General features: G+C 38.6%; 55 protein-coding genes, 3 tRNA genes, 1 other RNA gene and 6 pseudogenes (2 of these 65 only partly in view). 13 read left to right on the top strand and 52 right to left on the bottom strand.

Features of this window, described 5'->3' with window-relative positions; translation table 11 throughout:
• The 11 genes from pbp2b to argF all read right to left on the bottom strand — a co-directional run.
• Positions 1 to 1,929: the 5' portion of a penicillin-binding protein PBP2B gene (gene pbp2b / locus BSR19_RS03305; protein ID WP_156246566.1), read on the bottom strand. The gene continues 186 nt to the left of window position 1, outside the view; the window shows 1,929 of its 2,115 coding nt (coding positions 1-1,929); its start codon is at positions 1,927 to 1,929; its stop codon lies beyond the left edge, outside the window.
• A 121-nt stretch (positions 1,930 to 2,050) separates the two neighbouring features.
• Positions 2,051 to 2,887: an NAD(P)H-hydrate dehydratase gene (locus tag BSR19_RS03300; RefSeq protein WP_156246565.1), complete on the bottom strand. Its 837-nt coding sequence runs from the start codon at positions 2,885 to 2,887 to the stop codon at positions 2,051 to 2,053.
• Positions 2,888 to 2,890: 3 nt separating this feature from the next.
• Positions 2,891 to 3,745: a bifunctional methylenetetrahydrofolate dehydrogenase/methenyltetrahydrofolate cyclohydrolase gene (locus BSR19_RS03295; RefSeq protein ID WP_156246564.1), complete on the bottom strand. Its 855-nt coding sequence runs from the start codon at positions 3,743 to 3,745 to the stop codon at positions 2,891 to 2,893.
• A 147-nt stretch (positions 3,746 to 3,892) separates the two neighbouring features.
• Positions 3,893 to 4,669, bottom strand: coding sequence for an alpha/beta fold hydrolase (locus BSR19_RS03290; protein ID WP_156246563.1), 777 nt, complete (start codon positions 4,667 to 4,669; stop codon positions 3,893 to 3,895).
• Between the two features lie 149 nt (positions 4,670 to 4,818).
• A complete protein-coding gene (locus BSR19_RS03285) occupies positions 4,819 to 4,959 on the bottom strand; it encodes a FeoB-associated Cys-rich membrane protein (RefSeq protein WP_156246562.1) in 141 nt (46 codons plus the stop codon).
• Between the two features lie 17 nt (positions 4,960 to 4,976).
• A complete protein-coding gene (gene feoB / locus BSR19_RS03280) occupies positions 4,977 to 7,115 on the bottom strand; it encodes a ferrous iron transport protein B (RefSeq protein ID WP_156246561.1) in 2,139 nt (712 codons plus the stop codon).
• Positions 7,112 to 7,588: a ferrous iron transport protein A gene (locus tag BSR19_RS03275; protein ID WP_064523218.1), complete on the bottom strand. Its 477-nt coding sequence runs from the start codon at positions 7,586 to 7,588 to the stop codon at positions 7,112 to 7,114. The genes feoB and BSR19_RS03275 overlap by 4 nt, the downstream gene beginning before the upstream one ends.
• 171 nt (positions 7,589 to 7,759) lie before the next feature.
• Complete coding sequence (locus tag BSR19_RS03270; protein ID WP_037602114.1) at positions 7,760 to 8,494, bottom strand: amino acid ABC transporter ATP-binding protein; 735 nt, start codon at positions 8,492 to 8,494, stop codon at positions 7,760 to 7,762.
• Positions 8,494 to 9,174, bottom strand: coding sequence for an amino acid ABC transporter permease (locus BSR19_RS03265; protein WP_002890385.1), 681 nt, complete (start codon positions 9,172 to 9,174; stop codon positions 8,494 to 8,496). The genes BSR19_RS03270 and BSR19_RS03265 overlap by 1 nt, the downstream gene beginning before the upstream one ends.
• A 314-nt stretch (positions 9,175 to 9,488) precedes the next feature.
• A complete protein-coding gene (locus tag BSR19_RS03260) occupies positions 9,489 to 9,719 on the bottom strand; it encodes a DUF1797 family protein (RefSeq protein ID WP_002885970.1) in 231 nt (76 codons plus the stop codon).
• A 68-nt stretch (positions 9,720 to 9,787) separates the two neighbouring features.
• Positions 9,788 to 10,768: an ornithine carbamoyltransferase gene (gene argF / locus BSR19_RS03255; RefSeq protein WP_156246560.1), complete on the bottom strand. Its 981-nt coding sequence runs from the start codon at positions 10,766 to 10,768 to the stop codon at positions 9,788 to 9,790.
• A 242-nt stretch (positions 10,769 to 11,010) separates the two neighbouring features.
• Here argF and BSR19_RS03250 point away from each other — a divergent pair, with 242 nt between their 5' ends.
• The 3 genes from BSR19_RS03250 (at position 11,011) to BSR19_RS03240 (ending at position 14,194) form a co-directional block, all read left to right on the top strand.
• Positions 11,011 to 13,281 carry an ATP-dependent Clp protease ATP-binding subunit gene (locus BSR19_RS03250; protein ID WP_073687523.1) on the top strand — a complete coding sequence of 757 codons (2,271 nt, stop codon included), beginning with the start codon at positions 11,011 to 11,013 and terminating at the stop codon, positions 13,279 to 13,281.
• A gap of 142 nt (positions 13,282 to 13,423) precedes the next feature.
• The gene (locus tag BSR19_RS03245) at positions 13,424 to 13,882 is read left to right on the top strand and encodes an NUDIX hydrolase (RefSeq protein WP_151404407.1); all 459 of its coding nucleotides are present in this window, start codon (positions 13,424 to 13,426) and stop codon (positions 13,880 to 13,882) included.
• A 9-nt stretch (positions 13,883 to 13,891) separates the two neighbouring features.
• On the top strand, positions 13,892 to 14,194 hold the full coding sequence (locus BSR19_RS03240) for a DUF1827 family protein (protein ID WP_002885967.1): 303 nt from the start codon (positions 13,892 to 13,894) through the stop codon (positions 14,192 to 14,194).
• 45 nt (positions 14,195 to 14,239) lie between these two features.
• Here the strand turns inward: BSR19_RS03240 and BSR19_RS03235 are convergent, their stop codons facing one another.
• The 10 genes and pseudogenes from BSR19_RS03235 to BSR19_RS03195 form a co-directional block, all read right to left on the bottom strand.
• Positions 14,240 to 15,202, bottom strand: coding sequence for a Gfo/Idh/MocA family protein (locus BSR19_RS03235; protein WP_156246559.1), 963 nt, complete (start codon positions 15,200 to 15,202; stop codon positions 14,240 to 14,242).
• Positions 15,203 to 15,281: 79 nt separating this feature from the next.
• On the bottom strand, positions 15,282 to 15,965 hold the full coding sequence (locus BSR19_RS03230; RefSeq protein WP_156246558.1) for a TVP38/TMEM64 family protein: 684 nt from the start codon (positions 15,963 to 15,965) through the stop codon (positions 15,282 to 15,284).
• An 82-nt stretch (positions 15,966 to 16,047) separates the two neighbouring features.
• The gene (locus BSR19_RS03225) at positions 16,048 to 16,668 is read right to left on the bottom strand and encodes a DUF3862 domain-containing protein (RefSeq protein ID WP_048675996.1); all 621 of its coding nucleotides are present in this window, start codon (positions 16,666 to 16,668) and stop codon (positions 16,048 to 16,050) included.
• 45 nt (positions 16,669 to 16,713) lie between these two features.
• Positions 16,714 to 17,063: a transfer-messenger RNA gene (gene ssrA, locus BSR19_RS03220) on the bottom strand.
• 249 nt (positions 17,064 to 17,312) lie between these two features.
• A tRNA-Arg gene (locus tag BSR19_RS03215) sits at positions 17,313 to 17,384 on the bottom strand.
• Positions 17,385 to 17,452: 68 nt separating this feature from the next.
• The gene (rpsA, locus tag BSR19_RS03210; protein ID WP_003094841.1) at positions 17,453 to 18,655 is read right to left on the bottom strand and encodes a 30S ribosomal protein S1; all 1,203 of its coding nucleotides are present in this window, start codon (positions 18,653 to 18,655) and stop codon (positions 17,453 to 17,455) included.
• A gap of 120 nt (positions 18,656 to 18,775) precedes the next feature.
• Positions 18,776 to 18,847: transfer RNA gene (locus tag BSR19_RS03205), tRNA-Gln, on the bottom strand.
• A 68-nt stretch (positions 18,848 to 18,915) separates the two neighbouring features.
• Positions 18,916 to 18,996 (bottom strand) — tRNA-Tyr (locus tag BSR19_RS03200).
• Positions 18,997 to 19,056: 60 nt separating this feature from the next.
• Positions 19,057 to 19,287, bottom strand: a complete 231-nt coding sequence (locus tag BSR19_RS11590) for a DUF2969 domain-containing protein (protein ID WP_231605983.1) — start codon at positions 19,285 to 19,287, stop codon at positions 19,057 to 19,059.
• Positions 19,288 to 19,380: 93 nt separating this feature from the next.
• Positions 19,381 to 20,820: pseudogene (locus BSR19_RS03195) on the bottom strand (IS1182 family transposase); the annotation flags it as partial.
• Positions 20,821 to 20,838: 18 nt separating this feature from the next.
• Between BSR19_RS03195 and BSR19_RS03190 the strand changes: the two are divergent.
• A pseudogene (locus tag BSR19_RS03190) lies at positions 20,839 to 21,251 on the top strand (transposase); the annotation flags it as partial.
• A 278-nt stretch (positions 21,252 to 21,529) separates the two neighbouring features.
• Positions 21,530 to 22,732 (top strand): IS110 family RNA-guided transposase, encoded by a 1,203-nt coding sequence (locus BSR19_RS03185; RefSeq protein ID WP_129852440.1) that lies wholly within the window; start codon positions 21,530 to 21,532, stop codon positions 22,730 to 22,732.
• A 191-nt stretch (positions 22,733 to 22,923) separates the two neighbouring features.
• On the opposite strand, the gene BSR19_RS03175 is transcribed toward BSR19_RS03185, so the two are convergent.
• The 6 genes from BSR19_RS03175 to BSR19_RS03150 all read right to left on the bottom strand — a co-directional run bounded on the left by BSR19_RS03175 (position 22,924) and on the right by BSR19_RS03150 (position 28,168).
• Positions 22,924 to 23,523, bottom strand: a complete 600-nt coding sequence (locus BSR19_RS03175) for an ATP-binding cassette domain-containing protein (RefSeq protein ID WP_331462066.1) — start codon at positions 23,521 to 23,523, stop codon at positions 22,924 to 22,926.
• Between the two features lie 242 nt (positions 23,524 to 23,765).
• Complete coding sequence (locus BSR19_RS03170) at positions 23,766 to 25,502, bottom strand: ABC transporter ATP-binding protein (protein ID WP_156246556.1); 1,737 nt, start codon at positions 25,500 to 25,502, stop codon at positions 23,766 to 23,768.
• Positions 25,503 to 25,519: 17 nt separating this feature from the next.
• Entirely contained in the window at positions 25,520 to 26,278 is a 759-nt protein-coding gene (locus BSR19_RS03165) for a hypothetical protein (RefSeq protein WP_156246555.1), read from the bottom strand.
• Positions 26,279 to 26,280: 2 nt separating this feature from the next.
• On the bottom strand, positions 26,281 to 27,162 hold the full coding sequence (locus BSR19_RS03160) for an ABC transporter ATP-binding protein (protein ID WP_156247077.1): 882 nt from the start codon (positions 27,160 to 27,162) through the stop codon (positions 26,281 to 26,283).
• Complete coding sequence (locus BSR19_RS03155; RefSeq protein ID WP_156246554.1) at positions 27,155 to 27,580, bottom strand: Msa family membrane protein; 426 nt, start codon at positions 27,578 to 27,580, stop codon at positions 27,155 to 27,157. The genes BSR19_RS03160 and BSR19_RS03155 overlap by 8 nt, the downstream gene beginning before the upstream one ends.
• A gap of 12 nt (positions 27,581 to 27,592) precedes the next feature.
• Entirely contained in the window at positions 27,593 to 28,168 is a 576-nt protein-coding gene (locus BSR19_RS03150; protein ID WP_156246553.1) for a CPBP family intramembrane glutamic endopeptidase, read from the bottom strand.
• A gap of 409 nt (positions 28,169 to 28,577) precedes the next feature.
• Here BSR19_RS03150 and BSR19_RS03145 point away from each other — a divergent pair, with 409 nt between their 5' ends.
• Entirely contained in the window at positions 28,578 to 29,597 is a 1,020-nt protein-coding gene (locus BSR19_RS03145) for an IS30 family transposase (protein WP_197092251.1), read from the top strand.
• A gap of 85 nt (positions 29,598 to 29,682) precedes the next feature.
• Here the strand turns inward: BSR19_RS03145 and BSR19_RS03140 are convergent.
• From BSR19_RS03140 to parE, 13 genes and pseudogenes are all read right to left on the bottom strand, one after another.
• Positions 29,683 to 30,714: pseudogene (locus BSR19_RS03140) on the bottom strand (branched-chain amino acid aminotransferase); the annotation flags it as partial.
• A gap of 156 nt (positions 30,715 to 30,870) precedes the next feature.
• On the bottom strand, positions 30,871 to 33,327 hold the full coding sequence (gene parC, locus BSR19_RS03135) for a DNA topoisomerase IV subunit A (RefSeq protein WP_060972429.1): 2,457 nt from the start codon (positions 33,325 to 33,327) through the stop codon (positions 30,871 to 30,873).
• A gap of 52 nt (positions 33,328 to 33,379) precedes the next feature.
• Entirely contained in the window at positions 33,380 to 34,114 is a 735-nt protein-coding gene (locus tag BSR19_RS03130; protein WP_037597568.1) for a CPBP family intramembrane glutamic endopeptidase, read from the bottom strand.
• Positions 34,095 to 34,928 carry an aminoglycoside 6-adenylyltransferase gene (locus BSR19_RS03125; protein WP_037598079.1) on the bottom strand — a complete coding sequence of 278 codons (834 nt, stop codon included), beginning with the start codon at positions 34,926 to 34,928 and terminating at the stop codon, positions 34,095 to 34,097. The genes BSR19_RS03130 and BSR19_RS03125 overlap by 20 nt, the downstream gene beginning before the upstream one ends.
• Positions 34,929 to 34,944: 16 nt before the next feature.
• Positions 34,945 to 35,481, bottom strand: coding sequence for a GNAT family N-acetyltransferase (locus tag BSR19_RS03120; RefSeq protein ID WP_002890361.1), 537 nt, complete (start codon positions 35,479 to 35,481; stop codon positions 34,945 to 34,947).
• 89 nt (positions 35,482 to 35,570) lie between these two features.
• Positions 35,571 to 36,067: pseudogene (locus BSR19_RS11585) on the bottom strand (hypothetical protein).
• An 83-nt stretch (positions 36,068 to 36,150) separates the two neighbouring features.
• A pseudogene (locus tag BSR19_RS03115) lies at positions 36,151 to 36,507 on the bottom strand (Fic family protein); the annotation flags it as partial.
• A 165-nt stretch (positions 36,508 to 36,672) separates the two neighbouring features.
• On the bottom strand, positions 36,673 to 37,518 hold the full coding sequence (locus BSR19_RS03110) for a hypothetical protein (RefSeq protein ID WP_037597558.1): 846 nt from the start codon (positions 37,516 to 37,518) through the stop codon (positions 36,673 to 36,675).
• Entirely contained in the window at positions 37,511 to 38,731 is a 1,221-nt protein-coding gene (locus BSR19_RS11450; protein WP_002890358.1) for a DUF262 domain-containing protein, read from the bottom strand. Before BSR19_RS11450 ends, BSR19_RS03110 begins: the two co-directional genes overlap by 8 nt.
• Before the next feature lie 29 nt (positions 38,732 to 38,760).
• A pseudogene (locus BSR19_RS03095) lies at positions 38,761 to 39,207 on the bottom strand (toprim domain-containing protein); the annotation flags it as partial.
• A 70-nt stretch (positions 39,208 to 39,277) separates the two neighbouring features.
• Positions 39,278 to 39,805, bottom strand: a complete 528-nt coding sequence (locus BSR19_RS03090; protein ID WP_156246550.1) for a hypothetical protein — start codon at positions 39,803 to 39,805, stop codon at positions 39,278 to 39,280.
• 4 nt (positions 39,806 to 39,809) lie between these two features.
• Positions 39,810 to 40,358, bottom strand: coding sequence for a hypothetical protein (locus BSR19_RS03085; RefSeq protein WP_156246549.1), 549 nt, complete (start codon positions 40,356 to 40,358; stop codon positions 39,810 to 39,812).
• Positions 40,359 to 40,513: 155 nt separating this feature from the next.
• Positions 40,514 to 42,463 (bottom strand): DNA topoisomerase IV subunit B, encoded by a 1,950-nt coding sequence (gene parE / locus BSR19_RS03080; protein WP_156246548.1) that lies wholly within the window; start codon positions 42,461 to 42,463, stop codon positions 40,514 to 40,516.
• Positions 42,464 to 42,600: 137 nt separating this feature from the next.
• Between parE and plsY the strand changes: the two genes are divergently transcribed.
• Positions 42,601 to 43,242, top strand: coding sequence for a glycerol-3-phosphate 1-O-acyltransferase PlsY (gene plsY, locus BSR19_RS03075; protein ID WP_156246547.1), 642 nt, complete (start codon positions 42,601 to 42,603; stop codon positions 43,240 to 43,242).
• Positions 43,243 to 43,356: 114 nt separating this feature from the next.
• Here plsY and BSR19_RS03070 read toward each other — a convergent pair whose 3' ends face one another.
• The 9 genes from BSR19_RS03070 to BSR19_RS03030 form a co-directional block, all read right to left on the bottom strand.
• Positions 43,357 to 43,734 (bottom strand): helix-hairpin-helix domain-containing protein, encoded by a 378-nt coding sequence (locus BSR19_RS03070; RefSeq protein ID WP_156246546.1) that lies wholly within the window; start codon positions 43,732 to 43,734, stop codon positions 43,357 to 43,359.
• Between the two features lie 74 nt (positions 43,735 to 43,808).
• Positions 43,809 to 44,063 carry a DUF1912 family protein gene (locus tag BSR19_RS03065; protein ID WP_002886199.1) on the bottom strand — a complete coding sequence of 85 codons (255 nt, stop codon included), beginning with the start codon at positions 44,061 to 44,063 and terminating at the stop codon, positions 43,809 to 43,811.
• 112 nt (positions 44,064 to 44,175) lie between these two features.
• Positions 44,176 to 45,126: a homocysteine S-methyltransferase gene (mmuM, locus tag BSR19_RS03060; protein ID WP_156246545.1), complete on the bottom strand. Its 951-nt coding sequence runs from the start codon at positions 45,124 to 45,126 to the stop codon at positions 44,176 to 44,178.
• 11 nt (positions 45,127 to 45,137) lie between these two features.
• Positions 45,138 to 46,514, bottom strand: coding sequence for an amino acid permease (locus BSR19_RS03055; RefSeq protein WP_156246543.1), 1,377 nt, complete (start codon positions 46,512 to 46,514; stop codon positions 45,138 to 45,140).
• Positions 46,515 to 46,642: 128 nt separating this feature from the next.
• Positions 46,643 to 47,242, bottom strand: coding sequence for a ribosome biogenesis GTP-binding protein YihA/YsxC (gene yihA, locus BSR19_RS03050; RefSeq protein ID WP_002885996.1), 600 nt, complete (start codon positions 47,240 to 47,242; stop codon positions 46,643 to 46,645).
• Positions 47,243 to 47,251: 9 nt separating this feature from the next.
• The gene (clpX, locus tag BSR19_RS03045) at positions 47,252 to 48,478 is read right to left on the bottom strand and encodes an ATP-dependent Clp protease ATP-binding subunit ClpX (protein WP_002890340.1); all 1,227 of its coding nucleotides are present in this window, start codon (positions 48,476 to 48,478) and stop codon (positions 47,252 to 47,254) included.
• 17 nt (positions 48,479 to 48,495) lie between these two features.
• Positions 48,496 to 48,666, bottom strand: coding sequence for a hypothetical protein (locus BSR19_RS03040; RefSeq protein WP_002886174.1), 171 nt, complete (start codon positions 48,664 to 48,666; stop codon positions 48,496 to 48,498).
• A gap of 4 nt (positions 48,667 to 48,670) precedes the next feature.
• Positions 48,671 to 49,174 (bottom strand): dihydrofolate reductase, encoded by a 504-nt coding sequence (locus tag BSR19_RS03035; RefSeq protein ID WP_073950795.1) that lies wholly within the window; start codon positions 49,172 to 49,174, stop codon positions 48,671 to 48,673.
• Between the two features lie 108 nt (positions 49,175 to 49,282).
• Complete coding sequence (locus tag BSR19_RS03030; protein ID WP_060971323.1) at positions 49,283 to 50,143, bottom strand: thymidylate synthase; 861 nt, start codon at positions 50,141 to 50,143, stop codon at positions 49,283 to 49,285.
• Positions 50,144 to 50,605: 462 nt separating this feature from the next.
• Here BSR19_RS03030 and BSR19_RS03025 point away from each other — a divergent pair, with 462 nt between their 5' ends.
• From BSR19_RS03025 to BSR19_RS03005, 5 genes are all read left to right on the top strand, one after another.
• Positions 50,606 to 51,772, top strand: coding sequence for a hydroxymethylglutaryl-CoA synthase (locus tag BSR19_RS03025; RefSeq protein WP_038675548.1), 1,167 nt, complete (start codon positions 50,606 to 50,608; stop codon positions 51,770 to 51,772).
• 1 nt (position 51,773) lies between these two features.
• Positions 51,774 to 53,045 carry a hydroxymethylglutaryl-CoA reductase, degradative gene (locus BSR19_RS03020; RefSeq protein WP_013990948.1) on the top strand — a complete coding sequence of 424 codons (1,272 nt, stop codon included), beginning with the start codon at positions 51,774 to 51,776 and terminating at the stop codon, positions 53,043 to 53,045.
• A 169-nt stretch (positions 53,046 to 53,214) separates the two neighbouring features.
• Positions 53,215 to 53,664, top strand: a complete 450-nt coding sequence (locus BSR19_RS03015) for a DUF1836 domain-containing protein (RefSeq protein ID WP_060972437.1) — start codon at positions 53,215 to 53,217, stop codon at positions 53,662 to 53,664.
• Positions 53,657 to 54,334, top strand: a complete 678-nt coding sequence (gene trhA, locus BSR19_RS03010) for a PAQR family membrane homeostasis protein TrhA (protein WP_060972438.1) — start codon at positions 53,657 to 53,659, stop codon at positions 54,332 to 54,334. Before BSR19_RS03015 ends, trhA begins: the two co-directional genes overlap by 8 nt.
• A gap of 54 nt (positions 54,335 to 54,388) precedes the next feature.
• Positions 54,389 to 54,580, top strand: coding sequence for a PspC domain-containing protein (locus BSR19_RS03005; protein ID WP_002886147.1), 192 nt, complete (start codon positions 54,389 to 54,391; stop codon positions 54,578 to 54,580).
• A gap of 171 nt (positions 54,581 to 54,751) precedes the next feature.
• On the opposite strand, the gene BSR19_RS03000 is transcribed toward BSR19_RS03005, so the two are convergent.
• Positions 54,752 to 55,069 carry a winged helix-turn-helix transcriptional regulator gene (locus BSR19_RS03000; protein ID WP_060972439.1) on the bottom strand — a complete coding sequence of 106 codons (318 nt, stop codon included), beginning with the start codon at positions 55,067 to 55,069 and terminating at the stop codon, positions 54,752 to 54,754.
• A gap of 75 nt (positions 55,070 to 55,144) precedes the next feature.
• Between BSR19_RS03000 and BSR19_RS02995 the strand changes: the two genes are divergently transcribed.
• On the top strand, positions 55,145 to 56,311 hold the full coding sequence (locus BSR19_RS02995; protein ID WP_060972440.1) for a dipeptidyl aminopeptidase: 1,167 nt from the start codon (positions 55,145 to 55,147) through the stop codon (positions 56,309 to 56,311).
• Between the two features lie 75 nt (positions 56,312 to 56,386).
• On the opposite strand, the gene BSR19_RS02990 is transcribed toward BSR19_RS02995, so the two are convergent.
• The gene (locus tag BSR19_RS02990; RefSeq protein WP_107372737.1) at positions 56,387 to 57,445 is read right to left on the bottom strand and encodes a DUF3114 domain-containing protein; all 1,059 of its coding nucleotides are present in this window, start codon (positions 57,443 to 57,445) and stop codon (positions 56,387 to 56,389) included.
• A gap of 29 nt (positions 57,446 to 57,474) precedes the next feature.
• A protein-coding gene (locus BSR19_RS02985; protein ID WP_107372736.1) for an alpha/beta fold hydrolase crosses the window boundary here: on the bottom strand, positions 57,475 to 57,671 show its 3' portion. The gene runs 742 nt beyond the window's last position; 197 of the gene's 939 nt are visible here — the last part of the coding sequence; its start codon lies off the right edge, out of view; the stop codon is at positions 57,475 to 57,477.

Genomic DNA, 57,671 nt, shown 5'->3' with positions numbered 1-57,671 from the left:
AGTTTCAGCTGTCCCTGTTTTACCACTAATTGGAATGATAGAACTTGCCATAGCTTTACCAGTCGCAAGGCTAGAACCGGAATTAACGACATCATTAAATCCTTGTTGGATAATCCCCATCTGCTCAGAATCAAGAGGTAAGGTATTTAATACACGTGTATCTACCGTTGAAGCTAGAGTTCCTAAGCTACCATTAGTACCAGCATCATAAATACCTCCCACAATATGAGGTGCTACACGTTTACCACCATTTGCAATTGAAGCAACATATTGGGCCAATTGAATAGTTGTATAAGAGTCGTACTGACCAAAAGCTTCTGTCAAGACGTTGGCTACATTGTAATTCTTAGAAATATAGCCTTCTGATTCTCCAGGCAAATCAAGTCCTGTAGATACCCCCATACCAAAATCAGCGTAGGTATCACGAAGTGTCGTCATGGCCTTATCCATATTGTCAGTCGACAAGGCCATACCTGGAACATATTGTTGGCCAAGTAGTTTGATTGCAATCTGCACCATATAGGTATTTGATGAATATTCTAGAGCCTGTGTCGCGGTAATAGGACGGCTACCTTGATCTGTAAACCAAGACGTAATCGAGGCTGAACCAGCAATGTTGATTGGTTGGTCAGTCAAGACCTGATTTCCATAGATGGCACCTGAACGCCAACCAGCAGTTAGAGTTGCTCCCTTAACAACAGATCCTGGAATAAAGACATCAGTGATTGTTCCTAAGGCATTTGCTTTAAAATCTTGTGCTCCTTGTTCATGTTTTTGCCCCGCCATGGCAAGTACAGCACCAGTGTCAGCATTCATAACAACGGCATACATTCCTTCAGAATAGGTAGCTTTGTTCTCTGAAATCTCTGAAGAAAGCTGTTGACCTAGGATATCTTCAACTCCCTTTTGGAAATCAAGGTCGATGGTCAATTGCAGATTGTTACCCTTACTTCCCTTTTGAGTGATTTTATCACTATCAACTTCGCCTTCCTTGTCTACTGTAATCTCACGAACAGTATGTTTCCCTTGTAGCTTCTCCTCGTATTCTTTTTCTAGATAAGAAGTTCCTACACGGTCATTAAGGGCATAACCTTTTTTGAGGTATTCCTTGGCATCTTCTTGTGGCAAACCTGCTTCTGAACTTGAGACTTTCCCGATGAGAGGAGACAAGGCTGAATCAACCGTATGACGCTCCCAATCCTTAGCAACCGTAATACCATTAAGTTCCTTCTGTTTAGCTGCTACAATCGCAATTTGTTCAGGCGTCAAGTCTCCTGTTTTCAATGTGACTGTTGAGAAATTAGAAACAGCATTCATCTGTGAGTAAATGTAGACAATCTTAAGCTCATCCTCAGTGTAATCCACTGCTTCATCAGGAACGGCATCAACAGCATTGTTGTAAATAGTAGCTTCAGCTAATTTATTACCAAACTTATCTGTTTTCTTGTCCTTTGGAAGATCATTAACCACACGTTTGTAGGTGGCAGAATCCGCTAGATAGAAATCGCGTTTCTGGCGTGCTGTTACCTTCGTCTCCGTTAGTGTTACCATGGTCGCTAACTTTTCAGCGACCTTCTTCATAGTATCTGATGACACCAAATTGCTACGTGTAAAGGTGATAACGTCCTTACTCTGGTTGGTCGTAAGAGCGACCCCCTTAGCATCAAAGATTTGCCCACGTTCGCTTGCAATTCTAACCGTATACTTGGAGTTATCCTCTAATTTCTTAGTATAAAACGATTTGTTATAAACCTGCATATAGGTCAAACGTGCAAAAAGCAACAAAAAAAGGACAAAGACTACACCAAAAAGCAAGTAAACACGACGTGAGATGTTTACTGGCTTTCTAGGTTTATTCGCTCGTTTTTCTTTTTGTTTTTGGCGCCGTTTTTCCCATTTTTGACTGAGTTTTTTCGAAAATGATGTCACTTTTTTTCCTCTATGTTCTCATAAAAATTCTCTTTTATTTTATCACAAATAAGCTTTAGCAAACTTAAAAAAATGTCGAAATCGAAAAAAACTTGCCTCAATACAAGACACGTTTTTTAGATTATAATGATAACTTTTTCATCCAGCTAGGAATGGCTTTACTGATATGTGTCGGCAAAACCACATAGGCATTTTTAGCCAGATCATCAGCAATAGCTGAGTGAAGCCAGGTAGCTACTGTGACAGCCTTATAGCGATCAATTGAAGGGAACTGGGCCAGAAAACCAGTAATCATACCAGCTAAGGTATCTCCCATTCCTCCTGTGGCTTGATAAGGCCCACCAACTTCTAAATGAGCTACTGTTTCACCTTGATAGACAGCCGTCTTGTGACTCTTGGCAACCAGGATTGTCCCAGCTCGGAACTCTCCCAAGGCTTTTTGAGTGTTGGAAACTGTCTGCTCTGGAATCCTAAAACCAGACAAGCGTTCCCATTCTTTTTGATGTGGGGTGAGAGTAAAGTGACAATCTGGTAAGTCCTTCTTATTTTTCTTAGCCAAAAGATTGAGAGCTGAACCATCAACAACCAAATTTTGATCTGCCCTAATATTTGCCAGCACCAAGTCCATAGCCCGACTAGCTGCACCATCTTCACCTAGGCCAGAACCGATTAATACCACATCAGCTGCCCTAAGATTCTCAAGAAATCTTTCAGCCTCTCTAAGGTCAAAAGCCATGGCTTCAGGGAGATGAGCATGAAGGGCTGTGATATTTTCACGATCCGTAGCCACTGTGACCAAGCCTGCCCCACTATTGACACAAGCTATGGCAGCCATAATGATGGCACCACCATAAGGATAAAGCCCACCAACTAAAAGCACTCGACCGTAAGAACCCTTGTGAGACTCTCTCAAGCGAGGTGTTATCACTTTCCTAGCTAAATCGTCATCAACTTTCATAAACTATCCTTTCGCACTACGAAGAGCAGCTTGATAGGTCTGTTCCATCAGCATAGTAATAGTCATAGGGCCTACACCACCCGGAACAGGCGTGATCATGCCAACCTTATCTTTCACTTGATCAAAATCAACGTCACCACAAAGTTTGCCTTCTTCATCACGGTTGATTCCCACATCAATGACAACAGCACCCTCTTTGACATATTCTTCTGTTACAAATTTTGCACGTCCAATAGCTACAATCAAGACATCTGCCTTGCTACAAACCTTAGCCAAATGCGGTGTTCGTGAGTGGGTCAAGGTAACTGTAGCATTCTTTTCTAGAAGAAGCTGAGCCATAGGTTTACCAACAATGTTACTACGTCCGATAATAACTGCTGTCTTACCTTCCAATTCAACATTGTACTCACGAAGGATTTCCATAATCCCAGCCGGTGTACAAGGCACCATTTGACGGCGACCATTCCAGAGATTACCAGTATTCATAGGATGGAAACCATCGACATCTTTTTTAGGATCAATAGCCAAAAGAATACGCATTTCATTAATATGATTCGGCAGTGGCAATTGAACCAAGATACCATGGAAAAGCGGATCCTGATTGTATTGTTCAATGACCTCAATCAATTCTTCCTCGCTGATACTCTCAGAAAGATTGACCGTCTTACTATGGAAGCCAGCCTTTTTAGCAGCACGTTCCTTATTACGCACATAAACTTGACTAGCTGGGTTGTCTCCAACCATAATTACCACTAGTCCTGGCACAATCCATTCCTTTTCTTTTAGACGTGCTACCTTTTCTTGCAATTGATCCTGCATTTTAACAGCTAGGGCCTTACCATCCATTATTATCGCCATGGGTGTTCTCCAATACATACTTTTTTTCAATTATACCATAGTGAGGACTCTTTGTGACTAAATTTTCTAAATTTTCAAAAAGACGTTTCAAATGAAAACTAAAAAAGCTGGAATTGCCTTCCAACTTCTTCTGATTATGTTTCGTGACTAATCCACAAAACCATTTTGCTGACTCCAACCCTTAATAACCTTCAAGGTCTTCTGCTGGTATTTGCCACTTTCATACATGTGATCTGCACCTGTTAAGGAAACGAGAACAGAATCACGGTAGTTCTTAGCTGTTCTTCTAGCAATATTAGGATGAGTCATCTTATCCTTGGTTCCTGAAATGACGATAACAGGACATAAAATGTTACTAAAGTCCACATAAGCTGCCTTTGTCTTATCAAACCAATGAAGAGCCATCTGAGTATAAACTTTTCCTGATTCAGGAACCAGATCAGCAAAAACTTCCTCTTTCAAAGCTTCCTCTTGTTCATTCATGCAATACTTGAAAAACTCCTTTTTATAAGGGGGCATGGCTTTTTTCCAAAAACCCCAGCGTAAAAAGTGTTTGCCAAAACAAGCTAACATGGTTGGATAAAAGGCATAAATATCTGCTGTCGGAGCAGGTCCCATGAGAATCATACCAGCAACTTCTGTCTTTTCAGCAACCATTTGAGCCACCAGACAGCCTAAAGAGTGCCCTAAAATAAGTGGTGGTTGGTCTAGACTTTCAATCAAAGCCACTAAATCATCTCGATAGTCCTGCAAAGTAACAGTCCCAACTTTAGCTAGGCACTCTTGATAAGGTAGGTCATGATAACGAAAGCTAGGTGTATGTACCTTGTATCCCATTTGACGTAGACCTGTCGCAAATTCTCCCCAAACATTGCCATCACACCAGGTCCCATGAATTAGGACAATCTCTCTGTTCAAAACCATTCCTTATACATCTCCCTTTTTTGTTAAAAAATTAGATTATTTATCTATCTTATAGTATCACACTTCCAACCTACATGCCTTTATACATTTCTTACAATCGTAAGAAAATGGTCTCTTATTCATTTAAGAGACCATTTTTCTATATATTATTAGCGATTAGCCTTATGCATTTCTTCCTTAACCGGACAAGAACACTCACAATCGCCACAAGAACCTTTTCCTTTGATATAGTGACGGATGCCAAGGACAGCCAAAGCAAAAATAATGAAGGCAATGATAAACGTTGACATAACAATTCCTCCTAAACCTAAATATGGGCTTCTTGAAGATTATCCAAACTAATGATTTGATCCTTAATCTGACGTGGTTTACGAACCACAAAATAAATCATGGTCACTAACAGCAAGAAAGCAACAAAAGTCCAAATTGTCATTGACTTGCCGTATAGGATAACTTGGCCAAACTGATAAAGAATTAAACTCACACAATAGGCTAGGCCTGTTTGAAAACCGATAGCACCAACCGTCCATTTTAGATTGGCCATTTCACGCTTAATAGCTCCAATAGCCGCAAAACATGGGGCACAAAGTAAATTAAAGACTAAGAAGGAATAAGCTGCTAGGGAAGAATAATCTCCTCGTAAAGCCGCAGCTAAACCAGCTTCACTGCTATTATGATAGAGAATACCAAAGGTGGCAACAACAGTCTCCTTGGCAGCTAAGCCTGTAAGAGCCGCAACTGTTGCCTTCCAATTTCCAAATCCAAGCGGATCAAAAATCCAAGACAAACTCCTACCGAGAGTCGCCAAAATGCTGGCTTCCGTATCTACCGTATGTAGCGTAAAGTTGTAGTTAGACATAAACCAGATAAGAACTGTCAAACTGAAAATGATGGTTCCCGCACGTTTGACAAAACTCATAGCCTTACCAAAGGCATAGCGCAAAACTGACATGGCTTTAGGCCAATGGTAAGCAGGCAATTCCATTATAAACGGACTGGTTAGGCCACCCAAAAAACTCGTCTTTTTGAGGGCAATACCTGATAAGATGATGGCAGCCATCCCAATAAAATAAGTACTTGGTGCTACTAATGAGTTACTAGGGAAGAAAGCTCCAGCAATCAAGGCAATTATTTCCAACTTGGCCGAACAAGGCATGAAGGTTGCCGTCATAATGGTAATGCGACGGTCCCTTTCATTTTCAATAGTTCGACTAGACATAACCGCTGGAACCCCGCAACCTGTCGAAATCAACATGGGAATAAAGGATTTTCCAGAAAGCCCAAAACGTCGGAAAATACGGTCCATAACAAAGGCAATACGACTCATATATCCAATGTCCTCAAGCACACCCAAACAGATAAAGAGCACAAAAATTTGAGGAAGGAACCCTAGTACTGTCCCAATCCCAGCGACGATACCATCAACAATCAAAGACTTAAGCCAATCCTGAACTTGAAGAAAGTCAAGACCAGAAGTTACCAAATCTGGAACATACTTACCAAAAAGCACATCGTTAGCCCAGTCTGTCCACATGGTTCCAACAGTTTGGATAGATAAGAAATAAACCAAATACATAACTGCTGCGAAAATTGGCAAGGCCAAAATACGGTTGGTGACAATCCTATCAATCTTATCTGACAAGGTCAGAGCAAAATCTTCCGTATGACTTTGAGCCATCTGACAGACGCGTTCAATAAAGGCATAACGCTCATTAATGACAATTGACTCTGCGTCTTCGGTGAAAATTTCCTCAGTGATACGAATGATATCTTTGATTTCTTTTCGTTGGAATGGGGACAAGTCTAGCTCAGCCTCAACTAAAGCATCGTGTTCAAAGAGTTTAATGGCATAAAAACGCGCAGACCTTTGCGGTACCGAATTTCCCAAAACTTCCAAAATTTGTGAGATGGCAGCTTCTAATTTATCATCATAAATTGGAAAAGCAATATCACCGACTGTAGAAGTCGTCGTATGAGCTGCCTTCTTCACTACCTGATCCACACCAGTTTGTTTGAGAGCACTAGTAGCTACTACTGGGACGCCTAGATGATAAGATAATTTATCAACATTAATCTGTTTTCCCTGAGCCTCCAAAACATCACTCATGTTAAGTGCTAAAGTGACTGGAATACCTGTCTCAATCAACTGCGTTGTCAGATAAAGGTTACGCTCCAAATTAGTCGCATCAACCACATTTAGAATACTTTCGGCCCTTTGGCTCAACAAATAGTCACGCGCTACCTTTTCTTCAGGGCTATAGGGTGACATTGAGTAAATCCCTGGTAAATCCTGGATTTCTAAATCCTTATTCTTTTTGACCAGACCACTTTTTCGTTCTACAGTAACACCCGGCCAGTTACCAACACGCTGATTGGTCCCTGTTATCAGGTTGAATAAACTGGTTTTACCACTATTAGGATTACCTATTAATGCAATTTCTGTCATTTTTCCTCTCCCTCGTCCAGCATGACCACACTAATCATTTGCGCCTCCGACTTGCGTAGGGTTAATTCATACCCTCTCAAGCTAATTTCTAGAGGATCTCCCAAAGGGGCTACCTTACGCAATAAGACCCGAGTACGCTTTGTAATTCCCATATCCATAAGACGCCGTTTGGTCTCATTTGCTGAAAAAATATCAGTAACGATAGCCGAACGTCCAACTGGTAATTCAGAAAGAGGTATCTTTTCCTGATCTTCCTCTGCAGGTGCCAAATCAATCTTATCTAGAATCGAAGCATCAAAGGCTAAGCGACTCCCCTTTACGATAATAATAGCACTGTTCTTGGTCTTAGTTACCACCTCAATCATTTCACCGGCAGCCAGCCCTAGGTTAGATAAGTGCAAAAGACTATCCTTAGGGAGGTTAATGCCAAGAATCCGGTAAGGCGTTTTTAAGGCCGCATCATATATGAGCATTTTTCTTGACCTACTTTATTATTTTTGATATGGCATCATTATAGCATATTTATCCATCTTTTCCGAAAAATTATCTTAAACAAGAATGATTCTAGAAAAGCAGAGCACAAAAAGAAAAGGCCGGAAAAGTTCCAGCCTTCACAAACAATGTATACATACTTAATGAATATCTTACAAAACCTTACTCAAGAAATCCTTAGTACGATCTTCCTTAGTATTGTCGAAAATCTCTTGTGGTGTGCCTTCTTCTACAATAACACCGCCATCCATAAAGATAACACGATCAGCCACCTCATAAGCAAAGCCCATTTCGTGGGTAACAATTGCCATTGTCATCCCTGATTTAGCAAGGTCCTGCATAACTGCAAGAACTTCACCAACCATTTCTGGGTCAAGGGCTGATGTTGGTTCGTCAAACAAGAGAACATCTGGATCCATAGCCAAACCACGTGCGATCGCAATACGTTGTTGCTGACCACCAGATAGACTTGTTGGGTAGGCATCTGCCTTATCTTTCAAGCCAACCTTTTCTAAAAGTTCCATAGCTTTCGCGTCCGCATCAGCTTTTGAAACACCCTTGGTTTTAATCGGTGACAAGGTGATATTTTCCTTAACTGTCATGTTAGGGAAGAGGTTAAACTGTTGGAAAACCATTCCCATTTTTTCACGCATTTTGAAAATATCGTTATTCTTATCTGTAATATCCACACCTTCAAAAGAAATAACGCCTTTGGTAGGTTTCTCAAGCAAGTTCATTGAGCGTAGGAAGGTTGATTTTCCTGATCCTGAAGGACCAATGATAACCACTACTTCACCCTTTTTAATATCTAGATCAATCCCTTTGAGAACTTCATTCTTACCAAAATACTTGTGAAGATTTTTAATCTCAATAATTGTTTCTGCCATTATTTACGTCCCTCCCCAAGTCGTTGTTCCATTTGTTTCAAGAGTGCCGTCATAGCTGTTGTTACAATCAAATAATAGAAGGCTGCGAACAAGAGCGGCGTCAAAGTCAAGTAGGTCGTTGTTGCAACAGTTTGTGCACCATTCCACAATTCCATAACCCCGATGGTTTGCAAGAGCGAACTATCCTTGATAATAGTGACAAACTCGTTACCTAAGGCAGGCAAGATATTTTTAATAGCTTGAGGCAAGACCACATAACGCATGGTATTCCATGGACGGATACCAAGTGAGTAGGCTGCTTCAATCTGGCCTTTAGGAATAGACTCGATACCTGCACGTACGCTCTCAGAAATATAAGCGCCACTGTTCAAAGAAAGGACGATAATACCCGGAACGATACGTGACAAATCAAGGTTTAAAATCCCAAACTGCACAGTTGGAAGGTTCATGTGGATGAGGTTAAAAGCAATCATAATCTGCACAACCATAGGAGTCCCACGGAAAACCCAAACATAAAGGCTTACTAGCCACTCCAAAGGTTTGATTCCAGAACGCTTGGCCAAGGATACCAAAACCCCGAGGATGGTTCCGAAGAAGACCACGCAGACCGAAATCATAATTGTTACTAAGACACCATAGTTAAAGTAAGACCAAAACTGCGGTAGAAATGAAAAATTCATCTAGATACTCCTTACTAATATTCTTCAATATTATATCAGAAGACTGTATAAAAATAAAGTATTTTCTTATAAATGCGATATTTCAGTATAAAAACTAAGTTATAGACATCGCTATCAAATCTCTCAAGCAAGACACCTCAAGTCCTCCTAAGATGACATCTTCCCAAAAGGTTTGTCAATGATTTCAAATACTGCCTATTTTGGTAACCCATACAAGCATTACCCGATGCTTTCATCCTGATAAAAATGCCTGAAACTATCGAGTTTCAGGCATTCTGAATTTTTGGAACCTTGCAAAGTCCCCAAATGATTTATTAGTAAAGCAAATCGTAGATTTCCATTGCAATCAAGTCGATGCTATCAAATGAATAAGATTCACGTGCTTCAACGTCACGCAATGTGAAAACTGGACCATTTTCAGGATCGTTGCTAAATGATACTTCGGCAACAACCACTCCTTCACGTTCAAAATTACGTTTCAAATTACCACCATCAGCCGCCATCATTTCAAGACGGTTAATGATTCTCACCAAATGTGATTCCATGTTATTTCTCCTATTAATTGTGTATTTCTTACTTATTTTATCACACTTATGGGAAAAATGGGGAAATTTTAAATATTTTTCAAGGAATTGTACATAATGGCCTTAATAGAATGCATACGATTCTCAGCTTCTTGGAAGATGATGTCACTGTATTTTTGGAAGACTTGATCTGTAATTTCTAACTCTGCCAAACCATATTTGTCATAGATTTCTTTCCCAATTTGGGTATTGAGATCATGAAAGGCTGGGAGACAATGCATAACAATAACATCTGGATTTTCTGTCTTGGCTAGTAGGTCTGCATTAATTTGATAAGGCAAGAGTAAATCAATACGAGATTTAAAATCTACCTCTTCACCCATAGATACCCAAACATCCGTATAAAGCATATCCACTCCCTTGACCTCTGAAATATCATCTGTAATGGTTAAGTCGGCACCATTATTATGTTTCTGAGCTAAGGCTACAATCTCATCTTCGGGTTGCAGCACCTCTGGGGCAATAATCTTGACATTAACGCCTAAAATAGCCGAAGTGACCAAAAGTGAGTTGGCCATATTATTTCTACCATCTCCAATATAGGCGATGGTCAAGTCTTCCAAACTACCGAAGTGTTCCTTCAAAGTCATGAAATCCGCAATCATTTGAGTTGGATGCCAGGTATCCGTCAAACCATTCCAGACCGGAACCCCTGAGTACTTAGCCAAACCTTCAACATCTTCTTGTTTAAAACCACGGTACTCGATTCCATCAAACATAGATCCCAGAACCTTGGCCGTATCAACTACAGATTCCTTTTTACCTAACTGAATGTCTCCAGCACCAAGGTAGGTCACATTCATACCTAGGTCCTGACCGGCCACTGTAAAAGCTGAGCGAGTTCTGGTAGATGTTTTTTCAAAAATCAAGGCAATATTTAAGCCATCTAAATATTTATGCGGAATTCTTTCCTTCTTTAACTGTTTAAATTTTAAAGATAAATCAATTAACTCCTCGAGTTCTTGCTTGGTAAAGTCGATTTCTTTCAAAAAGGATTTAGCTTGTGTCATAGGTATCTCTCTTTCGTTCTGAATAATATAAAAACATTATATAATATTTATACATTACAAACAAGTGATTTTGAATTAAAATTCAACATTAGCACTCCTGCTAAGAGAGTGCCAATTCTAGATGCTTTTTACTTGCAATCTATCTCCCGCATGCTATAATGGAGTCATAGATTTGACCTTTTTTGACCAAGAATATTTTCAAAAAAGGTCTTTCCCAATTCAGATAGAAAAGAGGTACTGATATGCTCTGTCAAAACTGTAACCTTAATGAAGCTAGTATTCATTTGTATACCAATGTAAATGGTAATCAGCAACAAGTTGACCTCTGTCAAAATTGTTATAAAATCATGAAATCTGACCCAGAGAACCCCCTTAATCAATTCAATCAAACTGGAGGTTCCAACTTCTTCGATGATTTCTTCAGCGACCTAAATAACTTCCGTTCTTCTAACGGTGATCTTCCCAATACACCTCCAACACAAGAAGGTGGTAACCGAGGAAACGGTGGCAATACACAAGGGCCAGGCCGCCCAGGAGGACCACGCCAACAAGCTCCTCAACAGCCACAAGGTCTTCTTGAAGAGTTCGGCATTAACATCACTGACATCGCTCGTCGTGGAGACATCGATCCAGTCATTGGTCGTGACGAGGAAATCATTCGTGTCATCGAAATTCTTAACCGCCGTACCAAGAACAATCCCGTCCTCATCGGTGAACCCGGTGTCGGTAAGACTGCTGTCGTTGAAGGACTAGCTCAAAAAATTGTAGATGGTAGCGTTCCTCAAAAACTCCAAGGCAAACAAGTTATCCGTCTTGATGTGGTCAGCTTGGTTCAAGGAACTGGTATCCGTGGCCAATTTGAAGAACGCATGCAAAAACTTATGGAAGAAATTCGTCAACGTCAGGATGTTATCCTATTTATTGATGAAATTCATGAAATCGTAGGAGCTGGTAATGCTGGAGATGGCAATATGGATGCTGGAAACATCCTAAAACCTGCCCTTGCTCGTGGGGAACTTCAACTGGTCGGAGCAACAACACTCAACGAATACCGCATCATCGAAAAAGATGCTGCCCTTGAGCGTCGTATGCAACCAGTTAAGGTTGACGAACCAACTGTTGAGGAAACCATCACTATTTTGCGTGGGATTCAGCCTAAATATCAAGACTACCACCACGTCAAATATACGGACGAAGCGATTACTGCAGCTGCAGAATTGTCCAACCGCTACATTCAAGACCGTTTCTTACCAGACAAGGCCATCGACCTTCTTGATGAAGCTGGTTCGAAGATGAACTTGACCCTCAACTTTGTTGATCCTAAAGATATAGACAAACGTTTGATTGAGGCTGAAAACCTCAAGGCTCAAGCTACTCGTGACGAGGACTTTGAAAAGGCTGCTTATTTCCGTGACCAAATTGCCAAATACAAGGAAATGCAAAAGCAAACCATCAAAGACCAAGATATGCCTGTCATCACCGAAAAACATATCGAAGCTATTGTGGAACAAAAAACCAATATTCCTGTCGGTGATTTGAAAGAAAAAGAACAATCACAACTTCTTAGTCTTGCCGATGATCTTAAATCACATGTTATCGGACAAGATGCTGCAGTTGATAAGATTGCTAAAGCTATCCGCCGTAATCGTGTTGGATTGGGTGCTCCAAACCGCCCAATTGGTAGCTTCCTCTTCGTAGGTCCTACAGGAGTCGGTAAAACTGAGCTCTCTAAACAATTGGCTATTGAACTCTTTGGTTCAGCTGACAGTATGATTCGTTTCGATATGTCAGAATACATGGAAAAACACGCTGTCGCTAAATTGGTTGGTGCCCCTCCAGGATATGTTGGTTACGACGAAGCTGGTCAGTTAACTGAAAAAGTCCGCCGTAATCCTTATTCACTTATTCTTTTAGATGAGGTTGAAAAAGCTCACCCAGACGTTCTTCACATGTTCCTCCAAGTACTTGACGACGGTCGTTTGACTGATGGACAAGGGCGCACTGTAAGCTTCAAGGATACCATCATCATCATGACCTCAAATGCTGGTACTGGTAAAGTTGAAGCTAGCGTTGGCTTTGGAGCTACTCGTGAAAATCGTACCAATTCTGTTCTTAACCAACTTGGAGATTTCTTCAGTCCTGAATTCATGAACCGCTTTGATGGTATTATCGAATTCTCTGCCCTCAGCAAAGAAAATCTCCTTACTATCGTGGACCTCATGCTTGATAATGTCAACCAACGCTTGGCTAACAACGGTATCCACCTCAGTGTAACTGAGAAAGTTAAGGAAAAATTGGTTGACCTTGGTTACGATCCTAAGATGGGTGCTCGACCACTACGTCGTACCATCCAAGATCACATTGAAGATGCTATTACCGACTTCTACCTTGAAAATCCAAACGAAAAAGATCTCAAGGCAGTCATGACTTCAAAAGGCCACATTACCATTAAGTCTGCTAAAAAAGCCGAAAAAGCTACTCAAAAAGCTGAGGCAGCAAAAGAATCTGATTAAACAAATAAACCAAGTCATTACGACTTGGTTTATTTATCTTTTCATTTCCTATTTTCAAATTTATCCCTAATTCTGCCTAAATCAATAGGAAAATGAGCAAAATTTTAGTATAATATAGGCAAATAAACGTAAGGAGCAACTCATGAATCCAACATTTGGTGACAAGGTTGAGGGAGCTCATTATCAAACACGTTACGGTGTTTATGCTGTGATTCCTAACCAAGAAAAGACAAAGATTATTTTAGTCCAGGCTCCTAACGGAGCTTGGTTTCTCCCAGGTGGAGAAATCGAAGCAGGCGAGGATCACTATAGCGCATTAGAACGCGAGTTAATTGAAGAACTTGGGTTTACAGCCACTTTAGGCCAGTACTATGGCCAGGCTGATGAATACTTCTATTCAAGCCACCGTGACACTTACTATTACAATCCAGCCTATATTTATGAAGTTGTAGATTTTTCAAAAATTGGCAAACCTCTCGAAGATTTCAATAACCTGGCCTGGTTTCCAATTGATGAAGCCATTGCTAAACTTAAACGTGGCAGTCATAAATGGGGAATCGAACAATGGAAAGAAACTAACACAATAACTGACAAATCCTAGGAGGAAACTATGAAACTCATTAATACGACCCGTACACACCAAGAACTCGTTCAAAACCAACTAGACAATACGGATGCCTTTCTCGTAGAGACCTACTCTGCTGGGAATACTGATGTTGTCTTTACACAAGCACCTAAGCATTATGAACTCTTGATTTCAAATAAACACCGTGCTGTTAAAGACAATGAATTAGAAGTTATCCGTGAATTCTTCCTCAAACGAAAAATCGACAAGGATATTGTTTTGATGGACAAACTCAGAACAGTACACACTGACAAATTGATTGAGATTTCATTCCCAACAACTGTATAAGACAAAACAAGCAATGGCTAATACCACTGCTTGTTTTTTTGTACGTTACAAAGCTTTCGAAGCTTGATCCAGAACTTCCATAACCTGACGACTATGTTCCAACTGCTTGGCAACACTGTCAAAATCCTTGGTAGCCACCATCTTTTCAAAAGCCACAAATTCATCATGCATACGATGTTGTAGACTATTGAGATTGACGATTCTCTCTTTCTGACCATTGAGAGTGACTCCAATCTCAGGAAGAGTATTGGTTGCACCAAAAATGGTAATAGCGCCCTTATCACCTTGTATAGTTGAACGAATCTCCGCAATACAGTCTTTAGCTCCAATGGCAACAGCCTTAAAGTGACCATAGTCCAAAACTAGAATCCCTGACGTATCCACTCCTCGCTCCACATTAGGTAGATATTCCACACGATTAGGCTTACCGAAAAGGCCAACAAGAAGATGAATATTATAGACATTCAAATCTCTAAGTGCTCCCCCACCCATTTCAGGATTGAAAGCAGGAGCAATCTCTCCTCGCTTAAAGGCATCGTAACGTGAAGAATATTGAGAATAATTGATATTCACAATCTTAACATCCCCAATATCAGACAAGGCTTCCTTAATCGCTGTAAAATTAGCCAAATATTGATTGGTAATAGCCTCCATCAAGAGAAGCTCTTTTTCTTGCGCAAGCTTAGCCAGCTCTTCAAACTCTTCTAAATGAAGGGTGAAGGGTTTCTCACAGATAACATGCTTGCCAGCCAAAAGTGCTTTCTTAGCATAATCATAGTGGGTATGGTTGGGCGTTCCCACATAAATCGTATCAACTTCTGGATTGGACAAAATTGCCTCATAATCACTAGTCGCCTGAGATAAGCCATATTGTTTGGCTAAAGCCTCAGCCTTATCATGCGATCGTGGTGTCGATAAGATAGCTTCAAGCTCGATGCCCTCAATAGTTGTTAACACAGGAAGAACCTCTGTCACAATCATTCCTGTCCCTAATAATGCAAGTTTCATCAACTTACCTCCTTAATTTCTAATCTCTCTTTACAATGAACCAAGACTATGGACAAACGCATGTGTGTTAAATTCTTCTTTAGTTACTTGAATGAAGCTCATTTTTTTCCTTCCTAAAATGGATAAAGTAAATGACGAGTGAGATAAAAAGCAAGATGGCAAGTACTGCCACTAATGGTATTCGAATCGGACGGATATTAAGCAACAAATCTCCACTAACTGCATAAACAATCGAGACTGGCGTCACTCCAATAAGGGTTGCCAAAATCCTCGTCCTTGTGGGTAAATTCATCTGAACACAAGCATAATTGACCAGAGCTGATGGTATAAAAGGAATAGAGAAGGCTAAAGAAATCCCAATAAAACGATGCTTAAAGTTTTCAATATAGTTTAGGAGTTTCTCCATACGTTTGGACTTCTCTGGCTTTTCAAGTCTTCTCAGAATTTCAAAACTAGTCAAATTTCCAAAAGTATTACCAATAATATTCATCGGAATCACAAGCAAAGGACCATAGAGTAGCCCAATAAAAATACAAAAAATAGAACTTGAAACTCCAGGAATAGCTGATGACAGAATCATAAGACTAATAAGGATAAGTGCATTTTGGAAATTAGCCTGCTTAAAAACTTCTCTTAAAAAGGCTTGATCATGCTTAGCGTTGATCCATTCCTTGATTAAGGGGATGAAGTTATTTAAAAGAGGCCATAAGAACACCAGTATTAAACCTGCTATCCCTATAAAAAATAGTCTTTTTTTGGTCATTACATCTCCACAATTTTAATCACTCCTTTTATTATAACAAAAAAATGCCTTCATTGATTTAGAAAGGCATTTTTTACTGTGATTACTTGTTAATCAAATTTGCTTGTGACTTGTTTTCCAAGGCACCATTTTTAAAGTTAAGGGTAAGGCTACCTGTTTCACCCTTCTTAGCGACAAGGTTTGATGACCAAAGAGCCTGTGTCATTGTTGCATCTGAAGAGACAGCGATTGAATAAACATCCGGTGTGCCAAGCGTTTTGACAGCATCATCATAGCTAGTTCCATTTTTGAGGTTTTCATACATCTTCAGTGTGATTTTGGGATCACGGACGTAAGAAAAGTTTGAAATTGACTTAACGACAGTGCTATTGTTAAAGAGTTTCGCTGTAACCACAACATTGTCATACTGCCAATTATAAACATCAAGCTTAGCATCTCCTGCTTGCTCTTGACCAGTTGATGAGGGTTCACCAAACCAGCCCTTCAAGCTATCAAGATTTGAGCCTCCTGAGAATTCTTGAGAAGCATTTGCCATGGTGATTTTATCAAAGTTCTGGCGAACATTCCCATGCTTAACAGTTAAAATCTTTGAAGCCTCATTATCCAGAGATCCCTTCGACTCAGTTTTAGACGAAGATTTTCCACAAGCAGCTAGAGTAAAAAGTGAGAGACCTAAAACGGTCAAAGACAAAAGTTTTTTCATAATAAATTCCTATATACACAAATAAAAGGCTGACGCCTCAAGTATTTATGGAGCCGGTGGGAGTCGAACCCACGTCCAAACACCTGCCAACATATTCGTCTACAACCATAGGTTATGTCTTTCATTTAACAGATAGACGACACATAACTCAAGCCTTCTATCTGCGAGCCTATAAATCTCTTTTCAACCAGCTAGGCAATGGTCAAACGTAGCTTATAAATCAATAAAACCTCTAAACAAACATAAGCAATCTGCTAGAAGTCACGCGAGCAGGTGTTTAGGCTGCTACAGCGTAAGAATTAGTATTTTTTGCAGTTATATTTAACTGAGCGTTTACGTCGCCACACGAGTCGCAGAATATGCCTCATAATGCCTGTCGAATCCGTAACGACCCCAATATGAGATACTGAGTATTATAGCAAATTTTTTAATAAATTGCAAAAGATTAGCCAAACTGTCTCCCCCAATAAATCCACCATAGAGACGCTAATACAGTAGTCAACTTTGATTTTAGGATAAGCTAATAGCTTTTTTCTGTATCTCTGCCTTTCCATTCAATACTGAAAGATTTTTTGGAATACTTTCACTAAAACTTAGCAACTAAAAAAACGTTGAGCGAACAAATCTTTCAACGTTTTTCTTTTTGCACCCTAAGGGAATCGAACCCCTATCTCAAGAACCGGAATCTTACGTGATATCCATTACACTAAGGGTGCTAACAGTATACTATTATAGCATACTCTAAAATAGAAAAAAAGACATGTTTCCATGCCTCTTTTTTATCTTACAATTCGATATCTCCGAAAAGATCCGCCATTGAGAATCCAGATTGAGTTTCTGGAAGTTCGTAGTCACGTTTTTCTTGACGTTTTGGACGACGTGGACGTGATTGACGTTTTTCGTTGTTTTCGCCTTCAGCGTTAGCTGGACGTTCTTCAAGAGCTTTGATAGAAAGTGATACACGTTCTGCATCAGCGTTTACTTCAAGAACTTTAACAGTAACGTCTTGACCTACTGAAAGAACATCTTTTGGATTTTCAACACGTTTGTGTGAAATTTGAGAGATGTGAACAAGTCCATCGATACCTGGCAATACTTCAACGAAAGCACCGAAGTCAGTCAAGCGTTTAACTTTACCTTCGATTACATCACCAGCAGCAAGTTTTTGTTCAACGCCATCCCATGGTCCAGGTGTTGTTGCTTTAAGTGAAAGTGATACACGTCCTGCTTCTTCGTCGATAGCAAGAACTTTAACTTCAACTTCATCACCTACAGATACAACTGATTTAGGTGAAACGTTACGTTCGTGAGACAATTCAGTCACGTGAACAAGTCCGTCAACACCACCAAGGTCGATGAAAGCACCGAAGCTTGTCAAACGAGCAACTTTACCAGTTACGATTGAACCAACTTCAAGTTTAGAGAAGACTTCTTTACGTGCTTCTGCAGCTTCAGCTTCAACAACTTCACGACGTGAAAGGATGAAACGGTTTTCAGCTGGATCAACTTCTTTAATTTTAGCGTCAAATTCTTGACCTACAAATTGTTCAGTGTTACGAACAAAACGAGTATCGATCATTGAAGCTGGAATAAATCCACGAAGACCTTCAAATTCAACTGAAAGTCCGCCTTTAACAGCGCGTGTTCCTTTAACAGTAACAACTTCTTCTTCACGACCAACAAGTTTATCCCAAGCTTTGCGAGCTTCCAAGCGTTTTTTAGATACAAGGTAAGTTACAGTATCAGTATCTTTACCAACAACTTGACGAAGAACAAGCACTTCAAGTGTTTCACCAACTTTAACAAGGTCTGCAACGTTTGCGTCACGGTCGTTTGTCAATTCACGACGTGTCAAAACACCTTCGATACCAGTTCCTTCGATAACAACATTTGCTTGATCATTATCTACTGAGATAACTTCAGCTGTTACAACGTCACCTGTGTTAACTTCGCTAACACTGTTTAGCAATTCTTCAAATTCGTTCATTCTAAAAAGATCCTCCAACAAGAGCCAGCCAATTCTGACCCTTGATAACAATATATTTTTAAAGGTACCCGCAAAGACAATGGTTAACATAGACGGTGCCAATGCACCCGATACCTTTTACTGGGGTAGCTGGATTCGAACCAACGCATGAGGGAGTCAAAGTCCCTTGCCTTACCGCTTGGCTATACCCCAATAGCAAAATGCTATAAAAAAACATCTAAGTACTTGATATCGACTATCCCGATTCAGTTTCTTAGACATGGAGAGAGAGGGATTCGAACCCCCGAACCCGAAGGAGCGGATTTACAGTCCGCCGCGTTTAGCCTCTTCGCTATCTCTCCTTAAGAACAAGAAATAGTATATCACAGTTTCTTGACCAAAGCAAGCCTTTGCTTTGGATTTTAATGATTAAGATTGTATGATTCAATAATGGCAGCCACTGCATCATCCATTTTTTTGTGGAAACCTGCAACATTTTCCTTGTCAACAACGGCAAACTTACCATCAATTTCCACAATTTGTCCAATCACTTTCTTGCCAACAAGAAGTTCAAAACCTTCGATGCTTGCTTTGTTTACAATGACTTTGGCATCTTTGATTTGGATTTCAATTTTTTTGTCTTTTTTACTCATAGATTTATACCCGATACCTAAATCGAGCCATCCTTTCTTAGTATATGTCTTTAATTTTACCGAAAAAGAAAAAAGCTTGCAAGAGCAAGCTTCAGAATGAAGACAAACATCGATTTTGATGTTTGTCTTTTTTATATTCATACTTAATTCTCCCATAATCCAATAATATTGACGTATTGGGAGAAGATAACAGGTCTTTCCTACCATCATTTTTACCAATTTTTTGATATTTAGACACGCCAAAGTAAGCCCAACCTTATCTTCCATTTTGGACTTTCCTTTTTCTCTGGTATAACGCAAGTTATGATATTCTTTAGCTGTTCCGAATAACCGTTCTATCGTTTCTTTACGGTGTTGATACCGTTCCTTCATCCCACTTTGATGGCGGATATCTTCACAGATTTCTAAGGCCTCTTTCCAAATATGACGCACAACTACTTTTTGGTGCTGGCGACTTTCAGTACAAATCGCCAACAAGGGACAGGTCTTACAAATTTTTGGATCGCTTTTATATTCTCTATAGCCTTCACGTGTCGTTGTACGATAAGTTAACACCTGATTCTCTGGACAAAGATAGCAGTCAAAATGCTCGTCATAGACAAAGTCTTTTGGACGTAGAAAGTGTCTTTTGCCTCTTGGCCTAGTGTAAGGGAAAACTGGTGTAATCCCTTTTGCCAAAAGAAACTTGGCAATACTAGGTGTTTTGTAGCCTGAATCCGCAATAATGAATTCAGGGGAGAAGGGTTCTAGCTGGGCAAAAAGAGCAGGGAAGGCCTGACTATCATGGATGTTACCTGCTTCAACTGTATAAGCCAAGGCCCAACCATGTTTATCACAAGCTACCTGGGCATTATAAGCGAAGACTTCCTTGTGTTCTCCCTTGTGAAACCAACCACTATCTGGATCTGTCGTTGATTGTTTCTTAGATTTAGCCTCGCCTTTTTTGGCGGGCTTTAAGCACTTTTTTGCATGTTTCTTCCTGTCTAAATTAATCTCAACATCCAGTTGTTCACTCATGAATTTAGCTTTTTGATCAACAACAACATTTTTGTACTTATGATTATTAGCAGCTGCCTTGATATGTGTCCCATCGATGAAGATTTCTGAGGAATCAATGAGCCCAGCCTCCAAAACTTGGTGAAGCACATGACTAAAAATGTGTGCTAACAATTCTTTATTTTGAAAGCGTCGGCTATAGTTCTTACCGTAAGTTGTAAAATGGGGCACCTTATCGTCCAGAGATAAGCCGAGAAACCATCGGTAAGCCGTATTCACCTCGATATCCTTTATGGTTTGGCGCATAGATCGAATTCCATAAAAACACTGAATCAACGGAATCTTAACTAACAAAACGGGGTCTAGACTAGGGCGACCATGATCTGAAGAATAACTATCCTCAACAACATCATAAATAAAAGAAAAATCAATCGTTTCTTCAACTTTTCTTAAAAGATGGTCTTTAGGTACAAGTTCGTCAAGCGTATAGAAACCTACTTGACGGCGATTATATTCAGGATTATCTTTGTGAAACATAGGAGCACCTCATCAAATACCTTTTCTCCTTTTTACTCAAAGACCTTCCATCAAACATTATACCCACATGAAGTCGTTGAGAAGACACTGAATTTCTCAGAAGAACTCGCCAATTATTATAACCTCTATCAGCTTTTGCTTTTTCACTTTCAGGAGAAGAGCGGGGATGAGTTTTTTGAACTCATGGAGGAGAATATAAGCAAGGTCAATCATTACTTCAAAACAGTCTTTAGGACTTTTCGTAAACATAAACAATATATCAAAAATGCACTAGAAACACATTACTCAAATGCAAAATTGGAGGGGACCAATAAGCTTATCAAAGACATCAAACGTCTGGGCTTCGGTTTTAAAAATTTTATCAACTTTAGGAAGCGTGTTTTCATCACTCTGAATATACAAAAAGAGAAGACCTATCTGGTCCTCTCTAGATGTTAGCTTTTCGTCACCCACTACAGTTGACAAACATACTAAGATTAGTAGTGAAGAAATCTCCGACGGGAGAGAGTACTCACTACTTTTTCTTTATGTTAAAGTAGTGGTGTCTTGTAAAGTCGTAGGGCTCTATGGCGCTAGACGTCGCTTGACAAACTGGCAAGACACCTTGTTTTAGGTGGAGTTTGATTAAAGTATGTAGGACGCTAAACGTCGCGTATTGAAAATAAAATCACTAAAACATGGAATTATTCAAGACAAAAGAGGTAATGTCATGCGTGCAGTATTTGGAATTGATGTCAGTAAAACAAGTTCTGAGGTGGCAATTTTAGTCAACGGTGAGAAGGTTCATGGCTACACCATACTCAATGATGCCATTGGCTTCAATCGCCTATTGGGGGACTTGAAAACTGTTCATAACCCTGAGATTATATTTGAGGCTACAGGTGTCTATTCTCGACGTCTTCAAGCCTTTCTCGAGGAATATAGTTACGCTTACACACGGCTAAATCCACTGGAAGCTAAGAAACAATTGGACAGTCTGCGAGTTCGTAAAACAGATAAAATTGACGCTGAAAAGTTGGCTAAATCTCAGCTTGTACACAATCGTAAACCAACTTACGTGCAGGAAGAAGTTTATCAACACCTACGTGATTTAAGCCGTTTCTATCAAAATATGACAGAAGATCTTGTTCGAACTAAAAACCGTCTGCACAAGGTCCTACAAGTCACCTTTCCTGAATTGGAAACTCTATTATCCACACCTACTGGAGAGCAATATTGGAACCTAGTGATGGCTTTTCCATGCAAAGAGTTTGTATTAAGCCTATCTCAAAGTAACTTGTGTGAGATTATCCGTCAATCCACCTCCAAACGCATCTCTGAAAAGCGTATTGCTTACCTGACTGATAAACTTATAAAACTCGCTAAACAATCTTTTTGTGCGGTCAAGAATACCTCTCCAATGCTTGAAGAGGTTCGTTACTATGCTCAAGAATTGCTTCGTCTTTCTGAACGCAGACAAGTTGTCTTAAACGACATGGTAGCTCTAGCTCAGCCTTTACCAGAGTATGACATCTTACGATCAATTCCTGGCATCGCAGAAACCACAGCGACATCTATCATTGGCGAATTGGGAGATATTCGTCGCTTTCAGTCTTCCAATCAAATCAACGCTTTTATTGGCATTGACCTGAGACACTACGAATCTGGGAACTTTCTCGCCAAGGAACACATCACTAAACGAGGTAATCCCTATGCCAGAAAAATCTTGTTCAAGTGCATTCACAACATCGCTTCAGCTAGTCATACTAATCCCTGCCATATCGCTGACTTTTATGAGAAACGAAAAAGACAATCGACAATAGCTTCAACTAAGCCACATACGATTGCCTCTATACATCGTCTCATTCGAACAATGTATTACCTCATTACGCATAACAAACTTTACGATTACTCTTTGACCCAAAATCGATAAGGCTGTCTATGCCGTATTATTGTAACACCTTGTTTCAAAAAATACCAGATGAGGTGTTTTTTTAGCATGCCCATTTATGGATAAAAAAGGGTTAAAAATAAGACAGTAACCTCAGAATAGCTACTGTCTTATCTCTTTTTTTACTTAAAGCCTTGATAGACTTGACAAATGGTAGAAAAGAGCCTCTTTTATTATACTCTTTCGATGCAAGAAAAGTCCCCAGAAGAATAACTTCTGAGGACTTTGTCTTCAATCTGGGTAATATCAGTATTTTTTAAAAGATTATTTTCAATAAAATTAGCATTAGCCTTATCAAGATTGGCTGTAGCTTCATCCATAATAATAATGTTACTACCTTTTAATAATGCTCTTACAATACCAATTCTCTGTTTTTGACCTTCTGAAAGTAGATCATTAGATACCTTTTCCTTTAAACGCCCCAGTAAGTCTAGTAAATTGACATCTTTCAAAGCTTTATTTATGTCATTTTGTGTAATGTCTTGAGACCACAGTGTTAAATTATTTTCAAGTGTGTCATTGTAAATATGTGTAGAATTACTAATATATGCGACTTGAGAAACAATGGAATTTTCATCAATTTCTTTTAACTCTAAATTGTTGTATTTTACATGACCAGTATAATTCTTGAGATTTCCTAAGATAATATTTATTAATGTTGACTTTCCACTTCCAGATTCACCAATAATGTCATATTTTTTATTTTTTATGAAGCTGAGATTGAGTTTAGAGAAGACTTTCTTATCACCAAAATTGTATTCTAAATCGGAAATATCAATGGTTTCAATGTTATTGACTATTTTTTTCTCAGTATTTTTAGAAGAAATCTCAACCTTTAAAAATAAAGGTTTAACAGTATCAAGAACTCGTGTTCAAACTTTGCTTATCAATAATTTTACATATAAGTTTTGCAGAACTATATCATTTTTTCAACCTTTATTTTTTTATACTATATAATATAACACAACTAAATATGCTAGTACAATCTCATACAATCAACCTATTATTCAAATATCTAAAATAAACTTTCACTATATATTTTTTTATAAGTTTCGCTATAGTTTAATAGCTGTTGATGTGTTCCAAAATGAGTTACTGTACCATCATTTTCTAATACAATAATTAAATCAGATTCAATAATAGTTTTTAAACGATGAGCAATAACAATGGTAGTTATAGTTCCTTTTATCTCTAACAAAGTATTGATAATAAGGCTTTCAGTCATTGTGTCTAGATTTGCTGTTGCTTCATCCATTAATAAAATCTTAGGATTACTTATTAAAGCTCTGGCAATATTTAATCTTTGTTTTTGTCCCTCAGAAAGTTCTACTCCACCCTCGCCAATAATTGTATCTAAACCATTAGAAAAGTGATTAACAAAATCATATGCACCTGACTTTTTCAAAGCACTTTCAATACTCATATCATCTACGTTACTATTTTTTCCATACAGCAAATTAGATTTAATAGTTCCCGAAAAGAAACCACTTTCTTGAAAAACACAAGAAATTTGTTTTCGAATAGTATCTGTAAAAATATTTTTTAGTGGCACACCGTCTATCAAAATATCTCCGTCATATTCATTAAAAAATTTCAATAATAAGGAAAATAAGGTCGTTTTACCTGACCCACTTGGACCAACTATAGCAATAAATTTTTTTGAAGGTAACTCTATATTGATATTATTTAAAACTTTTGTAACACCATCATAGCTAAAAGATAAATTATTTAGAGAAATATTTCCTTTTGAAATATTAAAATCTATCGAATCTGGTGAATCATTTTCAATATTAATAGCTAAAATATCTGTAATACGTCTTAAAGTCCCTTTAACTTCAAAAAATTCTGATATGCTAGAAAAAATACTCGTGATTGGACTAATAACTTGAATAATATATAAGATAAAAGTCACCATCTCACCAATAGATAATAAACCTTGATTCACTTGCCAACTAGTATATAACAAAAAACTAAGTACCAAAAGGATTAATAAACCAGATGTCAAAGTATTAAGAACAGAGGCTGTAGCAACCATACGAACAAAATTATAGTAAATCTTATTAAATTTACCTTGAAATGTACTTACTTCTTGTTTTGCTCCTAAATAAGACTTTACCAACTTATTATTTAAAACCTTTTGAGTAAAGCTTCCACTAACATCACCTAAATATGTCTGGTGTAAATTATAAAGTCGCTCTAATTTCCTATTAAAAGGCATGACAAGCAAACTAGCTAATGCTGTTGCTAAAAAGGCTATAACAGTAAGATGAAAATTTATTGATACAAGTATAACGCTCGTTCCTAAAACGATAATAGCATTTATTATTAGTTGAGGAATAGTCGTAGTAACAATTTTGGCGGTTTCTGATATATCGTTTGTTAAACGACTCGTAAGGTCTCCTGCTGAAAATCTATTTAACTGATAAATAGGTAGATTCAAGCAATGATTAACAAACTCATTCTCCATATTCTTAATAACCCTAGCTCCAACCTTGCCTAACAAAAATGCAGCTAATCCTTGAATAATATAAATTATAAAGATAGCTATTATTCCTAAAAGGATTATAGATTTATGTAATAAAATAAAATTCATTCTATCACGGTCTGCTAGAGTACCCATAATCAAAGGCAAAGCGAGCGTAGACAAAGCACCGATAATACTTAGAACCAATCCAATTATAAATAAAAATCGTTCAGGTATAAGAAAATATCTAATTTGAAATAATATTGAAGAACTTTTTTTACTCTTCATAAGAGTACCTCAACTCACTAATACTCAAGTCTATTATACAAATGTAAAGAGATAACATACAAAATTACATAGTAAACCACAAATAATAACGTAAGAAGTAATATACTATTATTAAAAGATAGATGACCTAACACATTAACATAACCGTTTGGAAACACGCATTTTAGTGAAGCAAGATGCGGAGCTATAAAAGAAAAAAGTGCAAAAATAATTCCTACAAGCATCGTGAAACCGTTGGTTAAGATAATTGATGCCAAACTGGCAACTAATAAACATAACAAAAATACCAAAATAGTTCCTAAAATACTGACTATCGTATACTGTACATCATCAATTTGAGAAGGCAAAAACTTACCTGACGTATATGGTTGATGAACCAAATAAACATAATAAGTAAACAATGATGAGAAGAAAGTTATTACTATATACAATATTTGAAACAATAAAATCGCTCCTAGCTTTGCATTTAAAATAACTTTTCTACTAATATCTTTGTAAAGATACATAATGCCACTTGTAATTTCATCTCTAAAAATCGTACTTCCAATGTAAATAAAAACTACTAATGGTAATAACATTTGGTATTGAGTAGATAAAACTGCACTAAAGAACTCTAAAAAGCTTAGTGACCCTACTGGGGCACTTAATTGCATAAAATTAGTACTAAATAATCCTACAACAATTAATAGCATTGGAAAAAAGCTAAAAGCTAACGCAATTTTTGATTCTTTTTTCTTCAACAATGCTTTAAAAAAAGGTAATGTTAAGTAATTCATCTCTATTCCTCCACAAATAATCTTTCCAAACTATCCTTTTTTGATAAAACATTTTTAATTAGCTTAGCAACTGCAAGTTGTTCCAAGATATAATTTAATGCTTCATTATTTACAGAGTTATCAATTTCAATATGATTTTCACTATACTTTAGGTTATAACTTTTCACAAGATTTTCTATCACATGACTATCTTCATCTTTTAAAATATCATTTAACTCTATTACAATACTATTTTGTTCCGTGCTAATTTTATCGTCAATCATCCCTGATTCAATAAAAAGATAACGTGTACACAAATCCTCTAACTCTGCTAACTGGTGACTAGATACTATCATTGAGGTTTTATTAACTTTTGACCACTGCTTTAAAATTTCCAATAAATTTTTAACACCAATAGGGTCTAAACCTACAAAAGGCTCATCTAACAACACAAATTGAGGTTCAGTAACAAGAGCCAATGCTAAAGCAGTTCTTTGTTTCATACCAAAAGAAAAGCTTATAGGTTTTCTATCCTTAGCTTCCAATAGTCCTACTAATTTCAGTGTTTTTTCGATATTATCTTGATACTGTTCTTTCTTATGAATTTTAAGATATAATTTTAAATTTTCTTCAACACTAATTTGTGGAAAAAATACAGGTTCTATCATGATTCCAAAATCTTTAAGAATATTATCTTCTTTAAAGATATCCTTACCATTGAAAAAAACAGTCCCTTCTGTAGGATTTTGAGATTTTGCTAATATTTTAAGTAAAGTACTCTTCCCTGAACCATTTTTACCTACCAGGCCTACAATATCTCCCTCTTCAATCGTAAAATTAGCATTTTCTAAAGAATAAAAATCATTACCTTTATATTTTTTTCCTAACCCTTTTACTTCAATTATTGCCATTTTTCTTCATCATACGTTCTAAAATTTTTAAAATAATATATTCCACCAAAAAGTATAATAGAACAACAAATATAATTTGAGATGGTTCAATTAAACTAGTATTTATCTTGATATACATCTCTCCGCTTGTAATTGTATTGTACTCAATAAATTTAGTCCATGAGCTTGAGTTTTCCAAAAAAACTCCTATAATAATATAAGCAAGTAAAGAAATTGTTGGAAAAACCAAGCAATAAAGTGATTTTTTTTTCTTTTTTAAAACTGCTAAAGCGGAAAGTAGCGAATTTAATATTAGCGGGAAAAGATAAATAATAAAAATAAATCCTAAAATGGTTAAACTTAATAAAAATTTTGTCCCAATAATAACTAAAAGTATATTTAATATACTCGCAATGATAATATAAAACAACATAACATCTCCTCCTTATCCAAAGATACTCCCAACACAAATATTATAAAACCAATGAAATGCAATTGAACTTTGTAAACCAAAACGGTCTGCTAAAATATATAAAATAACGCTAGCTGGGAACTTCATCACGAAATTTAACAAAAAATCACCGTTTAAATGTAAAAGAATCGCAAATATCAGAGAACCCAAAACGAAAGCACTTCGTTTTTTAAAACAAGATAATAATACACTTAAAATAATTACTCTAAATAAAAATTCCTCACAAGTTGCTATAATTAATGCGTGCACTATCTCTTCGGACTGAAAAATAAAAATCGAAATAAATAAAATAAGAACCGATAAAACAATAGCAGAAATAATATAAAACTTAGGTTTAATAAGCTTGAATTCTAAATAATATAAAAACAACAGTGGTATTGCTACAAACCCTATCAATGATGAAAAAATTAAAACTAAGTTAATAGAAACCTGATTATCTATACGGAAAAGGATAGCAAAAACATTTCCAATATTAACAAATACCCCCGCTAATACTACCATACTAATTGAAACAATTATTGTTTCAGCTTTACTGTGAGTTTCTTTCATAGATTAGACTTTTAATAAAAATAAAAAGCAGTTAAGAGAACCAGCTACCTTCCTCTCAACTGCAGCCATGAGCAGCTACTCCAAAACAATCTGCACACAAGGATATACCTTACCAGTACCATTTTTTACCAGAGTATCTATAAGATACGATACCCAAGTTAACTTCATTACGTGAGAATAATTTTTTTAAAAATCCCATGATGTAACCTCCCAACTTAATTATTCAGCTAACGTTAAACTCTTTACAATCATATTATAAAGAAGCCGCTTTCTTTTGTCAAGCTTTTTTTAATTTTTTGTTGCGAAACATAAATTCTTTTAAAGCCCTGTTGTAAAATGAAGTGCAACAAAAAAGACATATTCATCTGATATACTAGAGTTGCGAAAAACAGTATAAAGGAAGATGAACATGTTCACTAATTATTCTACCACAAATCAATCATACAAACACTTATCTGAAGCTGAGCGAGGAGAATTTGAAGCTTACTTAAGCGTAGGACTCAAACCTGCTGAGATTGCTCGTAGACTAGGGAGAAATCGCTCTACTATTACTCGTGAAATTAATCGTGGTTCCATAACCCAAGTGAAAAAAGTAAATGGACAGAAGGTCTATTACCAACACTATTATGCAGATGTTGCCGATAGCCGTTATCGTCATGCTAGAGAAGCTAGCTATTATCTGAAACTGGATTGTGTATCGGATGACTTTCTGAGAGAATTTACAGAAGCAATGAGAGAGAAACCAAGGGTGCATAGCGTGGATACCTTTGTTCATAACTATAGACTCCAACATGTAGATGCAGTTGTTCCTTCAACCAAGACGCTCTATAACTATATCCATCAAGGATTGTTAGAGATTAAGGTCATTGATTTGCCAAGAGCAGTGCGGATTTGTAAGAAATTTACCAAGCGTCCTTCTACTAAGAAACATCTAGGAAAGTCAATTGAAGAAAGACCAGAAGAAATCAATAATCGTTCCCGTTTTGGAGATTGGGAAATCGATTCTGTTCTGGGTTTAAAAACAATAGGAGAACCTTCTATTCTGACCTTGGTAGAACGACAAACACGCTATGCTGTCACAAAGAAACTCGTGGAAAAGAAAGCAGAGTATGTCAATCAAGCAGTCTTAGAATATATGAAACTTTATCCCATTAAGTCCATAACTGCAGATAATGGAAACGAATTTTCTTCATTGAGTGAGATAGAGGGCTTAGATGTTTATTTTGCACATACCTATTCATCTTATAAACGAGGTACAAATGAGAATTTCAATGGCTTACTAAGAGAGTTCATTACAAAGGGATCCTCACTCAAAGAACTAAATCAGAATCTTTTAGAGGACTATACAAAGGATATCAATGAAAGACCGAGACGAATCCATGGCTATCAGTCCGCAAAAAAGCTGTTTGAGCTAGCTCAAACAGCTTGAAAGATACTCACTTAATCAGAGAAACAACTTTGTTGCACCTGACTTGACAATTGGGGGCTTTAAAATAATCATTTATTACTCGGAATTAGTCAACTTTGACAATCCATCCTTCTGGTGCTTCAACATCACCAAATTGGATACCTGTCAACTCATCATAAAGTTTACGTGTTACAGGACCTACTTCTGTTTCTGAGTAGAAGACATGGAAGTCATCACCATGTTGTACCCCACCAATTGGTGAGATAACGGCAGCTGTACCGCAGGCACCTGCTTCAACAAATTTATCCAATTCAGAAATCTTAACATCACCTTGGATAGCTTTCATACCGAAGCGATTTTCAGCCAAGTAAAGCAATGAGAACTTGGTGATAGATGGCAAGATAGATGGGCTGAGTGGTGTAATGAATTCGTTATCAGCTGTGATACCAAAGAAGTTTGCAGAACCCACTTCTTCAATCTTAGTGTGAGTTGCTGGATCAAGGTAGATAACATCAGAGAAGTTACGGTCATGTGCAATCTTACCTGGCAACATACTTGCTGCGTAGTTACCACCAACCTTAGCAGCACCTGTACCATGTGGCGCAGCACGGTCATAATCATCTTGAATAAGGAAGTTTGTTGGAGCCAAACCACCCTTGAAGTAGTTACCTACTGGCATAGCAAAAATAGTAAAGATATACTCATCTGCTGGATGCACACCAATAATATCACCAACCCCAATCAAAAGTGGACGGAGATAAAGTGTAGCACCTGTACCATATGGTGGAACGTATTCTTCATTGGCACGCACAACTTGTTTACATGCATCTACAAATTTGTCGATAGAAACTTCTGGCATCAAAAGACGATCAGCAGTACGTTGCAAACGTTTGGCATTTTCATCTGGACGGAACAATTGAATAGAGCCATCTTTAGTACGGTAAGCCTTGAGTCCTTCAAAAGCTTCTTGACCATAGTGAAGGGCTGGAGATGCTTCTGAAATATGCAAAGTTGCATCCTCAGTCAATTGCCCCTCGTCCCATTTGCCATCTTTGAAATATGAGATATAACGGAATGGAAGTTTACGGTAATTAAATCCTAGATTTTCCCAGTCTAAATCAACTGTCATGTGTATGTCCTCTTTTCTGTTACTATGTGCTTTCTAGTATAGTCCTTTTCATTGAAAATTTCAAGGTTGTGTTGCAAAATTCTGACAATTCTTTTTAAAACAGTTCTTTAGTCTCTTAAAGAAAAAAACTCTGCTCTCTAGTAAGAGAACAAAGCTTTCTTATCATTATTTTTCAATAATCTTAGCAGAAAAGACTTCTTTGTCTGCTAACCCTTCAATAAAACTTCCATTGCTAGTACGATCTGAAAGATTTAGAAGGGACAAATCAACCTCTGCAGTTTCACCTGTCGTGGCTGTCACAAGCAAGGTCTGAGGAGTCTCCTCTGCTGGTGTTGCTAGAAGATCTATCTCACCACCAGAATTTTCTGTAAAGACTGGACCAGCCGTAAAGACGCGATGTGGTTTCGTCTTAAGCTCACGAAGAACTTGGAGACCTCGACCAGCTCGCTTAGCCTGTGGGATATCAGCTGTAGCCACACGTTTGAGACTGGCTCTTTGTGTTAGAAGGTAGAAACTTTGAGTATTTGCCACAAAAACAGCCTGAACGATATCATCGTCTTTAAGATTGATTGCCTTAACACCTGCTGCCTTGGCCCCAACTACTGGAACTTCGTCCGCGCTAAAGCAAAGGGCATAACCTCTTTGAGTGATAATCATGATATCATCCAATTGAATTGGAGTGACTGTGACAATAAAATCACTATCATCCTTGAGTTTAGCGTATTTAACCGACTTAGACTTGTAGGTACGCCATGGCGTAAATTCCTTGCGTTCGAAACGTTTAATCTGACCTAGCTTGGTAGCTGCTAGGTAAGTACCTGTTTCAAAATCATCCAGAATTTCGGCGTAAAGCACTTCTTCATCCTTAGATAAGTTGGAGATGGTTTGTGATAAATGCTCTCCCAGATCCTTCCAACGAATATCTGGCAACTCATGAATTGGACGATAAATCACATTGGCCTGATTGGTGAAAATCAAGAGATGTTGTGTCGTCTTAGCCTGCTGAACTAGAACTAAATCGTCATCATCACGTTTTCCAACTTCTTCAATCGTCGAAGCATTAAAAGAACGTGGGCTAGTACGTTTGACATAACCACCACGAGTGATGCTGACATAGGTTTCTTCTTCAACAATCAAACTTGCAGTATCAATTTCAATAGTCTTGGTTTCTGCTTGCAACTCTGAACGACGGTCGTTTCCAAATTTCTTCTTAATATCACGAAGTTCACGTTTCATGACATTAAACATGGTACGCTCATCACCAATGATGGCAGCCAAGGTAGCAATCTGCTCACGCAAATCGGCTTCCTCATTTTGGAGAGTGACAATATCCGTATTTGTTAAACGATAAAGTTGCAAGGTCACGATGGCTTCAGCTTGTTCTTCTGAAAAATCATAGCTGACTTTAAGATTTTCCTTAGCATCAGCTTTATTTTCAGAAGCTCGGATAAGGGCAATGACTTCATCCAAAATAGAGATGACACGGATGAGTCCTTCCACAATATGAAGACGTTTTTCAGCTTTTTCCTTGTCGAATTTTGAACGAGCAACGATAATATCACGACGGTGGGCAATGTAGCTAGACAAAATCTTTTGTAAGCCCACTTGACGTGGGGTGAAATTGTCAATAGCCACCATGTTGAAATTATAGTTGACCTGAAGATCCGTATATTTCAAAAGATAGTTCAGAATGGTTTGACTGTCAGCATCCTTCTTAAGTTCGATAGCAATACGCAAACCTGTACGGTCAGACTCGTCACGAACTTCTGCAATGCCTGGAACCTTGTTATTGACTCGAACATCATCAATTTTTTTAACCAAGACAGCCTTATTAACATCGTAAGGAATCTCAGTAACAATAATCTGTTCCTTGCCACCTTTAAGTTGCTCAATTTCAGTACGCGAACGCACAACTACTCGGCCCTTACCTGTTTCGTAAGCCTTACGAATCTCATCTTTCCCCTGAATAATAGCTCCTGTTGGGAAATCTGGGCCAGGCAAGAATTCCATCAACTTTTCCAGTTTAGCAGAGGGGTGATCAATCATATAGACAACGGCATCGATGACCTCTGCCAGATTATGTGGTGGAATGTCTGTGGCATAACCAGCAGAAATCCCCGTAGCCCCATTTACCAAAAGGTTTGGAAAGGCTGCAGGTAAAACAGTTGGTTCCTTCTCTGTATCATCAAAGTTCCAAGCCCAAGGAACGGTGTTTTTATCGATATCTTGAAGAAGGTAGCCAGCAATCTCTGACAAGCGTGCCTCGGTATAACGCATGGCCGCTGGTGGATCACCGTCCATAGAACCATTGTTACCGTGCATCTCAACCAAGATTTCACGATTCTTCCAGTCCTGAGACATACGGACCATGGCATCATAAATGGAACTGTCACCATGGGGGTGGAAATTACCCATAATGTTACCCACCGACTTGGCAGATTTACGATAGCCCTTGTCATGGGTATTGCCATCCTTATTCATGGAATAAAGAATACGACGTTGAACGGGTTTCAGACCGTCACGAATATCAGGAAGCGCACGCTCCTGAATAATGTACTTTGAGTAGCGCCCAAAACGCTCCCCCATGATGTCCTCAAGGGACATGTTTTGAATATTAGACATAATAATTCTCTTTTTATTGTTTTGTTGCAAAGTAAATCTATATTTTATAAATTTAACTGTTTCTTTGTAGGTAGTGAGAAAAGAAGAGTAATCCTACTAATCCTAGAATGAATAAAAGATTAATTTTAATAACAAATAAGCTAAGTAGGGTATTAATTAGACCGTGAAAAATGGCGCAAAAGAGGACCGAGTTAGTTTTTTTGAAAACAGCAGCTAGGAGAATACTGAGATAAATTGCAAATAGACTGAATAATATAAAAGGCATCCTACTTTGGGAACTTCCAATCACAAACCATAAAGGTACATGCCATACTGCCCAAATACAACCTGTTATCAAACTGGAAATCCAAAAGGAGAATCTAGTTTCCAAAGTTGGTTGCAAGGTGCCTCGCCATCCCAATTCTTCTTCTCCACCATAAACACAGACTGCACTCAAAAAAATAACAAATAAATTTCCTAGTGGAAAAGCTGGATTAATCTCCTTAGACGAGAAAGCAATAACACCCGCCTGCACGAAAATTAGTACAAGAAATAAGAAAATATATTTCTTTGAGTCCCCTAAGATAAAAGAAACTATGCTTTTAATTGATTTTTGAGGCAAACAAGAAATGGCTGCAATGGTGGGACCGAAACCTCCTAGCAGATGGAGAAAGACTCCCAGAGGACTTGTTAGACTTAAGAGGCCCATTTGCGTCAGGAAAACAAGTAATCCCCAACCAAATCCCCAAGAAATGAGAAAACTAATCAGTAAAAATTTTGTTATCTTATTATTTTGTAATGGTTTCATTTGTTTCGAGTCTCTCCTCAGCATACTCAATCATCTTCTCAGCCACTTCTTTATCGTAGTCAAATCCCATTTTTTGAGCAAGAGATTTAGCCTCTTGGTGGAAAAATTGCATCGTAGCAAACAATGACTGAGTAAGTTTTTCTACACTTGAAAAATCAAGCAGATTTGAGAATTTCTTCTCTTTCTCTGTAGGTAAATACTGGAAAAGATACTTGTAGTTCTTGCCGATACCGACTATTCCCCTATCACTTGCGACCTGCCAAGCCAAGACCTTCAAGACTTCTTGCTGGCAAATGCCATAGAGGTGATCAGTCGCATAGATAAGCTGATTTCTTCGTATCCCTTTGACGACATAAGTCGATACCCACCAAAATTCATTGCAGGATGTAGCAAATTCCTCTTCGGTAGGTGGACAAATCCAATAGCGCTTGTAATTAGGCTGATAGGCTTTAAACAAACCTTTATCGTCTTTTAGCACTCTGAAACCTGCCTCGCTGTCCACCCACTCTTGGATATGTTCTTTAGGACAGAGTGTCAAATCGATGCGATTGCCATCTTCAAAGAGCATCAGATAAAGTCGACGGTTGCCTAGGACATTATGTTGCTCAATGATACGTTTGCCAAAGGAGTCCAGCCAAGAAAGGTCACTCGTCAGATTATCTAAGTCGTCCACGACATAAACCACGTCGTAATCTTGAAATTCATCTTTTGGCGCTCTTGTATCCGTTCGTGAACCAGACATAGCGACAGCGTCAACCTGTAGCACTTTTGCGGTTTGCAAAATCACATCAAACATCTCGGTTTCAGTTCTCATGGGAATATCTGCCTTTTTAGTGAAAACTTTTGATTCTGTAGAGGACATGTCTATAAAGGGGACTGCCTGCTGGAACTTTTTCGTTATCAAATTCTTTGACAAATTCCATGCCTAGCTTTTGCATGATTTTTTGCGAAGGGAGATTGAGTAAGGATGTAAAAGAGTAAACTTCTGATAAGCCAGCTTGCTGGAAAGCGAAGTCTAGACAGGCTTGGGCAGCCTCCGTCGCATAACCACGATTCCAAAACTCTTTTCGCAGACGCCAGCCGATTTCTACAACTTCTTTTCCAGCAAAAATCCGTAAATCCGAATGGTGCAGACCTACCAAGCCGACAAACTCCTGACTGTCCTTTTCTTCAACAGCCCAAAGACTGTATCCATAAGCCTTAACTTCATCTTGAATACCCTGATAAAGCCGCAAGGACTCCGCTTGACTATATGGCTTTGGGAAATACTGCATGACCTCCGGATCCTGATTCATAGCGATCAAAGCCGGCAAATCAGATTCCTGCAAGTCCCGTATAATGAGACGGTCTGTTTCAAGAATAGTCATCTAAACACTCCTCTGCAAACTTTCTTACCTCACAACTCCTCAGCATTTGCTCTTGACTTCTGTATTTTCTGCACCTATCTTTAATTAAGTTATTTTTCATAACTATCTAGCTCCTCTTGTTTTTGGATGCCTCGTATTCTTTTCTTCTCAAGTTCGCCTACTATCAATTGGATAGTTGAGCAAATCCATAAAACGATTAAAATAAAATAAAACAATTTAATATCGTTTCTATGGTATATTTTAAAGCTTCTCCATAATACAAAAGTATTTACTAATAAATAGCATTAAATAGGAGTATTATAGCAAACTTACTCTTAAAATACCTATAATGTTTTCCAATCCTATAGAGGGTATATAGTGAGAAAACAATCATCAAAGGGGTGAAAGCAAGTGAATAAAATAAGATAAACCCTATTCCTGAGTATGGTTTACTTTCCATTGGTAGATCTAATAGACAGATACCAATAGTGAGGATATTCAATATAAACAAGGATACTGTGCGAGCACACTCTTTTCTACCTTTATTGATCGTTAAATCATATATAATTCCAAAAATGGCTAGGAGAACAAGGAAAAAAGGCAACATTAATAACGTAATCAATACCGCACCTCCAATAAGTTTTAGCGATTGTTTACATACAAAAGATGATCGTCACCTTTACTTGAACTTCATAACTTCCTTGTCTGGTAAAGACAATATCCTTCAAGTAGTATAAAGCGTCCCCTGAAGAAACAGGCCTGGGTGAGGTTTTCAGTTTGATTATTCAGGAGGAGATACTTGAGTTCTCCAGTCGACACTGCACTACGCTTCATGGCATTCAGGTATTCATCCTTATCAATGGCGTTCCAATCTACCACTTTACCCAGCTTCTGACGAAGCATACAATTTAGCCAAATCCGCATGGCGCGTCCATTCCCCTCACGGAAAGGATGGGCAATATTCATATCCGCATACTTATCAACCACTTGATCAAAATTGTCATGAGGAAGTTTATCAATATACTGTAAGGATTGCTCTAAAAAAATTCAGAACATATCTAAAAATTCGTATTTTACTCCAATAACTCAAAACACATATGTGTGTTTTAAGTTATTCCCCACTAGACAAGATATTCTTCAAGTGAGATTTCTTGTTTTAAAACTGGGAAAGGTGATTATTACTGTGGGATGAAGTCATTTCTATTTTCATTTTTAATAATCAAGCTTATCTTCCAATCCGTCTTGATATAGTTGATACAATTCTATAAAAATATTATCAATTAAAGTTAACAGTCCAAACCAAATAAAATAATTTCTGGATGCTTGAGTTTCATTAACTAATTTAGTTAATGTCGGTAAGTTTTGCTGATAAGATAAAGTATTATGTGCCAATCGATTACGTTGATTATACATATTTTCATACTTACATTTTAAATTATGCTCTATATTTTTAATATAAATAGTATATTTCTTATTATAGTCCCTAAGTTTATCTTCATATCCTTGCTCACTATCTCCTTCTTTTTTCTCTGGCTTCTTAGGTCTATTGTTTTCGTTTGGCATTGACACAAACATATTTTTTTCATCTTTCAAAAATTGATCAGTATCAATCCAATCATCTGATACAAAATAAGAAAAATCGGCACGAACCCAAGAAATTAGGTTTGAATCTTTAAATATTTCATCAATCTTTTGAGTAGTATTCTCTAATAAAATCTGTTTATTGATTTCATTTATACCAAAATCTATATTTATTCTCTTAAGTACCTGACAAAATTCTTTATAAATACTATTTTTCTGATCATATGCTGAATAAGTTCCTAAGTTAGCTTTTTCTAACCACCAATATCTAAACTCAAAATCATTTGTTCCCAACTCCCAAGCAATGCATTTCATCTTTTGCTCTTGAAAACCAGTCATTTTTAAGAATGTAGCTTGTAAAATGTAATCACACAAAGGGTAGGTTTCAATTCCATCACCGATACTATTAGTTGCAGCAACTGCTTCTTCCAAAATAGTAGTTATAGGAGTTAAAATAAAATCTGTATGCTTACTCACTAAAATACTCCTTATACAACTCAAGGGATTCTTTTAATCTAAGTCTAATATACTTCAAAGCATTGGGGCTCTTCTGATGATAGTAGCCATATTCATAGTCATATTCATAAGAATAAAGAGTGCCCTCAAACTCTTGGCCAGCTTTAATCTTCAAATCTTTTAATTCAGATATTTTATTGACAATCTCAGCTTTTAGATTACTATTTTTCTCAAGAATAAGTTTTTTCTCTTTAAAAACAGAAAAATAAATTAACCCAAACATATAGATATCTGCATCAATAATTGACGGGAAATTTTCTGGAAAAAAATCATATTCTAAGTTTTTAGAAAGAATTGAAATTTTATTATCAAAATCAAAATCAAAATCAAATTCTTCAGCAATTTTATAAACATAATCTGTATAAAACTGTTCAAGTTTATTTCCATTTCCCGCAGCAACTTGAGAAATATTATAATCTTGTTTTTTGTAACTATCCAAAATTGCTAGATAGCGTACAAAATCTAACTTCTTATCATTTAATTTAATATTTTTAAAAATATCAGGATCAAAAAATGGTTCTAAAGCATCATTCAAGTAATATAAAGATCGTCTGCTTTCTACATTCGACAATGCTTCCCCTTGAATGTTTATATGACGGAAAACAGAAGAATAAAACTTTATTTGCTCTTTTTTACGTTCTTCTCCATCATAACTAGGTACAATAAATGAAAAACCTAAATAATTATCTTTAAAAAAATCTTCTCCAATATCTACATTTAGAGTAATATATTGCTCCGTCTTTACCTTTTCTTTTATGCTTGCTTTTGAACTTCCGATTGATAGAAGTCTATTAAAATTCCAATCTACTCCTTTATAATCATTACCTTCATCAATTTCAGAATCATCATTGGTATTAGCTAGAGGAATGAAATCTTTAGGTGCCCAATCTTCACACTTACGATTCGGAAATAAATTTAAATAAGCAAGAAATATAGACGTTAAACGCTGTTGCCCATCTAGAATTAAATTTTTTCTCCCTTCTTCATCAGTAAAGGCTCCAACAGTAACTGGGGGAACAAATTCTTTTTTATTAAAACTTTCAATTAGTGTTTTAACTTTTTCTTGATTCCAAACATAATAACGTTGATAATCAGGTAATACAATATTCTTCTTTAAAATCAACTTAATCCAATGCTCTAAAGAATATTCTCCATAATAGACCTTATTTTTCATTCATCTCTCTCCTTTTATCTGTACTTCTTTCAAAACAACATTTCCCCACTCTCTTCCAGCGTAAACTTGACATTATCTTCAATCCATTGACGGCGTGGTGCTGGTTTATCTCCCATTAGGACTGAGACGCGGCGTTCTGCACGCGCCAAGTCATCAATGGTAACACGGATCAAGGTGCGGGTTTCTGGATTCATGGTGGTTTCCCAAAGCTGGTCCGCATTCATTTCACCAAGCCCCTTGTAACGTTGGAGAAGAGCGCCACGACCAAACTTTTGACGAAGTTCTTCAAGCTCACCATCAGTCCAAGCATATTCGACAACTTCCTTCTTACCTTTTCCTTTAGACATCTTGTAAAGGGGAGGCAGAGCGATATAGACGTGCCCTGCTTCAACCAGTGGACGCATATAACGATAAAAGAAAGTAAGTAACAAGGTCTGGATATGAGCTCCATCGGTATCAGCATCGGTCATTAAGATTTCTCTTTATTTTTTTATTTTAAATAGTGATTGGAATAATATAAAAGATGAACAGTAATCACTCCTCAGTTTACAATGTCCTTCCTTGACTTTGCAACTGTATCAGAATCGCTTTAACCTTCTTGGTTTCTATTTCGCCAACCACCAATTGAAGCATTGCACTTATCGCAATTAAAATGAAAGATACACAAGATAGTGTCAATGAAGTAGAAAGTTCCCCAAAGAATAAAATAAGGTTTAAGATTGTTAGACCGGTCATTATGGAGCCATTGATCACGAGAACTAGAGCTAATGGCATACGGAATAGCTTATAATGATAGATACTTTTTAAAAGAGCTGTGATACTACAAGCAACACTTAGAGGAGAAAAAACATAGACATAATAGAAAGCCAATAACAAACCCGAGTAGGTCCTCTGTGAGAAGGGATTATCTATCAAAGATAGAAGAAAGGTTAGCAGTACTAGTATAGAAAGGGTCAAAAAGCGTGTTTTTAGTGGTCTCTTTTTATAAACGCTTAAATAAGCTATTGCCCCTGCACATACAGGAAACACCACTTGAGGATAGTAAAGTAAAAAACTTAATACCTTAGATAACATAGGTTTACCTCATACTGTCTTTTCCTGACTTAGCAATATAGTCTTTATTTTTTTCATTTTCCTTTCCTCCTATTATAGTTTGAACAATACCAATTATCGCTAGGAGAAGAAAAATAAGGTACATAGATGAAGCAGGGAGAAATCCCAAAGACCCTTGTAAAAAGAGCAGATTGAGGAAAGCCAGTAATGTGGCAAAGAAACTATTAATAACTAGTAAGATTGAATATTTGGTTTGAAAGCGTATTAAATGTAGAAGACTTTTTATAAAAGCTATTAGCGAGAATGGCACATAAAACACTGAAAAGATCAACATATAGTAAAACACAAATAATAAACCTGAGTATGGACTTCCAAAATAAGAATAGAGAGGATTATCCACCACGAAGATTATGAGGGAAACTATAGATAGAAGAAAAAGGATAAAAAAGCGTGTTTTTATAGGTCGTATGCCATAAAAAATTAAGTATATGGTAGAAACAATAACCATAAGAATAATAGCAGGAACAGCTACATCTGCATGGTAAACCAGGTAATCAATAACATTAAAATCCATTTTTCTACCTCCATTGATTTCTAGTCAATGACACATCAAATAGTTAATAAACTATGTAGAAAATAAATAACTTATCTCTTTATAAAACCAAGCATCTATTGATAGTAAGCGTTCTCCCTAACTCTATCTTATTACTTTCCCTTCTGGTCTGCAACCTAAAATGCACCACTTTCCTCAAGCGTAAATTTAACGTTATCTTCAATCCATTGACGGCGTGGTGCTGGTTTATCTCCCATAAGGACTGAGACACGACGTTCGGCACGCGCTAAGTCATCAATCGTCACTCGGATAAGCGTTCTTGTTTCAGGATCCATGGTTGTTTCCCAAAGCTGGTCCGCATTCATTTCACCAAGCCCCTTGTAACGTTGAAGAAGAGCGCCACGACCAAATTTTTGACGAAGTTCTTCAAGTTCGCCGTCCGTCCAAGCGTATTCGACAACTTCCTTCTTGCCTTTACCTTTGGACATCTTGTAAAGAGGAGGCAGAGCGATATAAACGTGTCCTGCTTCCACTAGTGGACGCATATAACGATAGAAGAAAGTAAGAAGCAAGGTCTGGATGTGAGCCCCATCGGTATCGGCATCGGTCATGATGATAATCTTGTCGTAGTTGATATCGTCAAGGTTAAAGTCAGCTCCAACACCTGCACCAATGGTGTAAATCATGGTATTGATTTCTTCATTTTTGAGAATATCTGCCATTTTGGCTTTCTCAGTATTTAGGACCTTACCTCGTAGGGGCAGGATGGCCTGGAATTTACGATCACGGCCTTGTTTGGCTGAACCGCCGGCAGAATCCCCTTCGACCAGATAAAGCTCATTTTTCTTAGCATTTTTAGACTGGGCTGGCGTCAATTTCCCTGACAAGAGCCCCTTGTCTTTTTTATTTTTCTTGCCATTTCGACTGGCATCACGAGCTTTTCTGGCAGCTTCACGGGCATCACGGGCCTTGATAGCCTTACGCACCAAGTTAGAAGCCAGATCCCCATTTTCCATAAGGAAATAAGTCAGATACTCTGAAACGATACCATCAACAATAGGTCGAGCTAAAGGAGATCCAAGTTTGTCCTTGGTTTGTCCTTCAAACTGAAGGTGTTCCTCAGGAACCAAGAGCGAGATAACTGCTGACAAGCCCTCACGGTAATCTGACCCTTCGAGGTTCTTATCCTTTTCTTTAAGTAAGCCAGTCTTACGTGCATAATCGTTAAAGGCCTTGGTAATGGCAGATTTGAAGCCCGTCTCGTGGGTACCTCCGTCCTTAGTGCGGACATTATTGACAAAGGAAAGGATATTATCAGAGTAACCATCGTTGTACTGAAGGGCTAATTCTAGGTGAAATTCCTGCTGGTCTCCATCAATATAGATGACTGGTGTCAGCGTTTCCTTGTCCTCATTCAAGTAAGATACAAAGTCTTGAACCCCATTTTCATAGTGGAATTCTTCACGAACTTCTTCTTCGCCACGCAAGTCTGTCAATGTCATAGTGACATTCTTAAGAAGGAAGGCTGATTCTTTAAGACGCTCTGAGATGGTGTTAAATTTGAAGTCAGTCGTTGAAAAGATGCTCGCATCAGGCATAAAGGTAACTTTTGTACCTGTCTTAGACTTAGGCGCCTTACCAATCTTTTCAAGCCCTGTTACAGGGTGACCACCATTTTCAAAACGTTGGCGATAAACACTACCGTCACGGGTAATTTCTACCTCAAGCCAGCTAGACAGCGCATTAACAACTGAAGAACCCACACCGTGAAGACCTCCAGAAGTTTTATAACCACCCTGTCCAAATTTACCACCCGCGTGGAGAACAGTGAAAATAACTTCAACTGTTGGTTTACCCATGGCATGCATACCTGTCGGCATCCCACGTCCAGAGTCAGAAACAGAAACGGAACCATCCTTATTTAGGGTGACAGCGATGACATCACCAAAACCAGAAAGGGCTTCATCGACCGCATTGTCGACAATCTCCCAAACTAGGTGGTGAAGCCCTGTTCCATCTGTTGAGCCAATGTACATTCCTGGGCGCTTGCGAACCGCATCCAACCCTTCTAGTACCTGAATGGCATCATCATTATAATTATTTACATTTATTTCTTTTTTAGCCAAGAGTGACCTCCAAAATTTTCATCCTTATTATTTTATAAGTTTTCAGAAGAATTTGCAAAAGAAATCAAGAAAGTCCAAAAGATATCTTAAGGCTGACTGACTTTGTCAATTACTAGGCTGTATGCTATAATTATCTCATGAAAATCTTATTGTTAATCCTAATCGCCTACTTGTTAGGTTCCATTCAGACCGGCCTCTGGATTGGGAAACTTTTCTTCCATACCAATCTTCGTGAGCATGGCTCTGGAAATACTGGAACAACCAATACCTTTCGTGTTCTAGGTAAGACTGCTGGTACCATCACATTTTTAGTTGATATGTTCAAGGGTACCTTGGCTGTTCTTCTACCTATCTGGCTTGGTGTCACAGAAGTTTCACCTCTTGTCATTGGTTTCTTTGCCATTATCGGGCATGTTTTTCCAATCTTTGCTGGATTTAAAGGTGGGAAGGCCGTTGCGACAAGTGCAGGAGTGCTTCTTGGTTTTGCCCCACTCTACTGTGTATTCCTACTCTTGGTCTTTGCCCTAACACTCTATTTAACCAGCATGATTTCATTTTCAAGTGTCACTGCAGCAATTGTTGGACTTATTACGCTGGCTGTGTTTCCAGCCATCCATTTCTTACTAGATGGCTATGACCTTATTTTCACTGGCGTTCTTACCATCATGGCTTTGCTTATCATCTTCCGCCACACTGAAAATATGGGACGCATCCGCAGGCATCAAGAAAACTTGGTACCTTTTGGACTTAATTTAACGAAACAAAATCCAAATAAATAATTAATTACTATTGACCACTAGCCAAGCTAGTGGTTTTCTTGTTCTGCTAACTAACTGACAGCCCCAAGACAAATAATAAAAATCCGAAGGCTACACCTCGGATTTTTTTTAGGCTTAAGCTTTGAAGCTAACACCATTTTCTTTTAATTTTTTAACTGTCGCAGGCCCTACTCCCTTGAGGGCAAGAACTTCTTCTTCAGTCACAGTCGCAAAAGCCGCTACTGATGTCAAACCTTCATTATAGAGGGTCTCTACAAGGTTTGAACGAAGGCCTTCAACTTCTGGAAGTTCTGCGAAAGCTTCAAGACTAAGGTCTTTGGCTGCTACTTCTTCCTTGGCAGCTGTCTTAGTTTCAGCAACAGGTTGTGGTGCTACTGGTGGCACTGGTGGAACAGGCGCAACGGGTGGAACAGGGGCTTTAACATTATTGAAAAGTCCTTGTTTTTTCAAACGGTGTTTAAAAGCTTTCTTTTTATTTTTTACTTTAGCCATATTTAGTTTTCTCCTATTTTGATAGACGATACCTTTCTATAAAGTAGTATCGCCATTTTCTTTTTCATCCTTTATTAATAGTGACGTTCCCCGAACAAGCCATCTGGCATATCATGGAAACCTTTGCCAGCACGATAGTTGGCAAACTTACCAATTAGGAAATTGTAAGCATCCAATTTAGCTTCATAGCGGTAACTTGCATCACGTGCACGTTCATCGCCGTCTTCTTCCCAGATTTTCTTGCTAGCGGCCAAGGCCGTTTCGTTTACTTTAACTTGGGTAACAACCCAGGCTTCGAAGTCTTTTAGAAATTCTTGTTCGTAGGTCATATTTTCCTCTTCATTTTAAAAACCAGCTTAACGCTGGCTTCATTTTCTACTAATAATGTGTAGAGCTCATAGCCTTACAGTCTCCTATTATAACAAATAATTAGAAATTTGACTAGGTTCTAAACTCTGTATATAAGGCTTTAATGTCATTTGGACGTGTGCGACAGCAGCCACCTAAAATCTTAACTCCAAACTGAGCATGCCAATCTTTACTATGTTCAACTAAGGTTAGAGCATCCTTATCCTTAGGTTTCCAAGTCTGCGTACTGCCATCATAAACCTCACCTGAGTTTGGGTAAGTAATGAGGGCTTTTCCAGCATTTTTAAGAATAGCAAGAGCCTGATCATAAAGAAGAGGCGAACTACAGTTGATTCCTAGGGCCAAGATTTGGTCTGACTGGGAAACAAGCTTGGCAATCTCATCTAAAGAAGTCCCATCACTGATAGTGGCTGATTCTTGGATTGTAAAACTGAGATAAGCTTCTGATTCTGGAAATTCTTCAGCCAGGAGTTCAATCAAGGCTTGTGCTTCTAAACGATTTGGAATAGTTTCCAAAGCTAGCAAGTCCACACCTTGATCTAGGAGAATTTGAATCCTAGGCCGATGAAAATCCTTAAGCTCCTCGATAGTAATTTGACCATAATCACCACTATACTCAGAACCATTAGCCAAATAAGCTGCGTAAGGACCGACATCTCCAGAAATCAAAGGATATGGTCGTTTTGCTTTCTCAGTCTCATCTAATGCTGCCCATACCTTATCACGTGCATTCTTTGCCAACTGAACTGTCAAGACAATAATCTGCTCCGCTTCTTTCTCAGTAAGTCCAGCCTCCATCAAGCCTGGCAAGGTCGCCTGATAAGACGATGTGGTAATCAAGTCAGCCCCAGCGGCTACATAGGTTTCGTGGATTTTTTGAATAACTTCTGGCTTTTCAATAAGGTACTTAGCTGACCAGAGCTTACCTGAAATATCATGCCCCAGGGCTTCCATCTCTGTTCCTAGTGCCCCATGGAGGATAAGGGGAGATTTATTTTCCAAATAATCTTTAAATGTTGCCATACAAGGCCTCCTTACCATTTTTTAAAGCGAAGGTAGTGATAGAGGTAGCAGAAAATCATGAAAGGAATACCGAAGTAAAGTCCCGCACGTTGTGAACTATCCCAAGCAATCCCAAGCACAGAAACGGCCAAGAGAACAATTGTGATATAAGGTAGGATTGGGTTAAACGGTGTCTTGTAATCCAACTCATCATCAGAATGTTCTAAATTCCACTGTTTACGGAAGTTGATTTGTGCCAAAGGAATGGAGAGCCAGACAACAACAACTGCAAAACCAGCGATTGATACCAAAGCTAGATAAACCGTATCTGCAGCATAGATACTTGAAAAGAGCGATAAAACTGCTCCTGCCATGGAAATCAAAAGGGCTGTCATTGGAACACCATGCTTATTAATTTTCACTAGCTTTTTATTGAGCATTCCCTCATTGGCCAAAGACCAAAGCATACGGCTTGAAGCGTAGAGTCCCGAATTCCCAGCAGAAAGAATAGCTGTCAGGATAACAAAGTTCATGATGTCTGCCGCAAATGGAATCCCCATCTTGTCAAAAACATCAACGAAAGGTGCTGAAGATACCCCTGCTTCTTTCATGGGAAGAAGCGAAGCCAATACCACAATGGTCAAGACAAAGAAGATAACCAAGCGTCCAATGGTCGTTTTAATAGCACGTGGAACAGCCTCTTTAGGATTATCTGTCTCACCAGCTGCGATACCGATTAACTCTGTTCCCGAAAAGGCGTAGTTAACCGCTAACATGACTGACACAATGGCAAGACCACCATTTGGAAAGAGACCATTAGCCGTCAAATGCTTGAACATAATAGCTTCACGATGACCATCAAAGCTGACCAAACCAAACATAGCCCCCAGACCTAGGATGATAAAAACCAAGATAGCAATAACCTTTATAGAAGAGAAGAAAGATTCCGCTTCCGCAAAAGACCTTACGCTCAGAGCATTAATTCCAAAAATCACCAAGGCAAAGAATGCCGCAAACATCCAAGCCGGAACTGATGGAAACCAACGTTGCATCAACATGGCAGCACCCAGAAATTCTGTTCCCAAGGCTACCGTCCAACAAATCCAATAAAGCCAAGCTACCGTAAAGCCGGTTCCCGGACTGATAAATTTAGTGGCATAGGTGTGAAAAGATCCTGTTACTGGCATGGCAACAGCTAACTCACCTAATGAAAGCATGACCAAGTAAACAACGATAGCCCCCACAAGATAAGATAGGATCGCACCAAGGGGTCCTGCTTGTGCAATCGTATAGCCTGAGCTAAGAAAGAGACCAGTACCAATGACACCACCTAGCGAGAGCATAAAGAGGTGGCGTGAGGTCATCTTCCGTTGGAACTGACCTTCATTTTCATAATTATGGTTTTCCATAGATTCCTCCAATATATGTGATAAAACAAGCTTATCACAATATCATCCCCTTGGATAATAGGTGGAAACTATCAAAGAGATAGACAAAAACTATCGCAAGAAAAAACTCGGATCTCTCCGAGCTTTTCTTACAATTCTGCCAAAATCGTATCCCATGCCTCGTCATAGCCGTCACGTGTGACAGATGAAAAAACGATGAAATGGTCATTTTTGTCGAAATTGAGTTTTTTCTTAATAATCGATTCGTGCTTGTTCCATTTTCCGCGAGGAATCTTGTCAGCCTTAGTCGCTACAACGATGACCGGAATTTCATAATACTTGAGAAATTCATACATTTGGATATCGTCTTGAGTTGGTTCATGTCGGAGGTCAACCAAGCTAACAACGACACGAAGATTATCTCGAGTCACGAGGTACTCCTCAATCATTTTGCCCCATTTGGCACGTTCTTTTTTAGACACACGGGCATAACCGTAACCTGGCACATCCACAAAACGAAGCTTATCGTCAATATTGTAGAAATTAAGCAACTGAGTTTTCCCTGGTTTTCCAGAAGTACGTGCTAGGTTTTTACGACCAAGAAGTGTATTGATAAAGCTTGATTTACCAACATTCGAGCGTCCTGCTAGGGCAACCTCAGGGAGGTCATCTTGGGGATAGTGGCTCTTATTCGCCGCACTGAGCAAAATCTCAGCATTGTGCGTATTTAGGACTTGTTCTTCAGCCATAGAACCTCCTTATGCTGTTTCCAAAACTGGAGCAGCTGTGCCGTCAACGGCTTCTTTTGTAATACGAACCTTAGTCACATCTTCCTGGCTAGGAATCTCAAACATGACATCCATCATGACTTCCTCAATGATAGAGCGAAGGCCACGCGCACCGGTCTTACGTTCAATTGCCTTACTTGCAATAGCTTCAAGAGCATCCTGGTCAAACTCCAGTTCAACCCCATCATAAGACAAGAGGGTTTGGTACTGTTTAACCAAGGCATTTCTAGGCTCTGTCAAGATACGAACCAAGTCGTCAACCGTTAACTGTTCAAGGGCCGCAAGGACTGGCAAACGTCCGATAAACTCAGGGATAAGACCGAATTTTTGAATATCTTCAGCCACAATTTCTTGCATGTATGATGAGTCATCATCAATTGCCTTATTATTTTGACCAAAACCAATGATTTTCTCACCAAGACGTTGCTTAACGATATCTTCGATACCATCAAAAGCACCACCAACGATAAAGAGAATATTCTTAGTATCAATTTGAATCATCTCTTGGTTAGGGTGTTTACGACCACCTTGAGGGGGAACGCTAGCTACTGTTCCTTCGATAATCTTCAAGAGGGCTTGTTGAACCCCTTCACCAGAAACGTCACGAGTGATTGATACATTTTCACCCTTTTTAGCAATCTTATCAATCTCGTCAACATAGATGATTCCACGTTCCGCACGTTCAATATTGAAGTCTGCCGCTTGGATCAGTTTGAGGAGGATATTTTCCACGTCCTCACCCACATAACCTGCCTCTGTCAATGATGTTGCATCCGCAATCGCAAATGGAACATTCAAGCTACGAGCCAAGGTCTGAGCCAAGAAAGTCTTCCCTGAACCAGTTGGTCCAATCATGAGAATATTTGATTTTTGCAAATCCACATCATTGTCTTCACGACTTTCTGTGAAATTGATACGTTTATAGTGATTGTAAACAGCTACCGCCAAGGCACGTTTGGCACGGTCCTGCCCCACGACATAGTTGTTCAAAATATCTAAAAGTTCTTTTGGCTTCGGAGTTTCAGCCAAGTCAGCCAAAACTTCTTCTGCCATTTCCTCACGAATAATTTCTTGTGACAAGGCCACACATTCGTTACAGATAAAGACGCCATTCCCAGCGATAATTTTCTTTACTTCTTCTTGGTTTTTGCCACAAAATGAACAATAAACCATTTCTTCATTACGATTTCCAGCCATTTATTCCTCACTCTTTTCTAAAATAGGGTGCCATAGAAGGCGTGAATAGTATTGACAAGGTTAGTAAAAGCATTTAAAAAGAGAAAAACTGCTAACCCATAACGTTTCTTGCGAAAGGCAGGAATGGCAGAGAGGACACAAAGCACTCCCAATAATGCAGTAAATAACCCAAAAACACTACGTTGCATGAACCTAGTCTCCTTCTTTTTCATAGCGACTTATGCTAAAGTCGTAGGCATTTTTATCATCCTTGACCGCGCGGTCACGTGATACCTCTTTAAATGCCGTCATATCTAGTTGTGGAAAATACGTGTCTCCCTCTAAATCAGCCTCAATAGTTGTCTTGATGAGTGCATCATAATGTCCATCAAAAGCCTTGTAGACACCAGCACCACCAGCAATATAGAGGTCCTTATCTTGCTGTTCGAACCAAGCCAGAGCTTCCTCAACACTCGTAACGGTCGTCACACCCTCACAGTCGAAGTCCTTGTCTCTTGTCAAAATCAAGGTTTCACGTCCTGGTAGGCAACGACGGTTCATGCCATCAAAGGTCACACGTCCCATGAGAATTGCTGAGCCCATGGTCGTTTTCTTGAAATGTGCCAGTTCAGCAGGCAAGTGCCAAGGCATGGTGTGATTCTTCCCAATAACATGGTTATGAGCTTCCGCCCAAATAGCAATGAGTTGTTTAGACACAGTATTTCCTTTTCTTTTTAAGTTTACAATCCATTCTAACAAAAAAAGAGAAAAAGAGCTTGGAAAAAACTTTGCCAGCTCTTTATGGGCTTAAATCATAAGCATTTATTAAATTGCTAAGTCAAATTTGAGTTGAGGTTTAACAGGCTCATAGTCAACCAATTCAAAATCTTCTGGTTTGATATCAAAGAAATTCGTTCCATCAGGAACATTGAGGACCAAGCGTGGTTGGCAATCAGAGGGCTGACGTTTGAGCAGTTCTTCGGCTTGCTCAAATTGATTGTCATAGATATGGAGGTTGTTGATGAAATAAAAGAATTTACCAACTTTCCAACCAAAGTGCTTGGCAATCATCATCTGAAGAGCCACATACTGCATGGCATTAATATGATGAGCCACCAGCATATCGTTAGAACGTTGCGTCAAAGTGGCGTCCAAATAAATGTCCTCGCCCACACGACGAACGTCAAACATGGTTTGGAAGGCACAAGGCTGAAGTCCTGCTGTCTCCTCGAAGGCCTCGTAATCCCAAAGGGAGATGACATTACGGCGATTCCACGGATTAGCCTCCAACTGAGCCAACAAACGGTTAATAATATCGTGCTTCTTAACGACCGCCCCATAACGCTGACCAATCGAACGCTTGTCCCCATTATTAGCAGGTACGCCTTCAACTTCCCAGTCATTCCAATAATGCACATTATACTTATCTTCAAGGACATCTAGGCTATTTGACTGGTCTTGGTAAATCCAAAGCACTTCTTTGATAGCAGATTTGATAGCAATAGGACGAAGAGTGGTAATAGGAAACTCTCCCTTGCTCAAATCATATTCAGCAAAAGACCCTGTAATATATTTGGAATTGGCTGTAGTGCCATCCTTGTATTTAGGACGTGCTTGCTCCGACCAAACACCCTCTTCCATGATTTTAGTGATATTTTCTTTAAATATAGTGTCTGCTTTTGTCATGATTTTCCTCTTTATTCAATTGAAAACAAAGTATTTTTTGAGACTTTCCTTAAGTGATTACGGACGTCTGCGAACTTCCAAGACTAATTTTTGAGCCTATGGTCTCAAAAATTCCGAGTGTCTGTAAACAAAACACTTTATTTACGGACACTTATCTCACAGCGGAAAGTCTCACTTAACGCTCGCAATGATTTCAATATATAACAACAATTTTACTTTTCTAACATAGCTAAAAAACTAGTAGAGTGCCACTTCAATTTTACCTTATTCTAGTGCAAATGAGAAATATAAGCTATGGCAATACCCAAAGTAAGTCGTTTAAAATCCCCTAGTTCCTATCAAAAAATGAGATATAACTAACTATCAAAGTTTTTTCAAGGCGAAAGCGCTCTTTTATGGTAAAATCACTATAGATTAGTATCTTCTGGATACTCTACAATGAAGAAAAAAAGGAAACATCATATGTCTATTGGAATTGATAAGATTGGTTTTGCGACCAGTCAATATGTTCTAAACATGGCTGATCTCGCTCTTGCCCGTGGGGCGGAGCCTGAAAAATTCAGCAAGGGGCTGATGCTTGATGCAACCAGTATTACGCCGATTACAGAAGATATTGTGACGCTTGCCTCTGATGCGGCGGCTGATATTTTAAATGACGACGACAAAAATGCTATCGATATGGTCATCGTAGCTACTGAGTCTTCCATTGACCAGTCTAAGGCTGCTGCTGTCTATGTCCACAGTCTTTTAGGTATTCAGCCTTTTGCTCGTTCTTTTGAAATGAAGGAAGCTTGTTACGCTGCAACTGCTGGACTTAACTATGCTAAGTTGCATGTGGCAACTCACCCAGATAGCAAAGTTCTGGTTATCGCTAGTGATATTGCCCGCTATGGTGTCGGATCTTCTGGGGAGTCAACTCAGGGAGCTGGTGCTGTAGCTATGCTAGTCAGTCAGAATCCACGTATTTTGGAACTTGCTGATGATAATGTGGCACAAACTCGTGATGTCATGGACTTCTGGCGTCCAAACTACAGTTCAACGCCTTATGTTCAAGGCATCTATTCAACCAAACAGTACCTTGACAGTTTGAAGACAACTTGGGTAGCTTATCAAGAACGCCATCAGGCTAACTTTGCTGATTTTGCTGCTTTTTGTCTCCATCTTCCTTATCCTAAGCTAGCTCTTAAGGGACTTAATAAGATTATTCCAAAAGATTTGAATCCAGAGAACAAAGAGCGTCTGACAAATAACTTCGATGCTTCAATTACCTATAGTCGTCAAATTGGGAATATCTATACAGGGTCACTCTATCTTGGACTTCTTTCTTTGCTTGAACAGTCGCAAGACCTTAAAGCCGGAGATAAGATTGGCTTCTTCTCTTACGGTTCTGGAGCTGTCTCTGAAATTTTCTCAGGACGTCTGGTTGAAGGTTACAAAGACCTGCTTCGTTCGGACCGCCTAGATACCTTTGCCAAACGTCAACAATTAAGCGTTGCTGATTATGAAAAACTTTTCTATGAGGAGGCGCAGTTGGATGACACTGGTTCTACTCAATTCGCTGATTACCAAACCGGAGCTTTCCGTTTAGCTGAAATCTCTGAACACCAACGTATCTATAAAGGACATTAATATGACTAAACTCTCTTGGACTGGTTTTTCCAAGAAGACACCGCAAGAACGTAAAGAGCATTTGAAAACGAATGCTCTTTTGTCTCAGGAAAATCAAGATCTTCTGGATAAGGACCAACAACTCACCCTTGAAACAGCCAATCAGATGGCTGAAAATGTCATTGGTCGATTCACACTCCCCTTTGCCATTTGCCCAGATGTATTGGTAGATGGTGTGACCTATCAGGTTCCCATGGTTACCGAGGAACCCTCAGTTGTGGCTGCTGCTTCCTACGCTAGCAAGCTCATTAAGCGTTCTGGTGGTTTCACGACTACAATCCATGACCGTCAAATGATTGGCCAAGTTGCCCTCTTTGACGTTCCTGATAAGGATAATGCTTCAAGCAAAATTCAAGCAGCCAGTCAGGACCTTATAGAGATTGCCAAAGAGGCTCACCCTTCTATTGTTAAGCGTGGGGGCGGCCCTCGCAAGCTCTGGACTGAGACTAAAGGAGACTTCCTCATTGTCTATCTAGCCGTTGATACCCAAGAAGCCATGGGAGCCAATATGGTCAACACCATGATGGAAGCCCTGGTGCCAGAATTAGAAAACCTGTCAGAAGGTCAAAGCCTCATGGCTATTCTCTCAAATCTAGCCACTGAAAGTCTTGTGACAGCGACTTGTCGTCTTAGCACACGCTTCCTCAGTCGTAATAAGGAAGAGGCACATGACCTGGCTAAGAAAATGGAGATGGCCAGCCAACTGGCTCAGGTGGACCCCTACCGAGCAGCTACCCATAATAAGGGAATTTTCAATGGTATCGATGCCCTAGTTATCGCGACCGGAAACGATTGGCGAGCAGTTGAGGCCGGTAGCCATGCCTATGCAAGCAAGGATGGTAGCTACCGAGGTCTGTCCACATGGACTTATAATCAGGAATCTAAGGAACTAGTTGGAGAATTATCCCTCCCCATGCCAATCGCAACCCGTGGCGGTTCTATCGGACTTAACCCTAGTGCTTCTATCGCCCATGATTTGCTTAATCATCCAGATGCCAAAACCCTAGCCAGTATCATCGTCTCTCTTGGTTTGGCACAAAATTTGGCTGCTCTGAAAGCTCTGACTTCAACAGGAATACAAGCAGGACATATGAAACTCCAAGCCAAATCCCTGGCTTTGTTAGCTGGGGCCAGTCCTGAAGAAATGCCTCAAGTTTTGGCTGAACTTCTCAAGGCCAAACATATGAACCAAGAAACTGCACAAGCAATTTTGGAGAAACTCAGAACCCCATAAAAAGAGAATATGAAGCAATAAAATATCACTCTGCCTTATCACATAAAAAATAAAGATGTTGGAAATTTTATCTCAACATCTTTTTCATATCTCACAAGTTCTGACTTGACTTGAATTTCTATAATGTTATAATCTAGTTATGAAAACTAGATAAAGAGGTTTTTATAATTTGACAACACAACAATACCCTCTCTGGGAAGAATTACCAGGGATTGAACTCTATTTGGATCAGGTTTTGCTCTATGTCAATCAGGTCACCCAAAGCACTTTGGGACCAAACGACAAGGGGCTAACCGCCTCTATGGTCAATAATTATGTCAAACATGGCCATGTCGCAAAACCCATCAAGAAAAAATATAATGCTGCTCAGGTAGCTAGACTTATTGTCATCACTAGTCTAAAGACCGTCTTTGAGATTTCTGAGATTGCTAAAACCTTGGAAATCCTACGAACAGATGCTGAAAGTCAAAAGAGTTACTACAATGACTTTGTAGCCTGTATGAATGGTCAGTTTCCCCAAGAGGCTCCGCAAGTCATACTCTCAGCCTGTCAGACGCTTCAATACTACCGAGCTACCCATCAACTTTTGAACGACCTTGAAGGAGGAAACAATGTCTAATACTGCTACTTTTAATACTTCTCCCAACCTCAAACTCAGTAAAAAACTTAGCTTTGGTGAGGAAGTGGCTAACAGCGTGACTCACGCCGTCGGAGCTATGGCCATGCTAGTCTTATTGCCAATTACTGCTGTTCATGCCAACAACGGCTACGGCATGACTGCTGCCATCGGGATGTCCGTTTTTGTCATCAGTCTCTTCCTCATGTTTTTGAGTTCAGCCATCTATCATGCTATGGATTATAACTCACCCCACAAGATGGTTCTAAGAATTATTGACCACAGCATGATTTATATCGCCATTGCTGGAAGCTACACCCCTGTTGCCCTCTCACTGGTTGGCGGATGGCTAGGCTACAGCATCATCGTCCTCCAATGGGGAACAACAATTTTTGGTATTCTCTACAAAATCTTTGCTAAAAAAATCAATGAAAAATTCTCCCTCTTCCTCTATCTGATGATGGGATGGTTGGTTATCTTCATTATTCCAGCTATCGTCACTAAGACAGGACCTGCCTTTTGGGGACTCATGCTTGCTGGAGGATTGTCATACACGGTTGGTGCAGCTTTCTATGCTAAGAAAAAACCATACTTCCACATGATTTGGCACCTCTTCATCATGTTGGCTTCGGCTCTTCAATATATGGGGATTGTCTACTTTATGCTTCCTTAAAGTCAAAGACATCAAGGTGTTATGGTATAATAAGGAAGTACGGAGGTAAATCATATGAAAAAAGAACTCAGAAGAGATCCAAACAACAAAATTATTGCCGGTGTTTGTTCTGGTATCGCTAAATATCTTGACATTGACCCTGTCATTATTCGCCTTATTTGGGCTGCAGCGATCTTCTTATTTGGAACAGGTTTTCTTTTCTACATCATTTGCTGGATTATTATCCCAGAAGAAAGCAAGTGGTAAGCTATAATTGAAGATACAAAAAAGGTTTGCCAATTGGTAAACCTTTTTAGATTGAAGATAAAATTTTTGAAATTTCCTTAAATAATACCGGACCTTAGATGAAATTGTTCAGTGGATGATTTCAGGAATCTAGGAAGCTCCACTATATGTTTAATATTAGCAAAAATGACCTTATTCTCGTGAAAGCAAGTCATCATGGTCTCTAATCCACTTTTTTATTTGATATAAAAGTGGTAAGAAATCTTTTCCCAAATCGGTTAACCCGTAATAAACTGGAGAACCCGTACTAGCTACACCTTCACGACTGATTATGTTAATTGACTCTAACTCACGAAGATTTTGAGCAAGAACCTTTCTAGATATTGTTTTCAACCTTCTTTCAAGTTCCGCAAAATGGAGTGTCTCATTTTCTAAAGTTAAAATAATAAATACAGCCCATTTCCCTAACAAGGGTTGAGCAAGCTTGCGTAAACAGATTTCGTTTTCCATGTTACTTTTAGGTACCTTCTTTTTCTCATTATTAAAGTCTGTTACTATTGTACTACATTTCGAAAGGAGTAAAGCATGGTATTTTTTAAAACAAAAGAATTCGAATTTGAAGCACGACGTGTCATGTGGTACTGCCCTAAAGGTGGAAGTGACTTTGCCGAGGTTGAAAATATCTGTCAACAAATTAAAGACGGCAACTACGAATCTTGGTATCATGGCTGGAAAAACGGTGCTGAAAAACTATTAAAACGTACTCAACGATATTCTTCTAAAATTAGTCAAGGACATGCTTTTTTGCGAGCCAGTCGTTATTTTCAAGCCTCTGAATTTTTTCTTTCCCCTTTGGATAAAAGAAAAATAGACGTCTACCAATTATCAGTTCAATATTTTTATGAGGGGCTCAAGATGTTAGAAATCCCTTATCGTTTGGAAATGATTCCATATGAGAATATCTCATTACGTTCTCTTTATTTCACTCATAAGACAAAAACGTGCAAAGGAACATTCTTTATCTGTGGTGGTTTCGATGCCTTGTTAGAAGAACTTTACTTTACAAATGTTGTTGCAGGAATCGAAGAAGGTTATAATGTCATCATTTTTGAGGGACCAGGTCAATCCTCTGTCCTTAGAGAACATCATCTTCCATTTATCCCTAATTGGGAAAAAGTTTGCCAAGCCATAATTAATTACTACGAAAATCAAGTTTCTAAACCTTTTATCGGAATTGGTCTATCCTTGGGCGGTTTGCTAATGGCTCGCGCACAAGGAAATAAAAATGACTTATTTGATAGTATTGTTTTATATAATTATTTTCCAAGTGTCCTAGAATCCTTTAAAAATAGTATCTCTCAAATATTCCATCGTTTCATTGATGATGAGATACCAAGTTTTTTTGAAAAGTTAGCTATGTTTTACATACAAAGAAATAAGTTTTTAAATTGGCAAGTTGAACAGGCAAAGTGGAATTTTGGAGAACCCTCACTATCTTCTTTAATAAAACGATGTAAAGAATTTAAGGAGATAACTATTTCAGGGCCTGTTCTTGTACTTTTATCCACTAATGATATGTATTACGATAAACAACTAGGATTTAAGTATTTTGAAGCCATACCGTCAAAAGAGAAAAAATTAATCATTTTTGATAAAGAAAACTACTCAAGCGACCTCCACTGTCAGAATGGTTCTGCTTTTGATAGTAATGATGAAATCTTTGAATGGTTAAGTGAAATAGAGTTGCCTTAATTTATAGACATATGTAAACAAAAAGTGATACAGACCTAAATTTCTTACCATTTAGGTCCATATCACTTTCTTTTTTTATTTTCTCAAGCGGAAAATCAAATAGCTGACGTTAACTAAGAGTAAAACACTCCATAGAATAAGGAAAGGAATATTTCCTCGGACAGCATTGTGCCAAATACCTAGGGCGTATAAGGCCATAAATACTAGTGATCCTAGAACCGCTGTCCCTTTATTGTTTTGTGGTTGATTAGACATATAAACCTCCTTTGATTGCTTTTTCTGAACTGGTTTAAAGCCATAAACCATGGCGAGAAAAAGTCTGGCTTGACGTTTGACATCATTAGCCAAAGATCTGTGTGACTGAGCATAGATACCATTTGGATTGTAAAAAGACCTGTCAAAATACTCAGGCTCTTTTCGGCCCCACTTCTTTCTCAATTTGTTGGGTGATCGAAAACCCTTGGTCATCCGATTACGAAAGGCAGGATCATGTGGTTGAACCGGCTCCACATCCAGTTGCCAGTGGCGCTTGAAATTGCCATAGTTGAAACTAGCACCATTAACCACTCCACTCTCAGTCACCTGCTCCGCATCGACCTCATTGAGAAAATTTCCCTGACTATCCAAAATAAACTCAATCCGATTATAGAGAAGAATTTTTAAATTAACACTAGGAATTCCATCTGGATAAATCCCCTTGCCATCACAGAAAGAAATCTTTTGGTGCAGACGCCCCTGATCAAACATGGTGAAAGGTTTCCATCTGAGATAGACAGCTAAAGCTTCTTTGTCTGTCATCCCTGTTTTTTTATAATGTGTCCTCACATACTGGGCCTGTTGACTAGAAATCAGGTAACGTAACTGATGGATTTGTCGCTCAATAGAGAATTTTTTAGATAAGCTGTCCTCAGGAAAAGCCAAATCTACTAACCTGGCAACATCCTTCCAGAAAGCATCATGAGGCGCCAAGTCAGGGTCAAAATAGGATAATAAACGCTGAGTCTCCTTTATCTCCCCAGATAGATCCTCTGGCATCTCTATATAAGCAAGCAATAACTTCAGCACCTGCAGTGGCTGGTATTCCTTTTGCCATTCCTTCCATAAGCTAGAAAAGGCTTTTGAGCCTATGAGCATCTCATCTCTCCTCAATAACATAAGTTAGTTTAATCAGTGGTCCCTTTTATGAACTCCTCTATCTTAGCAACTACCTCTTTGGTCTGATAGTGATAAAGATAATGTGGGGCATCATAAAAAGTCAGTTCGATATTTTTCTGATCCTTTGCAAATCTGGCCGCATAATTTCGCCACTCCTCCTTGCTAAAACTCGTGCCTTCTCCATTAGAAACCAAAAGTAAGGTGG

The organism is Streptococcus salivarius, assembly GCF_009738225.1.
Classification (GTDB): Bacteria; Bacillota; Bacilli; order Lactobacillales; family Streptococcaceae; genus Streptococcus.
This window is presented reverse-complemented; position numbering and strand designations above follow the sequence as displayed.

Bases quoted from the DNA above. Each gene is read 5' to 3' on its own strand.
- argF (WP_156246560.1), bottom strand. From the start codon at position 10,768: ATGACACAAGCTAAATCCTTTTTGAAAGAAATCGACTTTACCAAGCAA.
- BSR19_RS03225 (WP_048675996.1), bottom strand. From the start codon at position 16,668: ATGAAAAAACTTTTGTCTTTGACCGTTTTAGGTCTCTCACTTTTTACT.
- BSR19_RS03245 (WP_151404407.1), top strand. From the start codon at position 13,424: ATGAATCCAACATTTGGTGACAAGGTTGAGGGAGCTCATTATCAAACA.
- BSR19_RS03055 (WP_156246543.1), bottom strand. From the start codon at position 46,514: ATGGAAAACCATAATTATGAAAATGAAGGTCAGTTCCAACGGAAGATG.
- BSR19_RS03070 (WP_156246546.1), bottom strand. From the start codon at position 43,734: ATGGCTAAAGTAAAAAATAAAAAGAAAGCTTTTAAACACCGTTTGAAA.
- BSR19_RS03005 (WP_002886147.1), top strand. From the start codon at position 54,389: ATGAAAAAAGAACTCAGAAGAGATCCAAACAACAAAATTATTGCCGGT.
- parC (WP_060972429.1), bottom strand. From the start codon at position 33,327: ATGTCTAATATTCAAAACATGTCCCTTGAGGACATCATGGGGGAGCGT.
- yihA (WP_002885996.1), bottom strand. From the start codon at position 47,242: ATGGCTGAAGAACAAGTCCTAAATACGCACAATGCTGAGATTTTGCTC.
- BSR19_RS03185 (WP_129852440.1), top strand. From the start codon at position 21,530: ATGCGTGCAGTATTTGGAATTGATGTCAGTAAAACAAGTTCTGAGGTG.
- BSR19_RS03065 (WP_002886199.1), bottom strand. From the start codon at position 44,063: ATGACCTACGAACAAGAATTTCTAAAAGACTTCGAAGCCTGGGTTGTT.
- BSR19_RS11450 (WP_002890358.1), bottom strand. From the start codon at position 38,731: ATGAAAAATAAGGTCTATTATGGAGAATATTCTTTAGAGCATTGGATT.
- BSR19_RS03150 (WP_156246553.1), bottom strand. From the start codon at position 28,168: ATGAAAGAAACTCACAGTAAAGCTGAAACAATAATTGTTTCAATTAGT.
- BSR19_RS02990 (WP_107372737.1), bottom strand. From the start codon at position 57,445: ATGCTCATAGGCTCAAAAGCCTTTTCTAGCTTATGGAAGGAATGGCAA.
- BSR19_RS03085 (WP_156246549.1), bottom strand. From the start codon at position 40,358: ATGGATTTTAATGTTATTGATTACCTGGTTTACCATGCAGATGTAGCT.
- BSR19_RS03130 (WP_037597568.1), bottom strand. From the start codon at position 34,114: ATGAAACCATTACAAAATAATAAGATAACAAAATTTTTACTGATTAGT.
- BSR19_RS03090 (WP_156246550.1), bottom strand. From the start codon at position 39,805: ATGTTATCTAAGGTATTAAGTTTTTTACTTTACTATCCTCAAGTGGTG.
- mmuM (WP_156246545.1), bottom strand. From the start codon at position 45,126: ATGGCAACATTTAAAGATTATTTGGAAAATAAATCTCCCCTTATCCTC.
- BSR19_RS03300 (WP_156246565.1), bottom strand. From the start codon at position 2,887: ATGAAAGTTGATGACGATTTAGCTAGGAAAGTGATAACACCTCGCTTG.
- BSR19_RS03260 (WP_002885970.1), bottom strand. From the start codon at position 9,719: ATGGAATCACATTTGGTGAGAATCATTAACCGTCTTGAAATGATGGCG.
- BSR19_RS03020 (WP_013990948.1), top strand. From the start codon at position 51,774: ATGACTAAACTCTCTTGGACTGGTTTTTCCAAGAAGACACCGCAAGAA.
- feoB (WP_156246561.1), bottom strand. From the start codon at position 7,115: ATGACAGAAATTGCATTAATAGGTAATCCTAATAGTGGTAAAACCAGT.
- BSR19_RS03285 (WP_156246562.1), bottom strand. From the start codon at position 4,959: ATGTCAACGTTTATCATTGCCTTCATTATTTTTGCTTTGGCTGTCCTT.
- BSR19_RS03125 (WP_037598079.1), bottom strand. From the start codon at position 34,928: ATGAGAACTGAAACCGAGATGTTTGATGTGATTTTGCAAACCGCAAAA.
- BSR19_RS11590 (WP_231605983.1), bottom strand. From the start codon at position 19,287: ATGAGTAAAAAAGACAAAAAAATTGAAATCCAAATCAAAGATGCCAAA.
- BSR19_RS03240 (WP_002885967.1), top strand. From the start codon at position 13,892: ATGAAACTCATTAATACGACCCGTACACACCAAGAACTCGTTCAAAAC.
- BSR19_RS03025 (WP_038675548.1), top strand. From the start codon at position 50,606: ATGTCTATTGGAATTGATAAGATTGGTTTTGCGACCAGTCAATATGTT.
- BSR19_RS03145 (WP_197092251.1), top strand. From the start codon at position 28,578: ATGTTCACTAATTATTCTACCACAAATCAATCATACAAACACTTATCT.
- BSR19_RS03165 (WP_156246555.1), bottom strand. From the start codon at position 26,278: ATGAATTACTTAACATTACCTTTTTTTAAAGCATTGTTGAAGAAAAAA.
- BSR19_RS03250 (WP_073687523.1), top strand. From the start codon at position 11,011: ATGCTCTGTCAAAACTGTAACCTTAATGAAGCTAGTATTCATTTGTAT.
- BSR19_RS03170 (WP_156246556.1), bottom strand. From the start codon at position 25,502: ATGAAGAGTAAAAAAAGTTCTTCAATATTATTTCAAATTAGATATTTT.
- BSR19_RS03120 (WP_002890361.1), bottom strand. From the start codon at position 35,481: ATGACTATTCTTGAAACAGACCGTCTCATTATACGGGACTTGCAGGAA.
- trhA (WP_060972438.1), top strand. From the start codon at position 53,657: ATGTCTAATACTGCTACTTTTAATACTTCTCCCAACCTCAAACTCAGT.
- BSR19_RS03290 (WP_156246563.1), bottom strand. From the start codon at position 4,669: ATGGTTTTGAACAGAGAGATTGTCCTAATTCATGGGACCTGGTGTGAT.
- BSR19_RS03270 (WP_037602114.1), bottom strand. From the start codon at position 8,494: ATGGCAGAAACAATTATTGAGATTAAAAATCTTCACAAGTATTTTGGT.
- BSR19_RS03230 (WP_156246558.1), bottom strand. From the start codon at position 15,965: ATGACCAAAAAAAGACTATTTTTTATAGGGATAGCAGGTTTAATACTG.
- BSR19_RS03295 (WP_156246564.1), bottom strand. From the start codon at position 3,745: ATGGCGATAATAATGGATGGTAAGGCCCTAGCTGTTAAAATGCAGGAT.
- BSR19_RS03030 (WP_060971323.1), bottom strand. From the start codon at position 50,143: ATGACAAAAGCAGACACTATATTTAAAGAAAATATCACTAAAATCATG.
- BSR19_RS02995 (WP_060972440.1), top strand. From the start codon at position 55,145: ATGGTATTTTTTAAAACAAAAGAATTCGAATTTGAAGCACGACGTGTC.
- BSR19_RS03235 (WP_156246559.1), bottom strand. From the start codon at position 15,202: ATGAAACTTGCATTATTAGGGACAGGAATGATTGTGACAGAGGTTCTT.
- BSR19_RS03265 (WP_002890385.1), bottom strand. From the start codon at position 9,174: ATGAATTTTTCATTTCTACCGCAGTTTTGGTCTTACTTTAACTATGGT.
- BSR19_RS03155 (WP_156246554.1), bottom strand. From the start codon at position 27,580: ATGTTGTTTTATATTATCATTGCGAGTATATTAAATATACTTTTAGTT.
- plsY (WP_156246547.1), top strand. From the start codon at position 42,601: ATGAAAATCTTATTGTTAATCCTAATCGCCTACTTGTTAGGTTCCATT.
- BSR19_RS03000 (WP_060972439.1), bottom strand. From the start codon at position 55,069: ATGGAAAACGAAATCTGTTTACGCAAGCTTGCTCAACCCTTGTTAGGG.
- clpX (WP_002890340.1), bottom strand. From the start codon at position 48,478: ATGGCTGGAAATCGTAATGAAGAAATGGTTTATTGTTCATTTTGTGGC.
- rpsA (WP_003094841.1), bottom strand. From the start codon at position 18,655: ATGAACGAATTTGAAGAATTGCTAAACAGTGTTAGCGAAGTTAACACA.
- BSR19_RS03275 (WP_064523218.1), bottom strand. From the start codon at position 7,588: ATGCTCATATATGATGCGGCCTTAAAAACGCCTTACCGGATTCTTGGC.
- BSR19_RS03040 (WP_002886174.1), bottom strand. From the start codon at position 48,666: ATGCAACGTAGTGTTTTTGGGTTATTTACTGCATTATTGGGAGTGCTT.